Here is a 57671-nt window from a genome sequence, read left to right as displayed (position 1 = left end):
CCGGTCTGGAGCGTGAGGGGCTCGAAAGCGGCGCGGATGCCTATATCTCCAAATCGGCCCATCCTGACCTGCTGGTGCTGCGTATCCGTGCGCTGCTGCGGGAGGGCTCGGATTTTCTCCAGGCTGAAGAGGCTGGGCGGTTTCGACGGGCGCGTATTGTTATCGTCACGAGCCCCCATACCGAGGATTTCGAGGACGAGCCGGGCGACAATGCCAATTGGGCGCGCGATTCCTCTGGTGCGTCTCTGGGGGAGCTGCTCTGGCGCGATGGCCATACGGTCACCACGGTTACCGCCTCGGGCGAGCTGATTCATGGGGGCTGGCTTGGGGGCGAGGAGGGGCCGGATTGTCTGGTGCTCGACCTTACGTCGCGCCTGCTCGATGGGGTGAATTTCTGCCGCCGTCTCGATGCGCGCCGTCAGGATGTGCTTGAGGCCGGAGGAACTTCCTTCCGGATCCTCGGCATTGTCGATGCTGACCGGTTCAGGCGTCATTCTGCGGCAGATCTGTTCGATGCGGGGCTGGATGACCTGGTGCCCAGCGACATCGCCCCCGATGTTCTGGCGCTGCGCATCCGTGTGCTGGTGCGTCGCAAGCTGGCTCAGGACGAGATCAGGCAGCAGGAAATCAAGCGTCAGGTGCGTGAAGTGGCGCTTCAGACAGCGCAGAGCGAGGCCCGCGCCATTGCTGCCAAGGCCGCGATGGCCGAGGCGCTGGCCCACGCCAATTCAGAACTCGCCGATGCCAATGCGCGACTGATCGAGACGCAGGCCAAGCTGGTGCAGACAGCCAAGATGGCCTCGCTCGGCGAGCTCGTGGCAGGCATCGCCCACGAGATCAACAACCCGCTCGCCTTCACCCTGGCGCACGAGGAGACCATTGCGCGCGCCCTGCAACGGCTCACGGAGTCCGAGGGGCCTCTTCTGCCTGCACAGCTTGCGCTGCTTGAGAAATGTTCGAGCCGTATCGGTGCGATGCGGCTGGGGCTGCAACGCATCCAGAATCTGGTGCTCAGTCTGAGGCGATTTTCACGGCTCGATGAAAGCGCGTTTCAGGATACCGATGTGGTTGAGGCGATCGATACGGCGCTTGCCCTTCTGGCGCATAAATTCGGCCGTGAGATCACGGTTGAGCGCCATTTGTCCGCCCCGCGTATGCTGGTCTGTCAGCCGGCCCTGTTACATCAGGTTGTCATGAATATCGTGAGTAATGCAGCCGATGCCATACGCTCGCGTGCCGAGGCTGAAGGGCTTGAAGCCGGGGCGCCTAGCGGCAAGATCGTGATCCAGACTGTTTTGAAGCAGGAGGGATCGGAAGCAGATTATGTAATCAGCGTGGCGGATGACGGACCAGGTGTGCCCGCAGCCCTGCGCGCCCGTGTGTTCGAGCCGTTTTTCACGACCAAGCCTGTCGGTATGGGAACGGGGCTGGGGCTGGCGATTGCCTATGGCGTGATCGAGGCGCATGGCGGCACGATTGATATAGAGGACGCGAATCTCGAGGGTGGACGCGATGTGGGGGCCTGTTTCACGCTCTCCGTTCCGGTGCGCCTTACCCCTACGGGACCGGTGACGATAGGACGCAGCGCATGAAACGGACCGAAATGAGCGTACCATTCGGGAGGAGCCGTATCCTCCTGGTGGATGATGAAGCTGAAATTCTGGTCGCGCTGACCGATCTGCTGGAAGATGAATTCGATATTCTCTCCAGTACAGACCCGCTCGAGGCGCTCGAATTCCTGCGCAAGTCACCCGATATCGCGGTGATTGTCTCCGATCAGCGGATGCCCAATATGACGGGCGATGTGATGCTCAGCAAGGCGCGGGACTATTCCGATGCGCGCGGGATTCTCCTGACCGGTTATGCCGATCTGGCCGCCGTGGTTGCCGCCCTCAACCAGGGCAGGATCCAGTTCTATGCTCATAAGCCGTGGGAATCTGACTCGCTGCGGGCGATGGTGCGTGAGGTTGCAGCCCATCATCGCCTTGAGCGCGCCCTGATGATGGAGCGCGTGTTGTTGCACGGGGCCCTGGAATCGGTACCGATGGATGTTGTGTTTTCCGAAGCCGATGGCACGGTGCTGCGACATAACATCGAGGTGGAGGCGCTCTCTGACAACAGGGGAAATATCGCAGAAAATTCCCTCTTCGGTGATACCCTTCGTCCCGAGATCATCGCCATGCGCGAGGAAGCCCGGAGCCAGGGAGAAGTCTCTCGACTGGTAGCGGAACACACTGCCGCGGGCGTGAGATGGCACGAGATCACGCGCCAGACCCTGCCCTGGCCGCGCAATGCCCTGGGTGTTCCCTTTCCGAGGGAGCAGCGCTGGCAGATGATGCTCGACCGTGACGTGACAGAGCGCCTCGCCATGGAGGAGCGCCTGCGTCAGGACGACAAGATGCATGCGCTTGGCACACTTGCCGGGGGCATCGCGCATGATTTCAATAACCTGCTGACCGCCATGCTGGGCTCGCTCGAACTGCTTCAGGACATGACGCCTGCGGTGAACCCGACCGTGACCAAACTTTTTGACAATGCCCTGGAATCGGCCCGACGTGGCACGGTTCTGACTCGCCGTCTGCTCGAATTTGGCCGACCGAAACCCATGGCGCTGCGTCCGGTCGATCTGGTCGAGATGATCTGGAGCATGCACGATCTGATTGTGCAGAGCCTGAGCCGGGCGAGCGATCTGCGCGGTGAAACGGGACGCTGCACGATCGATCTCACGGCCGTGCCGCGCGATCTGGTCATGCCCGCCGTGATGAGTGACTCCGGTCAGCTCGAAATGGCCCTGCTCAACCTGTGTATCAATGCCCGCGATGCCATGCCGGATGGCGGTGTCATCAGCATCGCGCTCAGCCATGAGCCTCATGCCCTCGAAGGCGAGCGTGTGGTGCTTTCGGTCGACGATCAGGGCTGCGGCATGCCACCGGAGATCGTGCGACGTATCTTCGAGCCATTTTTCACGACCAAGGGCCTTGGAAGTGGCACGGGTCTGGGTCTCTCGACCATCTATGGGTTCCTGCAGCGCAGTGGGGGAGATATCCGTGTCGAGAGCGCGCCGGGCGAGGGGACGCGCATGATCTTGCTGTTGCCCGTCAGCCATGAGGCGACGACAGAGGGGGCGCAGCAGGAGGCGGTCGAGGCACTTTCGGGGCCGCGCAAGCTGCGTGTGTTGCTGGCCGATGATGAACCCGGTGTGCGGCTCGTTACGGCGCAATTCCTCTCGCAGGACGGTCATGAGGTGATCAGCGTTGCGGATGGCAAGGATGTGATTGCCTGCCTGGCTGCGGGTGAACATTTCGATCTGGTTGTGCTCGATCTGCTGATGCCGGGCATGGGCGGCCGTGAATGCGGTGCCATCCTGGCGGAGAAATATCCCGCTCTGCCGGTGCTTTACGTCAGTGGTTATGCCGACCCCGAAAACCTGCCTGCCGAGGCTTTCGTGCTGGGCAAGCCCTTCACCCCGGTCGAGTTGCGTCAGGCAATCGCCACCACACTGCGTAACTGGACATAAGGCGGGCTTGTCTCTCTGCGCGCAGGGCTTATGTGAAGAGGCATGCACACTCATTCCTCTTCCCCCCATGACCCTGTTGGCTGGCATGGCACCACCATCCTTTGCGTTCGTCGCGATGGACAGGTGGCCATGGCGGGTGACGGGCAGGTCACGCTTGGCCAGACGGTCATCAAGGGCAATGCCCGCAAGGTACGCCGCATAGGGCCCAAGAACTCCATTCTCGCCGGGTTCGCCGGGGCGACAGCCGATGCCTTCACCCTGCTTGAGCGCCTTGAAGCCAAGCTGGAGCGCTATCCCGATCAGCTTGAACGGGCCTGTGTCGATCTGGCGAAAGACTGGCGCACGGATCGCTATCTGCGTCGGCTGGAGGCCATGATGGCGGTGGCCGATGCCCATCGCTCCTTCACACTGACCGGCAACGGCGACGTGCTTGAGCCTGAGGATGGGATCATCGCGATCGGCTCCGGCGGCAATTATGCGCTTTCGGCCGCGCGTGCGCTTATCGATATCGAGGGGCTGAGTGCCGAGGATGTGGCCCGCCGTGCGATGAAGATTGCTGGCGATATCTGCGTCTACACCAATCATTCGGTCCGGGTGGAACTGCTGGGCGGAGAGTCGCTGTAATGGAAATACCGAATTACTCGCCGCGTGAGATTGTTTCCGAGCTGGATCGCTTCATCATCGGTCAGAACGAGGCCAAGCGGGCTGTGGCTATTGCGATGCGCAACCGCTGGCGCCGTGCGCAATTGCCCGAAGGTCTGCGTGAAGAGGTTGTGCCCAAGAACATCCTCATGATCGGGCCAACAGGCTGCGGGAAGACCGAGATTGCCCGCCGTCTGGCGCGTCTGGCACAATCGCCTTTCCTGAAGGTCGAAGCCACCAAGTTCACCGAAGTTGGCTATGTGGGGCGCGATGTGGAATCCATCGTGCGCGATCTGGTCGAGGTATCACTCACCATGCTGCGTGAGGCCCGGCGCAAGGACGTGAATGCCAAGGCCGAGCTTGCCGCCGAATCCCGCCTTGTCGATGCGCTGGTCGGTGAGGGGGCCACGGCGGACACCAAGACCAAGTTCCGCCAGATGCTGCGTAATGGCGAGCTTGAAGACAAGGAAATCGAGATTCAGGTGGGGCGTGAGCCGGGCGCGGGTGAAATGCCCGACATGGCCAACGGCACTGTCATGAATGCCGCCGCCTTTGGCGATCTCATGAAGAACCTCATGAACCGTTCACCCCAGAAGCGTCGCCTCACCATCGCCGCTGCGCGTCAGCTTCTGATTCGCGAGGAGGCCGACCGGCTGGTGGATAATGATGCGCTGACCCAGGATGCGGTGCGTCACGCGCAGGATCACGGCATCGTCTTTCTCGATGAGATCGACAAGGTCTGCGCCCGCTCGGGTGAGGGCGGTGGACGAGGTGGCGATATCTCGCGTGAGGGCGTGCAGCGCGATCTTCTGCCGCTGATCGAGGGAACGACGGTCACCACCAAATACGGGCCGGTCAAAACCGACCATATCCTGTTCATTGCATCCGGTGCCTTTCATCTGGCAAAGCCCTCGGACCTGCTGCCTGAGTTGCAGGGGCGTCTGCCCATTCGCGTCGAGCTGGCTGGTCTGACACGTGAGGACCTCAAGCGCATTCTGCTCGAGCCCGAACACTCCCTGCTCAAGCAATATGTCTCGCTTCTCGGCACCGAGAATCTGACGCTCTCCTTTGAGGACGGTGCGGTGGATGCGCTCGCCGAGCTGGCGGCGGATATCAATGAGCGTGTCGAGAATATTGGCGCCCGTCGTCTGGCAACGGTCATGGAGCGCCTGCTGGAAGATGTTTCCTTCAGGGCGTCTGACCGGAGCGGGGACACGGTGGTGATCACCGCGCAGGATGTGCAGGAGCGCGTTGCGCCTCTGGCCCGCAAGGGCGATCTGAGCAGGTTCATCCTGTGAGCGGCGCGGTAACGGAACTCCCCTTCGTCCAGCCCGTGGACGGCACGGCGGCGGAGGCCATTGCAGCGATCGGCGACGAACTCGCCCTGTTTGATGACTGGATGGATCGCTACGAATACATCATCGAGATGGGGCGCAACCTCCCGGCCTTTCCCGCTGCGTGGCAGAATGATGGTCATCGTGTGCCCGGCTGCCAGAGCCAGGTCTGGCTTGAGGCGTATGAGGCAGATGGCCGCCTGTTCTTTGCCGGGGCGTCCGATGCGGCCATCGTGAATGGTCTGGTGGCTCTGCTGCTGCGCGTTTATTCCGGGCGTGACCGGGCGGAGATCGAGGCGACGGACCCGACATTCCTGCATGATCTGGGACTGGTGAAGGCGCTTTCGACCAACCGTGGCAATGGGGTCGAAGCAATGGCCCAGGCCATACGGGCCCGAGCCCGGGTCTGATTTTGACAGAATGGAAGAGTAGCCAAGAAAAAAGGCCCGGGAGACCGGGCCTTTTTTACATGGAACAACCCGAACTGCGAGAGGCGGAGACCGCCCCCTTAATCAGTTCTTGCCAGGGGCTCCATCGGCGGGGGTCGCTGGTGCGGTCGTCTTGCTATCGTCCTTGGCGGCGGCATCAGCCTTGCACTTGGTGAACTTGCCCTTGGCATCGCGGCATTTCTCGGCCTTCGGCTTTTCGCATTTCACGAACTTGCCCGAGGTCGCATCGCGGCAGGGCTTGGCGTAGGCAACGGGGGCTGCGGCAGTGCCGAGCAGCACGGTCAGGGCGAGAAATCCGCGAAGCATGGTGAAATCCTTGGCTGGGGTTTCAGCAACACTCTGACATTATTAGTCGCTGCGCAAGAGCCGTGCAGGCCCTTTGAAGCCAGCCACAAAAAAACCCGCCAAAAGGCGGGTTTTCCTGTTTCCGAAACCGGAAAGGATCAGTTCGGCAGAGCATAAGCGATAACGTAATCGCCCATCTTCGTGCCGAAAGAGCCGTGACCACCGGCATAGGTCACGATGTACTGCTTGCCATTGGCCGCGTAGCTCATCGGGGTTGACTGGCCACCGGCGGGCAGACGGTCCTGCCACAGGGTTTCACCCGTGGTGACGTTGTACGCACGGATGTAGAAATCAAGCGTAGACGTCAGGAAGGCGACGTTGCCGGCCGTGGTGAGCGGGCCACCAAGGCTCGGAACACCGATCTTGAGCGGCGGCAGCTGGATGGGCAGGGCGCTGTTGTACAGGCTGTCACGCAGCGTGCCATTGCGATGCTGCCAGATCACCTTGTTGGTGCGCAGGTCGATACCAGCCATGTAGCCCCACGGCGGACGCTTGCAGGGGATGGGCAGGCCGATGCGCGTGGTGATCGGGTTGAGGAACGGGCTCAGCATGATGGCATAGGGGGCGCCATAGTTATGCTGCAGGCCAGTCTCGCCGCCCGAACCCTTGGCATCCTTTTCGGGCCAGAGCGGGTTGCCCGGACCACGGGGAACCAGACGCGACACGAAGGGCAGGGCGATCGGGTTGGAGATGGCGATCTGACGCTGCGGATCGACAGCAAGACCACCCCACTCGAAGATACCCAGATTGCCCGGGAAGATCAGCGAGCCACGCTCGGACGGCGCCGTGAACGTGCCCTTGTAGTCGAGCTGATGGAAAGCAACGCGGCAGATCAGCTGATCGAACACGGTGCCACCCCACATGTCCTTGCCCGTCAGCAGGGCCTTGGGACGCAGGGTCAGGTCAGAGAAGGGCTGTGTGGGAGCAACGTGATCGCTCTTCACCACTTCCTGCGGCACGGGAAGCTCGGGTGCAGGCACGATCAGCTTGCCGTCGCGGCGGTCGAGAACGAAGATGTTGCCCGTCTTGGCCGGTGCGTAGATGGCCGGAATGACGGTGCCGTCCTTCTGGGTGATGTCCACAAGGCTCATTTGGGCCGGAAGATCCATGTCCCACAGATCGTGGTGCACGGTCTGGTAGCTCCAGGCCAGCTTGCCGGTATCAGCATGCAGGGCGAGAACTGCCGAAGCGTAACGTTCTGCATCCGGCGTGCGGTTGCCGCCCCACTGATCGGGGGTCTGGACACCGGTCGGAATGTAGATCAGGCCAAGATTGGCGTCGTAGGACGAAGTGATCCAGGAGTTGGGGGAGTTGGCAACGTATTTGTGGTCACCGCTTGGCATTTCGTTCGGGTCGGGGTTCGAGGGGTCGAACACCCAGACGAGCTTGCCTGTGAACAGGTCAAAAGCACGCGTAACGCCGGACGGCTCCTTGGTGGAGTTGTTGTCGGTCACGGCGCCGGAAACGATCACGAGCTTGTCGGTCACGACAGGCGGTGAGGTCGGCTCGTAACCACCTACATGGTCATACGGCATGTAGGGCGTGCGCAGGTCGAGCTCGCCGTTATTGCCGAAGCTTGGGCAAGCCTTGCCGGTCTGGGCATCAACAGCGAACATGCGACCGTCATTGACGGGCAGGAACAGGCGCTCATGGCACTCATCAGGGGCCGGCGAGCCATCGGAGGTGACGGCGCTGGCATCGGATTTGTGGTAGGTCACGCCACGGCAGGTCAGATGCTGGAAGCCAGGATTGACATAGAGGTGAGGATCGAACACCCACTTCGTCTTGCCGGTTGCGCCATCGACAGCCCAAAGCTTTTGATGAAGCGAGCAGAAATACAGCGTGCCGTTGACGGCAAGCGGTGTTGCTTCATTGGTGGCTTCACCTGGGTCGTTCGGGCCCTTGAGGTCACCCGTGCGCATGGTCCAGGCCACCTTGAGCTTGCTGACATTGTCAGCATTGATCTGGGTGAGCGGGGAGAAGCGATTGCCATACTGGGTACGGCCATAGGCCTGCCAGTCGCCATCGGGCACCTGAGCAGCATCGCTGCCAGCGGCAGCGATCTTCTCGGTAGGCAGATTGCCCGCCTTGTCGCCCGGATCCCGTACGAAGGCTACGACCACGACGATCAGCGCGAGAACGACGCTGCCCAGCAGGGGCATTGTGGCAAGGCGGCTGGTCGTAATCTGACGGCTGACGAAAGGCAGAAGCAACCAGATGCCGAGAATGGTGATCACATCGCCACGTGGGACTAGCGACCAGAAATCAATCCCGATTTCACTGATTGCCCAGACTAGCGAGCCAAGAATGATCAGGGTGTAAAGCCAGAAGGCGGCCGGGCGGCCCGTCCAGACGAGATAGGCGGTCGCCAGAAGGGCAATACCGCAGACTGCGTAATAAGGGGTGTCGCCATAGCTCAGGAGCCAGACACCGCCGAGTGTCAGATAAATGCCACAAAGGGCAAATATCACGGCGGTGAGGGCTGCCCAGAACCGCGGCCGGGAAACCGTGTTCATGCGTCGTCCTATGTGTGGTTTTCGTGTTCGGAAACGTTGCGAAAAGAGACCGCGTGGAAAAAGGCCCAAATGTTGATCTACGTCAAGAACGTCCCATATTGTGGTTAAGGTTCTGTCTAACCCAAAGTAAATGTTTTGGCGCGTTAAAATGGGTTGTGCAGGGCAGAGATATCCTTTAGGTGCCCCCTTTCGAACGCGCGTCCAGGCGATGGTAGGGCATGCCTGGCCGCTTGGTAACGTCCGCAAGCAATTGCGGGGGATTGCCTGATATGTCGAGAGGAGAATGAAATGCCCAAGATGAAGACCAAGTCGTCGGTCAAGAAGCGGTTCAAGATCACCGCGACCGGCAAGGTGATGTGCGGTCCCGGCAACAAGCGCCACGGCCTCATCAACCGTCCGCAGAAAATGAAGCGCACCAATCGCGGCCCGCAGACCATGACGGACATGGATGCGAAGACCGTGAAGCAGTGGGCCCCCTACGGACTGGCTTGAGGAGCAGATAAATGGCACGTGTTAAGCGCGGCGTAACGACGCACGCCCGTCACAAGAAGGTTCTGGATCTCGCCAAGGGTTACCGCGGCCGGTCTTCCACCAACTATCGTATCGCTCTCGAGCGCGTCGAGAAGGCTCTTCGTTATGCCTATCGCGATCGTCGCAACAAGAAGCGCGATTTCCGCGCTCTGTGGATCCAGCGTATCAACGCTGCTGTTCGCGAGCAGGGCCTGACCTACAGCAAGTTCATCAACGGACTGGCAAAGGCTGGCATCGAAATCGACCGTAAGGTTCTGGCCGCCATCGCATTCGATGACGCCGCAACCTTCGCCGAGATCGTGAAGCTGGCGCAGATGGCTCTTGAGCAGTCCGCTCAGGAGCAGACGGCGCAGGCCTGATCAAAGGCTCTAGCCTCCGGATTTCCGCTTAGGCAGATTTCCGGATTTGATAGAAAACGGGTCGTCCTGTATCAGGACGGCCCGTTTTCTTTTTTGACGATACCAGTTGACCGATGGGACAGGCGAATGATGGGCGATGATCTCGAAGCGCTGAAAAGCGAAACTCTCGAATCCCTGGCACAGGCGCAGGATCACGCCAGCTGGGACACCATTCGCGTTGGGGTGCTGGGCAAATCGGGCCGCCTTACTGTCCTGCTCAAGGAACTGGGCAAGATGACGCCCGAGATGCGCAAGGAGCGCGGTCAGGCGCTGAACCGCCTGCGCGATGCACTCAATACGGCTGTCGAAGAGCGTGGCCAGGCCATTGCCGAGGCGGCGCTGGAAGCCCGGTTGAAATCCGAGCAGGTCGATGTGTCGATGCCGGCTGTCTCGACTCCGCTCGGGCTACTGCATCCGATCAACCGCACGATCGAGGAAATGACGGCGATTTTCGGTGCCATGGGGTTCTCGGTAGCCGAGGGGCCGGACATCGAATCGCAATGGCATAATTTCTCGGCGCTCAATACGCCTGACCATCATCCTGCGCGAACCGAGCACGATACATTCTACCTGCCTGCATCCCACGAGGAGTCGCCGCCGCGTGTGCTGCGTACCCAGACATCGGGCGTGCAGATCCGCACCATGCTGACCCAGTCCCCGCCGATCCGTGTCATCGCGCCGGGGCGCACCTATCGCGCCGATCATGACGCCACCCACTCACCGATGTTTCATCAATGTGAAGGACTTGTCATCGATCAGGGCATCACGCTTGGTCATCTCAAGGGCTGTCTGATCGAGTTTTTGCGTATCTTCTTCGACAAGCCGAATCTTCCTGTCCGTTTTCGCGCCTCCTATTTTCCGTTCACCGAGCCCTCGATGGAGGTTGATATCGGTTGGTCCCGCCAGACGGGTGAGATTGGCGGTGGGACCGACTGGCTCGAGGTTCTGGGCTCGGGCATGGTTCATCCGCGCGTACTGGCCAATTGCGGCCTCGATCCCGCCATCTGGCAGGGTTTTGCCTTCGGTATGGGCATCGAGCGTCTGACCATGCTCAAGAACGGTATTCCCGATCTGCGCTCCTTCTATGAGAGCGATCTGAGATGGCTGCGTCATTACGGCTTCTCTGCCCTGTCCTCCGTCAGCCTCGCAGAAGGAGTCTGAGACCATGAAATTCACTCTGTCCTGGCTGCGCGAGCATCTCGATTTCACGGTCTCGCTGGATGAGATCGTCAGCAAGCTCAACGCCATAGGCCTTGAGGTCGAGAGCGTCGAAAATCCCGCCGACTCGCTGCGTGGCTTCCGTGTCGCCAAGATTCTCGAGGCTCATCGTCATCCCGATGCTGACCGGCTGCAGGTCTGTGTGGTGGCTGCTGGCGGGGATTACGAGAAGGTGCAGGTCGTATGCGGTGCGCCCAATGCCCGCGCCGGGCTCCATGTGATCTTCGCGCCGCCGGGGACCTATATCCCGGGCAGTGATATTACCATCAAGGCAGGCAAGATACGCGGGCAGGAAAGCGGTGGCATGCTGTGCTCATTGCGCGAACTGGGTCTCGGGACCGAAAGCGACGGTATTGCCGAACTGCCCGAAACTGTCGTTTTGGGTCAGCCTTATGCGGATTATGCGAAGCTCGATGACCCGGTGATCGATATCTCGATCACCCCCAATCGTGGCGATGCCCTCAGCGTGCGTGGCATAGCCCGCGATCTGGCTGCTGCCGGACTGGGTCATCTCAAGCCGTGGCTGGTCGAAACGGTCGAGGGGCAGTTTGCCTCGCCAATCAACTGGGACATCCAGTACGATACAGCCTGCCCCTATATCGCCGGGCGACTGGTACGTGGCGTCAAAAATGGCCCGAGCCCCGACTGGCTGCGCCAGCGTCTTGAATCGATCGGGCTCAAGCCAATCAGCGCGCTGGTCGACATCACCAATTATCTCACCTTCGATCTGGGGCGTCCGCTCCATGTGTTCGATGCGGGCAAGATCAGCGGTACCACCCTGTCTCTCACCCGTGCGGCCCGTGAGACGTTCCGTGCACTGGATGGGCGCGACCTCGTTCTCGGCACGGATGACCTTGTAATTGTCGATAGCGCTGGCGTGCAGTCCCTGGCGGGCCTGATCGGCGGTGAGGCGACCGGCGTTTCTGACGAAACGACGGATGTGTTCATCGAGGCCGCTCTGTTCGACGCGGTGCGTATCGCCCTGACGGGGCGCAGGCTCGGCATCCATACCGATGCCCGCCAGCGTTTCGAGCGTGGAATCGATCCGGCACTCGTTCTGCCCGGCCTGGAGGCTGCCACGCAGCTCATCCTGTCGCTCTGCGGCGGTAAGGCCAGTGAAATCACCTGCGCTGGCGCGGTTCCCGCCTGGCAGCGTGAGGCATGGCTGCGTTTTGATCGTCTCGAAACGCTGGGTGGCATCGAAATCCCTTCGGGAGAAGCCACACGCATCCTCGAGCATCTCGGGTTTGCCGTGCGTGAGCAGGACGAGACACGCGCCTGTTTCGCGGTGCCGTCATGGCGCAATGACGTGGCGACAGGTGTTACGCTCGATCAGGCACCGCATCTTGACCCTGCCCAGGCTCAGAACGCTGCGGCGTCGGTTCATGCCATCGAGGCAGAAAACGACCTGATCGAGGAAGTGCTCCGTATCTACGGGCTGGACCTGGTGCCCCCGCTGCCATTGCCGCTCAAGACCGCGATTGCCGCTCCCGCCCTGACGCCGGCACAGGCCCGTCTGGGCGATCTGCGTCGACTTTGCGCATTGCGCGGGCTGGTGGAGACCGTTGGCTTCTCCTTTGTCTCGCATGAAGATGCCCTGCTGTTCGGCGGAGCACCCGAGGGGCTGCGTCTGCTCAACCCGATCGCTTCCGACCTCAACCAGATGCGCCCCACGCCGCTGATCAATCTGGCCCGTGCATGGCAGCGTAATGCCGCGCGTGGGTTGGGTGATGCGGCCCTGTTTGAACTGGGTCCCTGCTTCCACGCAGATGGGCAGAAGCTCGTGCTGGCCGGGCTGCGGGGTGGTGAGACGCCAAGGCGCCCCGGTATGCGGGCGCAACCCATGACGCTGTGGGACGCCAAGGCGGATCTCATGGCGGCGCTCGAGGCGCTCAAGCTTCCTGCCGAGGCGCTGAGCGTGACGGCCGATGCGCCCGGTCATTATCATCCCGGCCGCTCGGGTGTCGTGCGTCAGGGGCCAAAGACGGTTCTGGGCTGCTTTGGCGAGCTGCACCCCCGCGTGACACGGGCCATGGGCATCGATTCGACCCTTGTCGTGTTCGAGATCTTCCTCGATGCTGTGCCGCTGCCCAAGGTCAGGCGTCGCCAGCCACCTGCGCTTTCGGCTTTCCAGCCTGTCAGTCGCGATTTTGCCTTTATCGTGGCTCCGGGTGTGGAAGCTCAGGCCGTTCTCAAGGCGGCCCGTGGTGCCGAACGTGGGTTGATCAGTGATGTGCGCCTGTTCGATGTGTATGAGGGCGGGTCGCTTGAGGCAGGCCATCGGTCACTGGGCATCGAGGTCACGCTCCAGCCGGTCAAGGCGAGCCTGACCGATGAGGAAATCGAGGCGGTATCAGAAAAGATCATTGCGGCCGTTGCCAAGGCAACCGGCGCAACGCTGAGACGCTGAGGTTCCATGCCCAATTCCGCCATCACCCCTCGTGTCATCTGGCTTCTGGCAGGTGAGGCCAGTGGTGATGTGCTGGGCGCCCATCTCATGCAGGCGCTTCATGCGCGCGACCCGCATCTGATCTTTGTCGGAATCGGTGGTCCGCGCATGGAGGCGCTGGGTCTCGCCAGCCTGTTCCCTATGCGGGATCTGGCAGTGATGGGGCTGGTGGAGGTGCTGCCGCGCATTCGGCAGCTTTCCCAACGTCTGAACGAGGCGGTCAATGACGTAGTGCTGCGTCAGCCCGATCTGATTGTCACGATCGACTCACCGGGGTTTGCGCTGCGATTTCTCAAGCGCTTGCGGCACGTGACCGTACCGAAAATCCATTATGTCGGCCCGCAGGTCTGGGCGTGGCACGAGAAGCGTGTCCACAGTTTCCCCGAACTCTGGGACCGGTTGCTTTGCCTCCTGCCGTTTGAGATGGAGTGGTTCGGAGAGCGCGGCGTAGCTGTCGATTTCGTCGGTCATCCGGTGCTTCAGTCAGGGGCCGATCAGGGAGACGCGAAGCGCTTTCGTCTGCGCCATGGCATCGCCGATGAGGCACCTGTACTCATCCTGATGCCGGGCAGCCGTCGCTCCGAAGTGCCACGCCTCTTGCCGGTTTACGGCAAGATGCTCGCCCTGCTGAAACAGCGTTTGCCGGGTATCGTGCCGGTCCTGCCGCTTTCGCCGCTTGTCGCCCAGACGGTACGCGCTGCCGTGGCACGCTGGCCAGTCAAGCCGATCATCGTGACCGAGCTGCATGACAAGCACGATGCTTTTGCCGCGGCAGGCGCGGCCCTGACCAAATCGGGCACGTCGACGCTCGAACTGGCTCTGGCTCATGTGCCGATGGCTGTGGCTTATCGTGTGAATCCAGTCACGGCATTCATGGCGCGTCGCCTGATCAAGGTGAAATACGTGGCGATGGTCAATTTGCTGGCGGGGCGGGAGGTCGTGCCCGAGCTTCTGCAGGAGCGCTGCACGCCCGAGGATCTGGCGGATGCGTCCTATGCCCTGTTGACCGATCCGGTACTGGGTGCGACGCAACGCGAAGCCTTCGACGCGGTCATGGCGCAGCTGCGCCCTCCGGTATCGCAGGACCATAACGGCACCCCGTCAGACGCAGCGGCAGAAGCGGTTCTGCGTATCCTGAACGAGCAACGCCCGGCGACAGGAAAGTAACCCGAAAGCTGAACCTGAAGCATCCTGAGAGGCCTCTAGGGGCGCTTGAGATGATGAACCCGGCGAACTTGACCTGCCAAGGCAGGGAAGCGGTTCTGTGATGACAATGGTCTGCATGAGTCGTGAGTGAGGCCGTCAGCAAGCGCCAGCTCTTGTCACAAGCCCGTCTCTTGTTCCCAGCCGGGTGAACAAGGCGGGAAAGATCGCTGCACTTAGTGCGTACCGCCATAGAGTTGCTCAGGCGTGACTTCCGGCGCGGTCGTGTCACGTAACCCTTCTGGCACGACTTCGTGGTAAAAGCAGCTCCGGCGCCCGGTGTGGCAAGCCACGCCTGTCTGGTTCACGAGCAACAGCACCGCATCGCGATCGCAATCCAGCCGGGCCGAAACGAGGGTCTGACGCTGCCCGGAGCTTTCGCCCTTGCGCCACAGCCTGTCGCGGCTGCGTGAGTAATAACAGACCTGACCGGTTGCGAGCGTCTCGGCCAGCGCCTCGCGGTTCATCCATGCCAGCATCAGAACATCATGTGGCGCCTCTGCCGCTTGGGCGAGGGCCGTGATCAGCCCGTCCTCATTGAAACGCACCGTATCGAGCAGGGCGTCGATCGTCTGCTGATCGGGGGGGAGGTAGCTCATGATGTTTCGTCCTGAAACCAGTCGGGAATGATGGGTGTGAGGGTTACTCCCTCATGATGCACGGGCGTTGTCCAGACCTCGCGACGCAAAAAGGCAAGGCCATAGTGCCCGATACTGCTGCGCATCTGACCGATTTCGCGGCCTTCAGCCATCAGGATGGTGCCGCAAGGAGGGAGGGGGCCGTCACCCTGTACAGGGACCAGACGCTTTTTCACCAGCCCACGGTAATGGGTACGGGCGGTGAGTTCCTGTCCCATATAGCATCCCTTGGTGAAGGAGATGCCATGCAGCCAGTCGAAATTGGCCTCGATCAGTAATGTCTTCTCGCTCTCGCAATCCTGCGCATCGGTCAGGCCCAGCGAAAGGCGGTGGGCGTGATAGGCTACGAGATCGGCCTGATCGGCTGTATCAGGCCCCTCGGTGACGCGGCGCCATCCTGCATCAGGATGTCTCGGGTCACGACGTGCGCTCTCGTGAGGAGCGTCATCCCAAAGAGCTTCCACGGAAAGAGCGGTCCGCTCCAGTGCCACGTCGGCCCGCAGGCGAAACCGCATCAACCGGCTGATCAGAAAATCGGCGTGATCGGCGGGCACGTCGAGCAGAAGTCGCTCGCTTTCATGCCATAGAAAGAAATCCGAAAGGTAGCGGCCCTGAGGCGTGAGATAGCCTGTCCATATCAGAGCCTCGTTCGAGGCCGCATTGACGTCGTTCGACACCAGTCCCTGAAGAAAGCTCACTCTGTCCCGGCCACTGAGGGAGAGAACAACGCGATCCGTGAGCCATGCTCTTGCCATTTTCATTCTCCAATCCGGGCAGTATTGAATGGAGATGCGGCTTGCAGCCTGCTGAAACAAGAGAGAAAATATGAAAGCGACGGGCAGGTTACTCGCGCGTTGCATTGTCAACGCAAGTCATTCCCCTCAGGAGGGGATATCCTGGGAGGCGTGATTTTTGCCAGTTTCCGAGATCATTGACCCGGCTGACCCCGAAGCCGAAACGAGAAGACGTCGCCTGATCGAACTGCTTGGTCCGATTTTTGGTGTTGTGCTTGTCATCGTGGTCATCGTTATTGTCACGCTTCATTCATATCACAAGACGCGAGATGGGGTGATTGCGCTGACACGCGATCTGTTGCGTGAGGAACAGAAAAACCTGACACAGCAGGTCTCTGACTATCTGGCACCGGCACCTGCGACTGCGGTGGTGGCGCGTGATGTACTGACTGACCCTGTTTCCGATGAGCCTCCGCAGGTCTTTCTGGATTATGGCGCGTCCATGCTGCGCAATGTCGAGCAGGTGGAAAGCTTTTATCTGGCCGATGATCGCGGTTCGTTCTGGTTCATTGATCGCGCACCGAAGGACATTGCCGATGGCATGGAATGGGTGCACTTGCTGCGGGACAAGAACGTGTTCCGGCACTGGTATTACAATAGGAATAATGAGCTCGTACGCACAAGCGACACACCGGCCAAGAATTACGATCCGCGTCAGCGCCCCTGGTACAAGGGAGCTTTTGAACATCCCGACCTGAACTGGTCAGATCCTTATCCTACCGTAGCAACCGAGCAGTTGATTGTTACTGCGGCGAGCGTTCTGCATACATCGGACGGACATCAGGCTGTTTTTGCCATCAACATCTCCCTCAACCGCCTGACGGATTTCCTTGCGGCCATCAAGATCGGCAAGAGCGGCAAGGCCGTTGTTGTGGACAAGGAAGGTCATCTTATTGCCGGGAGCCACCTTCTTGATGTGGCTCGAAAGGCGGACTGGCAGTTTGACAAGATGCAGCTCGATCCTGCGACGCAGCCGGTTTTTACCCGCGCCTTGTCCCTTTTCCATATCTACGGAGCAGGTGTTCACCTGATCAAGGCGCGTGACAAGCAATACGTTGCCATCATGGCCTCGCTGCACAAGATCAGACCGGGCTGGGTACTGCTGCTCAATGCCCCAGAGGATGATTTCGCGGCTTTTGCCGCTGCGGCAGGACGTCAGGGCTTGCTCTTTTCGCTGGTGATTGTGGTACTGGCTGCGCTTCTCGCCGGGTTTCTCGTGCGCCAGAACCGCCGAACCGAGAGCTTGCGCCGCCAGATCCGGTACGAACGTGCCCAGGTCAAGGCCGAGAGCAATGCGCTCAATGCGATGGCCGGAACGCCGAACCTTCTTGATCCCGGCCATGATGCGCCGCTTCTGACCCAACGTCTCGCCGAGCTCGCACGGGCAAGGCGCGTCAGCCTCTGGCGCTCCGTCGGTGAGGACGAACGTCTGCTCTGTGAGGACGCCTATGATCAGACGACCGATGCCCACAGCGCTGGTATGGAACTCGCCCATAGCGATTTGAAGAATTTTTTTGCCGTGCTGATGTCCGGCGAAGTGATCGAGAGCGATCAGGCAGCAACACAGGAGGGATTGCGCACCTTCCAGCGTATGGTGATGAGCCAGATTGGCTCCAGATCGGTCTATATCCAGCCGATTCTGGCCCGAGGCACCGTGATCGGGATGGTGGTGCTGGAAGACGCAGCCCGTCCGCACGCGGTCTCGCATATCATCGCAATCGTGGCGGAGATTGCAGCCGTTCGTTTTGCCAGTATGCGCGCAGATGAGGCGTCAGCTGGAAAGCCGGAGCGGAAGCAGCGTGAGGATTATGCCGCCATCACGACAAAGCTGAGTGAAGGATTCATCGCCGCTCCGGGGCAGCAGGCCGCAGGTGATCTGCAAGCCGGGCAATATGCGATGGTCCCCGTGGCGACCATCCTGTTTCAGGATTCCAAATCCGAGGCGACGGTCGATTTGATCCCGATTGTCCAGGCGCTGGTGGAGCGTTTTCAGGATGTCATCGAGCATGCTGGGCTGTTTTCGGCTCAGGTGCTTGGCGGCCGGCTGGTGCTGATTGGCGGATGCGCGCAGCAGCCTGATCCCGATGCAGCCCGACGTGTGGCCGACGCCCTGCTCGCCTTGCGTGAACTGGCGCTCGTCACACTTTCCGATGCTGAACTCACACCAAATTTCCATATCGGCCTTGATGTGGGACAGGCTTTCGGTGCGACGCTCGGCAATGATCCGGGTGTATTCAATATCTGGGGAGAGGCCCCCCGAATTTCGGAGCTCCTTGCCATCAGCGCCCCTGACTCCGGAACGATCCAGGTTTCCGAGGCGGCGCATGCCTTGCTGCGTGACTATTATCTCTTCAGGCCGCGTGGGATGTTTTATCTTCCCGGTCTTGGCATCACCAACACCTACGTTCTGGCAGCCAAGCGGTGAGTGACGAGCTTCCCCTCTATCGGCGATTGCTGCGTCGTCTGGGCGCTCTGACCCGTCGGCAATTACGCTTCTCGCTCATGCTTGTCGGGGCAAGCTGGGGTGTGGTGCGCGAGGCGCTGCGCCCGACATCCTGGCGACGCACTGTACTGCATGAATTCAAGGATACCTTGCGTCAGGCCGCGGGGGGAGGGCTGTTCAGCACGCTTTTCACCGCTGCCCTGACGGGGTTCGGTATCGTGGCTCAGGCGATCTACTGGCTGGGCATTGCCGGTATGGCCGATAGCACGGACTCATTGCTTGCAACCGTGCTCGTTCGCGAGATTGCACCCGTTCTGGTTGGGGTCATCCTGCTGGGTCGTAGCGCCATGTTGAGCCTGACGCAGCTCGGACAGCTTACCCTGGGGGGCGAGTTACGCGCATTGCAGGCGCAAGGGATCGACCCTTTCATGACGCTTGTCATGCCACGCGCACTTGCCATGATGCTGAGTTCCTTCACCCTCGGCATGGTCTTCAGCATCATTTCTCTGTCGGTCGGCTACGGGGTGTGTCGTGTGAATGCCGTCATCACCATGCCGCTCTGGACATTCCTCTATGATATCGTCGGTGCGATGAAGCCGATCGATTATCTCGGCATTCCACTCAAGCTGACGATCAGCGGCTTTCTGCTCAGCATTGCCACCCAGTTGACCGGGCTCGATGCCACACGCTCCGATACAATTGCCACGCTTTTGCCGCGCGGTTTCGCACGTGGCATTCTCGTGATCATGGTCGTCAACGTGGTGCTCGGGGTGACAGTCGCATGAGTGATGATCTCTCCGCCGTACTGGAGTTGCGCGAGGCTCGGCCGATCTTTGAGGAAAGTGGCCTGACCTCGATTCCCTACTCTCTGCGACTGATGCCTGGAGACTGCCTGCTGATCGCCTGTCGTGATTCCGAGCGCGCCACGCGGTTTGCGGATCTCTGCACAGGTATGGCACCGCTGGTTTCGGGACAGGTGCTGTGTCAGGGGCTTGATTGGGAAGCTCTTCCCGAGCCCCGGGCCTGGGCATTGAGGGGGCGTATCGGCCGTATCATGCAGCAGGGTGCATGGATCGATCTTTTCGGAACCGATCTGAACATCCTGTTACAGCAACTGCATCACACACGCACGCCCACCGAGACGTTGATTGACGAGGCGGTCGCATTGTCGCGCCGCTTCGGTCTGCCCGGTTTGCCCACTTTGCCTCCTGGTCGGCTAAGCGTAGCCGATCGGGCCAAGGCGGCCTGCGTGAGGGCGTTCCTGGGTGAGCCCAAGCTGCTCCTCCTGGAAGATCCTGTGGGGCTGGAGACTTCAGATATGATGACTGCCTTCCTGGCCGAACTGACAGCCGCGCGCGAGCGAGGCTGCGGTGTGATCTGGTTCTCACGTGAGCCGGAATTATGGCGTGGCTATAATGCAGAGGGAACGCAGCGATACAGGTTGCTGGATGAGGGTCTGTTACCAATGAAGCAGGTGGTCTGATGTTCCGTGTCCGTTCAAATGCCGGCACTGACAGCCGCACCCGTCCTCTGTTGCGCATCCGCTATGCCGATGAATGGGTTGGTATGCTGGTCGTGGTCACATTCGGCCTCTTTATTTTTGCAATTATCGAGGCTGGTGTGCTGCGTGACTGGCTGACACCCGCGGGCAAGCTGCATTTCAACCTGCCTGAAAGCGGTATTGCTGGTCTGGCTGTCGGCAATGACATCGAGTTGATGGGGATCCGGATTGGCTCGATCCGGGCCGTAAAGATCAACCCGCATGGCAATATGTATGCGATCGCCGATATCGACCCCCAGTTCGAGCCCTATATACGCAAAGACAGCCACGCCATCATCCGCCATCGTTTCGTGGTAGCCGGAGCGAGCTATATCGAACTGGAGCGCAGCAAGGGCCCGGCGATGGACTGGGAATTCGCAGAGCTTGAGGCGACAGTCGAGCCCAATCCGGCGGACATGATTACCAAGACGATCAGCGATATTCGTGCAGGTATGATGCCTAGCCTGCATAATGCGGACAAGATCATGGCTGATCTCGCTGCCGTAACGGCATCGATCCGCAGCGGGAAGGGGACGGTCGGCGGATTGATGATGGATGACAAGCTCCTCACGCATGCCGATGCGGTGATCAGAACTCTCCAGGAGTCCATTGAACGCCTCAAGCCGATCGAGGCGCAGATTTCAGGGGTTCTGAAACAGACAGAAGGTACGATGACGAATCTGCGGTCGAGCAGCAATGACGTGAAGAAAGCCACGCCACAGCTGAAAGACACCATGGCCCATCTCAATGCGGCGAGCGCCCAGCTCCCCGCGCTGCTCACGCAGGCGCAGGCGACGACCATCAGCCTCAAACGCCTGACAGACCAGTTGCGCAGTCTGTGGATTCTGGGGGGAAGCCCGGGTAAGGCCCCCGCTCGCAGACTGCCTGCCGGAGATATCAAGCCATGAAGCTTGCCCATATCGGATTGCTGGTCGTGCTGGGTGGCATGACAGGCCTTGCAGGTTGCGGCAGCACTGGCGGGAAGGACGCTGCCCGGACCGATCAGGATTATCAGAATGCCATGGAGGTTGGACGCGATTCCTTCGACCTCACGCACGCAGACCAGGCAAGGACGCAGTTCGAAAGTGCTTATGGGAGAGCTCTGCTGCGTGACGACGTGTTTGCCATACGCGACGCGGGGTACAATCTCGCCGTTGCCGAACTCGCCCTGGGTAATGCGAAAGCGACACTCGATACTGTGCATCGCGTGCACGCCGATATGGCGCTGCGTGGCGATGCTGCCAGTCCGGCACTCGATCTCGCGGCTGTCGCAGCCTATTGTCGCCTTGGGCAGGACGCCGAGGCCCTCGACCTGGTTCGGGCGATCAATACAGATGACCCGGCACTTGCGGAGAGACGGGCCTTCCTGACAGGCATTGCGGCTGATGGCGTGGGAGATACCGGTCTGCTCGCCCAGTCCCTCAACGCATTGCCACTATCACAGAAGCCGCCGAGGCTGGAGCAGGCCGACAGGGCCGAACTCACATCGCGTCTTGCGATCCGTCAGGGACATTATGATCAGGCTGAATCCCAGGCCAGAATTGCTGTCGATCTGCGTCGGGATATGCTGGACTATCGCGGTATGGCGAGAGCCCTGGACGTGGCTGCGCATGCGGCCGAGGCCGCTGGGAAGAACGCGCAGGCGGCAGCCTATCGCAAGCGAGCCGCTCAAAGCCGCGCACAGGTCAGTGGCAAGAGCTGATAGCAACTCTGATTTGTGGCCTCAAAGCGATGAGTGCACATGCGTCTAGCGTGAGGTTGCCTGTGGGTTGGCGTGGCCCTTGTCCCTCATATGATGCAGCGAGATGGCCGTCAGGATCAGGCAGGCGCATAGACCGGCAACAGAACCTGTGCCGAGCCACGCCATGATTCCGGCAAGCGCATCCTGTCTGCAGCACAGATAGAGCGCGAGCAGCGGCAAGAGTGCGCGGAGCGGGTGAAGCACCAGCCCAGGGATGTGAGGCAGCACCAGGACACGGCACATCTTGGGTTGCAGAAGCCCATGCGCAAGGAAAGCCAATATCCACAGGAAAAGACTACAAACGAGCATCATGGGGAGATCAGTCGACGGTGGATGAGGAAGGCGATGATGCCCAGCCCCAGAATGGTCAGATCAACGCTTTTATAGACGTCGAAGCCCGTGAAGAGATTGTTCATGTTGCGAGAGAAGAGATCGAGCGGAAGGAGAGCCGCAGAAAAGACCGAAAACAGGAAAAACTGCTCATTCCATCCTGATCGTGCCCTGCCGCTGAAGCAGCGTATTGCCGCATGAATCAGGGCAATCACCCAGATCGCAAAGAAGATCCGGATTTCGAGCAGGCTTCGGTTGGGCAGATCCGACCAGACCAGGCGATTGGCCCAGAAATAGGCGATACAGGCCAGTGGAAGCCCCGCTGTTACGGCGATTGTCAGGGTCTCAGCCAGACGAAAGCCGAAGGTCTCTGCTTTTCTGGGGCGATGCTTCATCAGAAAAATCACCAGCCCCCCTGACATCATGGCGCTGCCAGCCAGGCCGCTGATGAAATAGAGCCATCGCAAGGGCAGGGGTGCCCAGCGGATGAAGTGCAGTCCACGCAGCATGCCGCCAAGCCGATGTATCGTATCCTCGGTCTTGATGGTCTTGAGCAGCGCGCCATCCCGCTCCGAAAACTCAAGATGATCGCGGGTCAGGGTAAAGGACGCTGAATCCGCTTTTGTCATCGACACCTTGCCATGATCGAAGAGGACAAGCCCGATCGTGCCATGGCCAAACACGTCCTCGGCCTTGTGAAACATGGGGGCAATCGGGGCACGGGCTGGAACGGCCTGCGTGGTTTCATCGGAGGCGGGCATACTGACGGTGGTGGCAGAGGGTGTTGCGCGGCTTTTGATGCGACTGTCGCTGTGAGCTCCCGGGGATTTTGCTCCCGTACGCCCGTGGATGACCGTGCTGCCTCCAGGGCGACCATGATGTCCCGTACTGAACATCGGGAAAAGACGGGGCGCATGAATGACCGCCCCGGTATAGGCCATCATGACCATGAAGGGGAGAAACAGAAGCCCGGTAACGATATGGGCGTCCATGAAGGCGCGGCTTTTCGAGGCAAAGGGCCGGAACAGAAGCAGGTCGCTCAGGATCGATCTGAAATGGATGACGATCCCTGATCCGACAGCGACCAGAAGGCCAATCGCGGCAACCTCGGTCAGCATGTTACCCCAGAAGGGGCCGTAATAAAGCGAGTGATGCAGATCGAAAAACAGTTGCCCACCACCGGTCTGACGCGTGGCAACAGGAAAGGCATCGTGAGGGCGATAAGCTGTCCCGATGAAAGCGTGACCATTGTAATGCAGGATACGGATGATCGGGTCGCGTGGCGTCGGCAGGGTGATGAAGGCGTTCTCTCCCTCGTCACGTAACTCGGCCGCGATGGAGCCAACCTGATTCAGCGCCTCGTCGGTCATCGGCTGTGGCGCATAGTGCGTCAACTCTGGCTGCATCCAGCGTGTCAGTTCGGTATCGAACAGGGCGAGCGAGCCACCTGTGAAGATCACGACCAGCAGAAGTCCACCGACAAAGCCAACCCACTCGTGCAGCCAGCCCAACCTGTTGCGAAGCGTATCGCGCATCAGGCTATGCCGCCCAGCGAGATCAGCAGGGCTGCAGGGGCGAGTATCGCAGCGCCGGGGGGATGACGCCTTTGTAAAGGCGGGCTGCCGCGTCCGGGCAGGCTGAAGGCCAGGAGGACGATGGTGGGCATGAGCGCGAATACGACAAGGAAACCAATGATCATGAGCGTGTCGCCGCCGAAATGCCGGAACATGGCCATGATACCGAGGGCAGCAGCATAGCTTGCGACCAGGCCTGCCAGGAGGCGGCCCAGCCACAAGCGGATAAGCCTTTGTCCTTGTTGGTAACTGAGATTCTTTCGCATGTGCTTCCTGTGCAACAGCGCCTTGCTTCGCGACGCGATAATCGCAGGTCAGGACAAAGTTTAGTTGCGAGCGTTTCTTATTCGCGTCTATTTGGCCGCGTCATTTACCCCTTGTCAATGAGATTAGCCTCTTGAGCCTGCTCACCTTGTCCGATCTGAACCCCGGAATGCCGCGTCCACGACGTCTGGCACTTTCTGCCCTGCTCATGCTGTCCGCAACCCTGCCGTGCCACGCCTTTGCGCAGGATCAGACACCCACGCAGGCACAATCGCAATCGGGAGCGGTGAAAGACAGTCAGAAGAACACGAGAGGGGTTAACAAGGCGCGTCGCCAAGCCCTGACCAGCGACGAGCAGATCGAGGTCAAGGCGCAGCGTCAGAACCGTATGGAAGTGAAGTCAGGCGGTAATTTGGGTGCGTTGGGCAACAAGAAGGGACTGGACGTGCCCTTCAACGTGCGCAGCTACACCTCGGCGCTGATCCTCAACCAGCAGTCCCAGACGCTGGGCGAGGTGCTGATGAATGACCCGACCGTGCGTACAACGCTCGGTTACGGCAATTTTTCCGAACAATTCGTGATCCGCGGCTTCCCTGTCTATGGCGATGACGTGGCGATTGACGGGCTTTACGGTATCACGCCGCGCCAGCTCGTCTCACCGCAGCTTTACGAACAGGTGCAGGTGCTCAACGGCGCCTCGGCATTCCTCAACGGGGCCGCACCGGGTGGCACGGCACAGGGCGGCAATATCAATCTCGAGTTCAAGCATGCCGGTGATACGCCCCTGACGCGCGTTACGGGTGACTACACCAGCTCCTCGATGGGGGGAGGCGCTGTCGATGTGAGCCGGCGCTTTGGTCAGGACAAGCAGTTCGGGGTGCGGATCAACGTTGCAGGTCGTAGCGGTGTCGCAGCCATCGATCGGGAAAAGCGCCATCAGGTTGCGGTCGGTGGCGGTTTCGACTGGCATGACCGGGCAGAGCGTACACGTGTGACCGTGGACATGGCTTATGAAAACCAGGGCGTGAATGGCGGGCGCGGTGGCGTGTTCCTGAGCGGTGTGACCTCAGTGCCGAAAGTGCCGGGTGCAGGAACGAATTATGGTCAGCCCTGGACCTACACGGAGCTGAACTACATCTACGGCAAGCTGAAGGTGGAGCATGATTTCAGCAAATATCTGACGGCTTACGCGCAGTTTGGCGGTCTGGGGGGCAACGAAAAGGGCAATTACGGCAGCACCTACGTGACCAACAGCCAGACCGGGGCAGGTTATAACGGGGCCATGTATGTGCCTTATGTGCAGACCAATGAAAGCACACAGGCCGGGCTGCGCTCGCATTTCAACACGGGCGGCATCAAGCATGAAATCAATGCTGGTGGGTCTGGCCTGTGGGAAGATACGGCAACTGCCTATGCCTTCGCTCTGACCAATCAGGCAAATAATATCTACCACCCGATACTGCACTCTTCGGCGCAGCCTGAAACCTGGATTGGTGGCAATATTGACAATCCCCAGACGAATAACCGGACCCGTTTGTGGAGCTTGTTCTTCTCGGATACCGTTTCGGCATTCCATGACCGCGTCGCGCTGACAGCGGGCTTCCGCTATCAGTCGATCAAGACGGTTGCCTACAACTATGGTGTTGGTACGCCGACTTCCTATGATCAGGGCGCGTTTACGCCGGTTGTCGGTCTTGTGGTGCACCCCACACGTCAGACGTCGATCTATTTCAATCGCATCGAGGGGCTGGCGCCTGGTCCGCAGGCCAGTGGACAGGTTGTCAATCTGGGACAGATTTTTCCGCCCTATCAGACGGTTCAATACGAACTCGGGGCAAAATACGATATTGGCCGGTTCTCGACCGCTGTGTCGATTTTCCAGATCGATCAGCCCAACGCCTATACGTCTGCCATTGCTGGCACCAGCAACAGTATCTTCTCGGTCAACGGATTGCAGCGTAACCGGGGTATTGAATTCACCGTCAATGGTGAGATCGTGAAGGGGCTGCGCTTCAATGGCGGCACGTCAATCATCGACGCCAGCCAACGTCGCACATCGGGCGGGCTTTATGACGGCAATCGCTCCATCGGCGTGCCGGGTTACACGATCAACGGTAATCTTGAATATGATCTGCCGTTCATTCGTGGCGCGACGCTTACGGGGCGTGTGATCCAGACCGGGCATCAATATGCCGACAATCTCAACAAGCTGCGCGTGCCAAACTGGACGCGTTTCGATGTGGGTGCACGCTACAGCTTTGTTGTGGAGCACAAGGCCATCACGACCCGTCTGGGTGTCGATAACCTTGCCAATACGCGTTATTGGGAAAGCGCATTCGGTGGTTATCTGCTTCAGGGCCTGCCGCGCACGTTCAAGTTCTCTATCACTGCTGATTTCTGAGCAGGTCACGGGGCAAGCTGAGGCTCGCCCCCCGGCCATCCGGTATGGTCGAATGACGATTGTTCCAGAGCCAGCCCTCGGGCTGGCTTTTTTCATGGAGCCTTGTTGTCAGTCAGATTGGGCGCGCGCTCTCGGCGGAGATGCGCGACCCACCCAGACGGTACCTGCTCGGCGATTTGAAATATTCAGCAGACACAAGCCCCTGATCTGCCACTCACTGAGCAGCGCCGCAGGCCATCGCGCTCATATCGTTTATGACAGGCCAGCTCTCGCTGAAGTCCCGGATAAACATCAGGGATGAAAGGGGCCCACGCCCCTTTCCGGGGTTCGGGGCAGAGCCCCGGCGCCGTCGCCTACAGAAAAGGCCGGTCCCCTTGCAGGAACCGGCCCCTATAAGTCGTACCGAACCAGACCGGTTCAGTGCCCTTCGGTCATCGGCTTCATGCCGAGGCTCGCCAGAAGCTTGCGGTCGCGATGCTCGGCGGGGTTAGGGGTGGTCAGCAGCTTGTCGCCGCAGAAGATCGAGTTGGCGCCGGCGAGGAAGACCAGGGCATGCGCCTCGTCGCTCATCAGTTCGCGGCCTGCGGCAAGGCGTACATGGCTGGCAGGCATGGTGATGCGTGCAGCGGCCACGACGCGGGCGAAGGTGATGGGGTCGACGGCTTCGGCTTCGGCGAGCGGTGTGCCTTCGACGCGTACGAGCAGATTGATCGGTACGCTTTCAGGGTGCTGGGGCAGGGAGGCGAGGGTCGCGATCAGGCCCGCACGGTCGCTCTCATCCTCACCCATGCCGACGATGCCGCCGCAGCAGACATTGATACCGGCATCGCGCACATTCGAGAGCGTGTCGAGACGGTCCTGATAGGTGCGTGTGGTGATGATCTTGTCGTAATATTCAGGCGAGGTGTCGAGGTTGTGGTTGTAATAGTCGAGCCCGGCTTCTTTCAGGCGGCGCGACTGCTCGCCATCGAGCATGCCGAGTGTCACGCAGGTTTCGAGGCCGAGTGATTTGACGCCTTCGATCATGGCGCACACGGTGTCGAGGTCACGCTCCTTGGGGGAGCGCCAGGCTGCCCCCATGCAGAAGCGTCCGGCACCGGCGGCCTTGGCGGCCCGGGCTTCGGTCAGCACTTTTTCGACGGCCATGAGGCGCTCGGCCTTCACGCTTTTCTCGTGCAGGGCGCTCTGGGGGCAATAGGCGCAATCCTCGGGGCAGCCGCCCGTCTTGATGGAGAGGAGCGTCGAGATCTGCACACGGGTGGGATCGAAATAGGCGCGATGGGCCATCTGGGCGCGAAAGATCAGCTCGGGAAAGGGCAGGTCGATCAGTGCCGCAACTTCATCGCGGGTCCAGTCATGCCTGATCTCGGGTTTCCAGCCGGCGTGAATATCGTGCCCCTGGGCGCGTATTTCACGAGGGAGGACCGGGTCGCGTGTCAGGGTATCGAGGGACATGCGGGGCATGGCTCCAAAACATTTGAAAAGGAAAATCTCAGGCAGCGATGCCACAGCATGGGGGCGCTTGTCACGCGCCTGCGCGAGAACTCTACCCAAAATGGCCGGGACATGTCATCTAGGCGTCATGAAACATTGGCGCATCGATCAGATGGACTGGGATGCCTTTGATGCATCCCGTGTGGACCCGGATCTGATTCCGGTCATCAAGGCGGCGGCGGTGGTCGAGCGGAATGGGCTCGATTACGCCGTGTACCTCGGTAATGTCTTTGTCGGTGACCCCGATTTCCGGCAGGCCGCCGATAACTGGGCGGTCGAGGAAGTCCAGCATGGGGATGCGCTGGGCAAATGGGCCATGCTGGCCGATCCGAGCTGGGACTATATGACGGCGTTCGAGCGTTACCGGGCGACCTATCATATCGAGCAGGATGTCGACGCCTCGATCCGCGGGTCGCGCACGGGCGAGCTCATCGCGCGCTGCATGGTCGAGACGGGAACCTCGTCATTTTATACCGCGATGGCGGATGCGACGGATGAGCCGGTACTCAAAGCCATCTGCAAGCAGATTGCAGCTGACGAGTACCGTCATTTCAAGTTGTTCTATGACCACATGCACCGTTATCTGAAGCGCGAGAAGCTCAGCGTGTGGCAGCGGACAAAGATCGCGCTGGGGCGTGTGACGGAAAGCGAGGATGATGAACTTGCGACCGCCTATTACACCACCAACATGCCTGCCAACACGCCTTATGATCACAAGAAGTGCATTGCCGCCTATATGGCGCGGGCAATGGGCTATTATCAGCCCAAGCACATCAATCGTGTCACAAGCATGATTTTCAAAACCATTGGATTCACACCGCACTCTAAGGTGCAGGTGCTGATTGCCAAGGCGATGTATCAGCTGATCCAGTTCAAGGCGAAGCGTTTCCGGAAGGCCATCGCAGCCTCGTAACGAAAGCGTTTATTCCCCTACCGAGAATTAAGCCCTCTGGCCCTGTTTCCATGGTCTACTATCCCATGAGCAGAACAGATCAAGCTGGAGGACTTCCCCTTGTTGTACAGTCTTAAACGTTTCAGCCGGAAGGGCGTTATAACCGCCGCGCTCGTTCCTCTGGCGGCCCTTGCCTGCGTGGCGCCTGCCTTGGCTGACCCCTACTCCCTGCCCATTGCCTCGTCTGGGCCAGTAAGCCTGCCGCCGGTGGCTGATGACGGCACGATAGCCGCACGACAGCTCGCAGCTCAGGTGGGGCTTCCCCAGTTTACCGCGCCGAGCTGGCGGCCGGGACTGCTGCGCCATGTTGTCATGTTCCGTTACAAGGCGGGTACGACCAATGCGATGCGCGCCGAGATTACCTCGCGCTTCCTGAGGCTTGTGCAGGATTCACGGCGTCCCGATGGCTCGCACCCTGTTCGGTCGATAGAGATGGGGGTACAGAACAGTGGTGAGGGCGTTGATGCCGGTTTGCAGCAGGCCTTTATTGTCACCTTCGCTTCTGAAGGGGACCGCAATTACTATGTTGGCAAGCCGGTCGTAATGGACCCGGCGTGGTTCGACCCAGCCCATGAGGCCTTCAAGGAATTCGCTGGTCCGTCACTCGAAAAAGTAGTGGTTTTCGACTTCAACGTGCTGGCCTCGGCAAGTCTGGAGCCAACTTCGCGCAAGGTAAACACGCGGACTCGCCGTTAAACAAAATCTGTCATAACGTTGCGTGATGTGTCCCGCGCCAGAATGGGCGGGATGGTGTTGAACCTGATGAAAGTGATGGCTAGTGACCGGAAAATTCAAACGTACCACCTCGCTCTGGCTCGGCGCTGTCAGTGTCATCGCCCTGACTCATCAGGTCCTCCCGGCGGCTCATGCCGCTGATGCGGCTCCTGGCAAGATGGATGCAGCGGCAGTCAAGCCCTATGATCCGAGCTGGGGTTTCAACATGTCCGGCATGGACAAGGCAGTTCGCCCCGGTGACAATTTCTTCCAGTACGCCAACGGCACCTATCTGAAGAATGTCGTGATACCGGCTGATCGTTCGTCCTTCGGCCCGTTTGTCATTCTGACGGAGACGGCTCATGAGCGTGTGCAGTCAATCCTGACGGATGCTGGCAAGCACCCATCCTCCGACCCGAAGACAACTGAGGAAAAGCTCGGGGCATTCTATGCGACCTTCCTTGACACAGCCAAGGCCGACAAGCTGGGTGCGGAGCCACTCAAGGCTGATCTTGCCGCCATCCAGGCGGTGAAGGACCAGCCGAGCCTGGCCCGACTGTTTGGTCAGGCAGCCTTCAACTTCCAGTACACACCGTTTGGTCTGATGATCAACGCTGATGACAATAATCCCGAGCAGTATGCGCTGTCGTTGCATCAGGGGCATCTTGGTCTGCCGGACCGGGATTACTACCTGAAGCCGGATTTTGCCGCGAAGAAGAAGGCCTATCAGGCCTATGTTGCCAAAACGCTTGGCATGATTTCATGGCCGGATGCCGAACAGGCGGCTGCGAAGATCGTTGCGCTCGAAACCACACTCGCTCAGTCGGAATGGTCGCGTACCGAGATGCGTGACCCGGTCAAGGTATATAACCCGATGACCGTCGATGAGCTGGCAAAGAAAGCGCCGGGCGTTGACTGGACAGCTTTCCTGACGGGTGCCGGCATTCCGGCGGACAAGCTTGGCGCACGCCGCATCATTGTCGGTGAGCCGACTGCGCTGGCCGGTATGGCCAAAACCCTCTCTGGGGCTGATTATGGCACATTGCGGGCGTGGCTTGCCTTCCATCTGGCCGTCAATGCCTCGCCTTATCTGAGCCATGACTTTGTTCAGTCCTCGTTTGACTTCTATGATCACGAGCTTGAAGGGTCGCCGCAGCTTCCGGTACGCTGGAAACAGGCCGTGGAACATACGGAAGACGCCATGGGCTGGGCGATCGGCAAGATCTATGTCGACAGGTATTTTCCGCCGGCTGCCAAGGCGCGCATCACCGAGCTGACCCATGATGTGAAGGACGCCTTTGCGAACCGTCTGGCGCACAACGCCTGGATGGCCCCCGCCACGCGCGAAGCGGCAGGGCGTAAATTGCAGAACTTCGAGATCCAGGTTGGCTACCCGAATGCATGGCGCAACTATGACGGTCTGACGATCAAGCCTGGTGATCTCTATGGAAACGGAGCGCGTGCGGTTGCCTTTGGGTGGCAATACAATCTGGGCCATCTCGACAAGAAAGTGGATCGCAACGAGTGGTTCATGACGCCGCAGACGGTGAATGCCTATAACGATCCGAACCAGGTCGAGATCGTTTTCCCGGCAGCCATCCTGCAGCCGCCCTTCTTTGATCCAAAGGGTGATACTGCGGTCAACTATGGCGCCATTGGCGGGGTCATCGGTCACGAAATGACCCACTCCTTCGACGATGAGGGACGTCAGTATGACGAGCATGGCCGTCTGCATCAGTGGTGGACGCCTGATGACGTCAAGCGCTTCCAGGCGCTGGCTGATCGTTTTGGCAAGCAGTATGACGCGTTTGAAGTCCTTCCGGGCGTGCATCTGAACGGCAAGCTGACCATGGGTGAGAACATTGCCGATCTGGGTGGTCTCACACTGGCACTTGATGCCTATCATGCCTCATTGCATGGCAAGCCCGCCCTGCTAGTGCATGGCCTGACCGGTGATCAGCGCGTGTTCCTTGGCTGGGCGCAGGTATGGCGTCAGAAGCTGCGGCCGGATTCCATTCGCAATCGCGCCGTGACGGATCCGCACTCCGCTCCGGAAGCCCGTGTTAACCTGCCTATGCACAATATTGACGCCTGGTATGATGCATTTGGTGTCAAGAAGGGCGACAAGCTCTATCTTGCACCCGGTGATCGCGTTAAAATATGGTGATTATCGGCGTATTGCCGTCAAATGGTGGGCTGTATTGCTGTCCCTTTCAGGGGGGCGGTGGGGCGGCTTGCTCTGAAAGGTGAAGCGAACAGAATGTGTGTCATGGGCGTGGCAAGGGAACAGTCTCCGGCAGAAGAGACGACCAGCCCGCGTGCGATCCCGAAGTCTGACGTCTCATGAGGCGTCAGAATGATCTGCATGACTTGTTGGTGGCAGCGGCAGCGCTCGCGCGCGCACCGGCGGCTTACATCGCTTTGCCCGGCGAGAAGGGGATTATTGTTGGTGCAACCTACGGTGCCCTGCCGATCTCCCCCGGTGCCAGCAACCCGCCGCGTCAGGCTGTCATGCAGGAGGTGTTGTCACCTGCAACCGAAATAGCGCAGGCCCCCTGGAATTACCTGTACAGGATTGCCTGTGCTCTCCCGCTCCCCAATGCACAGGGGGTGGGAGGGCTGTATCTCCTCGGTCGGCACTTGTTCGACTTGGAAGCTGCAGCTTTCCAGGAGGGGCTCGCAGCGCTTGTGCGGCAGATTTTGCGGGTCCTGGCGCGTCCTTTGCCATCAGAATCCCGGCATGAGGGCGGAGGGATCTTGCGATCTGCTCACGACGAGGGCGTTGCTGGCCTGGTTGCGGGCAGACTGCCGTCGATTGAGGACATGCCCGGTCTCGGCACATTCGAGATACGCTTCGGCAGCAATGTGATTACCCTCTCCACAGAACTGGTGCGTCTGTCGGGCCTGCCTGTAGCCCGGCACTACCGGCTGGAGAACCTTGTGGAATGCATGCCTGTTCCTGATACAGATCTGATGCATTTTGCGGACGGCAGCAGCAGCGCAATCATTCTGCCCGAGACAGATTATGCGATCACGAATCTGACTGACCAGTCTCAACGCTGGATCAGGCGTCGCGCCGAAATCGAGATGGATGAGCAAGGCCGGCCGTGGCGTCTGATCGGGACAATCGAGGATATCACGCGGGACAGAATTGCGACGAACCGCCTTGCTGCGATGGTGATGTTGGGTGACGCTCTGCGCAAGGTCGATACGCCGGAGGAAGCCTATCTTGCCGCGGCAAGTGCGCTTGGTGATGCTTTGGGAGTTGATCGCGCGGGTTGCGCCGTGGTCGATGCGGGAGACGAAAAATTTTTTGACGTGCCGCAGGACTGGCGCGCGGCCTCCGTGCCAAGTGCGCGCGGGCGCTATCACTGCGATGCGTTTTCTGCCGCGCTTGGGGTGCTTGATCAGGGCTTGCTGCTAGCCGTACGGGATGCGGGTGAAAATGTCTGGATACCCTGTATCATGCCGCAACGTGGCACGCAGGATCAGATAAGGGCGCAATTGCTGATGCCTGTCATGGCGCAGGGCCGGGTAACCCATTGCCTTTTCGTCCAGAGCTGTGTTCCGCGTGACTGGTCAGATCAGGAAATTGCTTTCATGCGCGCTGTCACTGATCGCGCCCAGGCCGCTGCGGTCTCGCTTGAGGCGAGGGCACATCAATTGACCTTGCACCAGGAACTTGCTCACCGGCTCAAGAATACGCTGGCTCTTGTACAGGCGCTTGCCAATCAGAGTCTGCGAGGGGTGGAAAACCGTACGGCCGTCAAGGCTTTTGAGAAAAGATTGGTGGCTCTTGGCTCGGCGCATGATCTGCTCATGCGTCAGTCATGGCGGCGAGGCGACCTTGCCTCGCTGGCGCAGGAGGTGTTGTCGCGTATTGCGCCGATCGAGCGCTTTCATATGGCGGGGCAGGGCGTATCGCTAGGGCCCAATACGGCCACAACCCTTGGCCTGATGCTGCACGAACTGGGGACCAACGCGGCCAAATACGGAGCGCTGAGTGTCGAAGGCGGCGAAGTCAGTCTGGTGTGGAACGTAAATCGCGACGACGAACGCGAAACCCTCACACTGCACTGGCAGGAGAAAGGCGGTCCGACCGTCACGCCGCCTTCAACCACAGGGTTCGGGTCGCGCCTTCTTCAGGCAGGTTTTGGGCACCAGGGTAAAACGGTCCTGCATTACCTGCCTGGAGGATGTGAAGCAGAATTCATGGTTCCCCTGCATCAGGCGCAGGAAAACTGACATCCAGACAAGAAGCCGGTTCCCCGTTGTCTGGAGAGGCTGATCTTGAGCGTCCTGCGAGCAAAGCGACGCTCGCCTCTTGCCATTCATGGTATGAAGTGATCGAACACAGGTCAGTTGCCTCAACCTCTTGTCGGTCGCGCTTTGTGGCCAGAAGGATTTGCCATGACCACGATCTCCCTCGGCTATCTGGGTACTGCGCTGCATGCCGGATGCGCCAGTGCGGTTGCCCGAGTGCTCGATGCGCACGAGGTTGAGGTCGATTTCGTTGATGCCGATAACCACGAGTTGCCGTCGATGCTTGAGGATGGGGTCATTGACCTTCTGGTTTCGGCCTGGTTGCCACGCGATGCAGCGTTGCTTCAGCATGGTATGCGGGTTCTGGGCACGCTCTACCGACCGTATTACTGCTGGGCGAGCTTCGACGATCTGCCTCCCATTGGGGCTCTCGGTGCCCATGATGTGGATCTTGTTGTGGCGGGGCGCTCCGATAGCGATCGGATGAATGCACTTCTGACCCAGACACCGGGTCTTGATGGCGTGGCGGTGGAGATCTGTGACGATGCAGGCCTGCACGCCTTTGTGCGGAATGCTCAGGAAGAGGGACGCAAGGTGCTGGTCTTTCTCGCGCAGCCCCACGCTCTGTTCAATCACGAGGCCTTCAAGCCCGTGCAGGACCCTCGCCTGGCGGAGGAGATGGAAGCCTGCCTGCTTGTGCGCGAAGCTGTCGCGGCTTGTGCCGATCAGGACATGCTTGATGAATTGTCGGAAATGACCTTGGGTAACAAGGTCATGAGTGCGCTTGATCATGCTATCCAGATCGATGGTATGGACCCTGAGGAGGCTGCCGAGGCCTGGCAGCGCGGACGCCTCGTCGCACGCTGAGGCCCTCGTGGCGCAGCCTGCCGGGCATCCGGATCTATCATGGGGTGCAGGTGCGCGCCCTTTGATGTTGCTGTGTTGTTGGATTTCAATAAACACAAATAACATTTTTGTTTATATTTCGTAAATCAAAATAAGACTTTTCTATTACCTGCATGACCTTTATACAAATTCTGAATAATGCAGGTACAATGACAGATGTCTTCTTATCCGGACGCCGCCGATCTCCATGAACGGTTCAGGCTGTGTAGTGATGAGGACTGGCTAAAGATACTGGTCGCTTCGATCCATATGCCCGAGATCGACCGTGTTCGTATGCCTGTCTTTCCAGCCGAGACGCTCCAGCGTCAGATACATGGGCATTCGGGTGAGGTCTCACTGCATGAGGCCTTCATGTTCTTTCGGGAAATCAAGGCTTTCAGCCACTTTACTGACCGTCCCTTGTCTGCCGGGATGAAAGTGCTGGATTTCGGGTGCGGCTGGGGGCGTATCCTGCGTCTGTTCATGAAAGACGTGCGTCCTGAAAATCTTTACGGAATCGATTCGACTGCACGGTTTTTGATGGAGGCGCGTCGCTGTAATCCGGCGCTCAATTTCATGAGTTGCGGCATGGCACCATCTGTGCCGCTTGTTGACGGTTTCTTCGATCTCATCGTGTCCTTTTCGGTCTTTTCGCACCTGGATGAGTATCTTGGAGGCCAATGGATTGCAGAGTTCCATCGTCTTCTTGCGCCGGGCGGACTTGCGATCATCACCACGCAGAGTCGCAGATTTATCGATTTCTGCGCGGAACAGCGCCTCAAGAGGGCGTCCGGCATCAGGCTGGAGCATGGTTGGCACGAGGCCTGCGCAGACAGTTTCGCAGATGAGGCCCGTGCCCAGGCGCGTTATGATGCTGGTCGCTTTCTTCACGCATCCCCGGTCAAACGTCCGCATCCGGCAGCTCATTATGGTGAGGCAATCATTCCGCGACGCTATATCATAGAGAAATGGGGGCATTTGTTTCGTATCATTGAGTTCCTCGACGATCCGGCACGCGTGCCGCAGGTGTTTATTGTCTTGCAGAGAATCAAAGCATGATGACTGATATCTCACCGTCTGCCGCGCCTTCCTGCGTGACCGTGTCTCCAGCTTCCATCTCAGGCTGCCAGCTTTCCGCCTTTCGGTATTTTCTTGTTGTGGTGTTATGCGTGATGGCGCCGGGGTGCAGTCTGGCACAGGGGGCACATGATATCGGACTATCTGCTGCTAACGGGCAAATGGCACCGGAAGCAGTCGTGGCGACAGGCGGGCATAATGAAGTCATTGATGTCACGGGACCGGGTATGGTTCCGTTGTCGCGCAGCTATCGGCATCTGGAGCGTATCTTTCGTCGCTTTGACTCTTTTCCTGAGGCAGATCGTCAGGGTCTGACCCTGCATCTGAGGGCAACGTTGCAGCCTGGCGACAGGCCAGCGCGTGAGTCCGGGATGATAATGAAGCCGGGCGGGCGGATCATTCATATGATCACCGTTGCTTCACCCGGCGCAGAAGACGAAATAACGGTGCCACATGAAGCTGCGTTGTGGGAGGCTGACCCGGCTCTTTACGCCAGGCTCAGGCCCGGTGAGCATCTGCGTATCGGCTTCTTCTTCAGCATCACCTCACCGGACAGGCAGTACTTCACCCAACAGCAGGCGCAGAAATGGTTGTCACAGCTTGATGCCTGCATTGAGGATGAAGGGGGATTTCTCGTGTCGTTGCTGCTTCCGGATACGCACAGACTTCGCGTGAGGATTGCCCCCGACAGTCGTTTCATGGTTCGGCAGGAGGGCGTTGAACACCTGCTTGTCGATAACCAGGGTAACCAGCCTTATTCCTATGTGTTTCGCCCCCAGGACTTTGCAAAGGACGCGGCGTTCGTGGCGTCCAGACCCTTGCGCGGGATTGAAATGACCTTGCCCTTCGCGCTCCACGGTAATCTGAAACCAAAGTAACGATTTGACAGGAACAGGCTGGCTCCGCCATCACGCGAGGCGGAATTGTCTCTGGTCTTGCACCGGGACGGGAAGGCCGTGGCCTGAGGGCCGGGGCGTGAGTAGAGGGTAGGTGATGTCAGTTCATGCGTTCGTGTTTCCCGGTCAGGGCAGCCAGTCCATCGGGATGGGACAAGGGCTCTATGAAGCTTTCCCCGCGGCGAGAGAGGTTTTCCAGGAAGTTGACGATGCGCTCGGTGAGCATCTGTCGAAGCTGATCTTTACAGGCGACGCTGCCGACCTGACCCGCACCGAGAATGCGCAGCCGGCATTGATGGCCGTCTCGATGGCTACGGTGCGTGTGCTCGAAAGTGAGGGTGGCTTCAGGCTCGTGGAAAAGGCGACCGTTGTGGCCGGTCATTCGCTGGGTGAGTATTCCGCCCTTGCCGCCGCAGGTGCGCTGGGTATTGCCCAGACAGCAAAGCTGTTGCGCCTGCGAGGGCTGGCCATGCAGGAAGCCGTGCCAGCAGGCGAGGGTGGCATGGCTGCCCTGCTAGGCGTAGAGGCTGAGCTGGCGCAGGAAATCTGTGCCGAGGCTGCCCGCCTGATGGTCGAGGGCGAGGCCGATCGCCATGAGACGATTGAACTGGCCAATGACAATGGCGGTGGCCAGATCGTTGTGTCGGGCCGTCTGTCAGCGGTTGAGCGCGCCATTGCGGTAGCCAAGGCCAGGGGGGTAAAGCGCGCCGTGTTGCTTCCGGTTTCAGCGCCTTTCCATTCATCCCTTATGGGGCCGGCAGCCGACCACATGGCCAAGGCTTTGGAACATGCCGAGATTGCAACCCCTGCCATTCCTGTCATCACCAACGTTACGGCAGCAAAGAATACCGATGCGTCGCGCATTGCCTCACTGCTGGTGCAGCAGGTGACGGGCTCGGTGCGCTGGCGCGAAACTGTGCTGGCCATGGCGGCCATGGGCGTCACCTCGCAGGTCGAGCTGGGCGCAGGCAAGGTGCTGACCGGTCTGGTGCGGCGCATTGCTCCTGACATGACGGCCCGCAATGCCGGAACCCCTGAAGAAATCGAGGCGCTGCTGCGTGACCTCTGAAAGCGTGGAGAAGAAAACGATGTTCAGTCTTGAAGGCAAAACCGCCCTTGTCACCGGTGCTTCTGGCGGCCTTGGCGCGGCCATCGCCCGAGCGCTTCATGCGCAAGGTGCCGAAGTCGTGCTGTCCGGCACGCGTGAGGCGGCATTGGCCGAGGTCGCAGCCAGCCTTGGTGAGCGCGTGCATGTCTGTGCAGCCAATCTCTCTGTCGGTGCCGAGGCCGATGCCCTGGTGGGCAAGGCGGAAGAACTGCTCGGCAAGCCGCTTGATATTCTGGTGAACAATGCCGGTCTGACGCGTGATGGCCTGATTATCCGCATGAAGGACGAGGACTGGTCGCAGGTGCTGACGGTCGATCTCGAATCTCCGTTCCGTCTGTGTCGTGCGGCGCTGAAGGGGATGCTCCGCCGTCGTGCGGGCCGCATCATCAACATCGCGTCCATCGTCGGTGTGACCGGCAATGGCGGTCAGGCCAATTACTCGGCAGCCAAGGCTGGCATGATCGGCATGACCAAGTCCCTCGCGCAGGAGGCCGGCTCGCGCGGGGTCACGGTCAATGTCATTGCACCGGGCTTTGTCGAGACGGCCATGACGGCGGTTCTGCCCGAAGCACAGCGCGACAAGCTGCTTGGCTCGATCCCGCTTGGTCGTATGGGCAAGCCGGAGGATATTGCCGCTGCTGCCGTCTATCTGGCTTCGGAAGAGGCTGGCTGGGTGACCGGCATGACCATGAATGTCAACGGTGGCATGGCGATGCCATAGGGGCATCGGCCCGGCTCTCACGCAAAGCTTGGCGTGTGAGGGTAAACCATGCTAAGCGCCCGCTGCTTCGTCCGAAGCGTGGGCGTCTCGGCCCGCCGGGGCCCGATCTTCGGTCCGCGATCCGGAGTACTGGCAGATCATGCCGTCTCTGGAGTAAAGACGGGGACCGACTGGGTAACCAGACGGATGGTAAACAGTTTCGAACCGCCCGAATTGCCGGGCACACAGGAAGCCAGAACAGATGAGCGAAATCGCCGATAAGGTTAAGAAAATCGTTGTTGAGCATCTCGGCGTTGAAGAGAGCAAGGTAACCCCTGACGCTTCCTTCATCGACGACCTCGGCGCTGACAGCCTCGACACGGTTGAGCTGGTCATGGCGTTTGAAGAAGCTTTCAGCGTTGAGATCCCGGAAGATGCAGCCGAGAAGATTGCGACCGTCAAGGACGCCATCGACTACATCGAAAAGCAGAAGGCCGCCTGATCTGGCTGCATCGGGCCGCAATGCCCGATGCAATGATCTTCTCCGGCTCCCGATCTGTGCGGAGCCGGGACATACGACGAGATTGACAGCCGCTCCCCCTTGGCAGTCGCCGGGAGCTGGCGTTTATGACTGGAGCTTCGTCCGCCCATGATGGCAAACCTGTCGGCAATGAAAGAAAGACGCGTTGTCGTCACCGGTATGGGGCTCGTTACGCCTCTGGCAGTGGGCGTGGAACAGACCTGGCAGCGTCTTATCGCTGGACAGACCGGCATTGGCCGTATCACCTGCTTCGACCCGAGTGATCTTCCCGCCCATGTGGCTGGCGAAGTGCCCGAGGGCCCGACGGCGGAAGGCGGTCTGACGCTCTCGGACTGGGTCCCGACGAAGGACCAGAAAAAGATGGATCGCTTCATCCATCTTGGCATGGCGGCTGCCATTCAGGCCGTTGAGGATTCAGGCTGGAAGCCGGAAACCGAGGAAGATCGCTGCGCCACGGGCGTGATGATCGGCTCGGGCATCGGTGGTCTGCAGACCATCTATGACGCCTCCCTGACTGTTGCGAGCGGCAAGGCCCGTCGCCTGTCGCCCTTCTTCATCCCCTCGGCGCTGATCAATCTGATCTCGGGCCATGTCTCGATTCGTTATGGCTTCAAGGGCCCGAACCATTCGGCCGTTACCGCCTGTGCGACCGGTGTGCATGCCATTGGCGATGCCACACGCCTCATCATGCTGGGTGATGCCGATGTGATGATTGCCGGTGGTGCTGAAGCCGCTGTCTGCCCGCTTGGTATTGCCGGGTTCTCTTCTGCCCGTGCGCTCTCCACCGGGTTCAACGACACACCCGAAAAGGCATCGCGCCCCTGGGATCGTGACCGCGACGGTTTTGTCATGGGCGAGGGCTCGGGCATTGTCGTGCTCGAGGAATACGAGCACGCCAAGGCACGCGGCGCGAAGATCTATGGTGAGATCATCGGCTACGGCCTGTCCGGCGATGCCCATCACATCACGGCACCGGCGGAGGGGCATGAAGGCGCTTTCCGTGCCATGAAGGCTGCGCTGCGTTCCGCAGGGATTACCCCGGCCGATATCGACTACGTCAACGCTCACGGAACATCGACCATGGCCGATGACCTCGAGCTTGATGCCGTCGAGCGCATGTTCGGCGATGACGCAAAGCATGTTGCGATGTCCTCCACCAAATCCGCCACCGGGCACCTGCTGGGCGCTGCCGGCTCGGTAGAGGCCATGTTCTCCATGCTGGCCATACGCGACAACGTGGCACCGCCGACACTGAACCTCGACAACCCTGCGCGTGAGAGCGTCATCGACCGCGTGGCGCACGAGGCCCAGCAGCGCAAGATCAACATTGCCCTGTCCAACAGCTTCGGCTTTGGTGGGACCAATGCCAGCCTGATCGTCAAGGGCGTCTGATTTCGTCGTCCTGACTCTCTGAGTGGTGCCTTACCCGTCTCAACGCTCCTCGCGGTGCAGTGTGACGGGAACCGGCACCGGGGTCTGGCCCGGGTGGGTTCCACGTCTGGAATAGCTAATACCGGATGCCGGTAACCGGCCTCCGTTCTTTCGGGAGTGAACATGAAGCGTGTCATTCTCGCCCTCGTCCTGCTTCTTCTCCTTTCTACGGCAGGAGGCGCTGCCCTGATCTGGCATCAGGTCACGCAGCCTGGCCCCCTGCAGGCCGCCACGGATCATGTTGTCCCGCATGGCGCAACAGCCCATATCACCCATGATCTGGCGCAGGCCGGGATTATTTCGCCCGGCACGCTGTCCCAACTGAGTTTTCGTCTTGCCGCCCGGGCAACGGCGTCTCATGGGGCCTTGCATGCCGCTGAACTGCATTTCCCGGCGCAAGCCTCGATGCTCGACGTACTTTTCGTGTTACGTCATGGGCAGCCAGTCCGGCATTTTCTGACCATCCCGGAGGGTCGTACAGCGCGACAGATCGCGATAATTCTTCAACAGGCCCCGTTTCTGACGGGAGAGGTGCCGCCGCTGCGTGAGGGTGCCATCCTGCCCCAGACGGTCGCCTATGAACGCGATACATCACGCGCCCGTCTTGTGAGCCGTCTGGAAACGCTCATGAATGAGACGCTCGCCCGTGTATGGGCAGGGCGTGATCCATCCATCGGTCTGTCATCCCCTGAACAGCTTCTCATCCTGGCTTCGATCGTCGAGCGCGAGACGGGTATTGCGGCTGAGCGACCCAAAGTGGCCCGCGTATTTCTCAATCGCCTGGCGCAGGGGATGAAACTGCAATCCGACCCCACAGCCATTTATGATCTGAGCGAGGGGCGGGGTACGCTTGATCACGCCCTCACGCATGATGCGCTTCATCAAGCGGGGCCGCATAATACCTATGTCATTGATGGTCTGCCTCCCGGTCCAATCTGTTCACCGGGTCTTGCTGCGCTGGATGCGGTCGCCCATCCGGCGAGCGGGGATATGCTCTACTTCGTCGCAGACGGGACAGGCGGCCACGGCTTTTCGCATGACCTGCACGAGCATAACCGGCGTGTTGAAACGCTCAAAACCCTTCGCGGCACCGTTAAAGCCGCGTCACCCCCCGCCGCGCCGGCACGGGCCGATGGCCGCGGCGCCGGGGATCCGCCTCAACATCGGCGTTGAGGTCAGGGGCAGGTGCGGGAAAGCACTGCCCTCGATCCCCGTTTTTGCGCAGAGTATCGGGTTTCCATTATGGGGATGGCCCTGTAGCGGAAACGGTATCAACCGAAATGCGGTGCTTATTTCGGTGCTGCGAGAGATTCGCTTTTGATCGTGCCATGTGACTGGCTGGTATAGGACTTACGACTGTCGTAATTGGCTGGATAAGGACTGTTGTTTGCTGCGGCGCTTGTGGCGTTATTGGTTGCGGTCGTGTTCGCTGTGGTGGCTGTCCCTGCAATGCTACCCTGTTGCTGGACGACTTGCATGAGCACACGGCGAAGCGGGTCAGCCCCCGTATTGTTTACTCGCATCGAGATCACGATATCCTCGGGGCCGACCGGCTGACTATAAAAGGCACGGTTCGAGCCACTATCAACCGTGAGCTTCGATCCCCCAAGAGAAGCACCTGCAAACAGTCCCGAAGATTTCTGCAGGGCGAGGATATCGGTGTTTGAAGCGCCCGCCGAGCCACTCTCGATGCCACTGCCCATATTGGCAAATGAGGCCGAGGCCCCTGCACTGAACTTGAACTGGCTGTCGAGCAGGGCCTGCAAGCCGCGATCAGACATGACGAAGAACATCAGCTCCGAGCTTTCCACCCCAAGCTGAATACCCATCGAAGCCGAACTCAGGGTGTAAAAAGCAGGATCAGACCATGAGCCACGTGCATCGCGCGAGAGCAGAAGGCAGCCGCCCCCTGCGCCGCCAAATACGATCGACATGCGAAAGACCGATGGGCAGACCATCACAGCGCGGGCCTTGGCCAGATAACGCTGAGCCCTCGAATTGGGGTTAGTCCCCTGAAAAATGTCCTGAACAGCCAGCGTTGCCCGATCGACCAGCGCCTGCTGCTTCGATGCGGCCATGGCAGGCAGGGCGCTCAGGCCCGATGCCAGAAGTACCGTCGAGGCGACGAGTCGGCAGGGAAAAGAAACCATAGGGTAGGGGCCTCATATCTGGAGCCGGCAGGGCGAGCCCGGACCGGGAACACCCGAACAGGAAAACAGGGTCGGCATATCCCGAGACGGGTACGACAAGGCTTGTTTCCTGAGCGGCAATTATGGCGTGAGAATGGTTCAGATCATGCGATGACGGCAAGAGACGATTAGAGCAGCTCCATCCCGGCTGCTTTTGCAACGGCCTCAGCCACGCCCGGAGCGGTAGCCAGAATTGGCCTCGCCCCGGTCAGGCCGCCATCGCGCAGGAAGGGCGAAACGCGCGCGCCACTCTCCTCAAGCAGGACCAACGCTGCCGCGACGTCCCACAGATTGATGGCGATTTCCAGATAGCCATCGCAACGGCCCGAGGCGACATCGGCAAGGGCCAGAGCGCCGCAGGCACCGGTGCGTGGCGCAATGCCCAGCTCAAGAAAAGCCTGTGCATGACGGGCATAGGTTTCAGGCGAGACCTTGGCGCTCCAGCCCATTTCGACCATGGCGCTTTTAGGGTCTGTCACGGGTGAGGCGACGAGTTTGCGGCCGTTCATCCAGGCGCCCACACCGCGCTGGGCTGTGTAGATTTCGCCCAGAGCCGGGGCGTTGATCACCCCTGCGACTGGCACATCGCCGTGCAACAGGCCAAGTGAGACGCACCAGCGCTCACGGCCACGCGCATAATTCGAGGTGCCATCAATCGGGTCGATCACCCAGGTCAGGCCGCCCTGCCTGTGTCGACCGCCTTCCTCTCCCATGAAGCCGTCCTCGGGGAAGAGCGTTTCCAGGCGACGGGAGACGAGTGCCTCTACCGCCATATCGGCCTCGGTTACGTAATCCTGCATACCCTTTGTGGTGCCGGTTGGGCCGCCCGGTGGCGGCCGCATGGCCATGGCGAGGGCAGCGGCATCGGCAACAACCGCACGGGCGACTTCCAGACGCTGCGCAATCATACGCTCGAGATTCATGTCGGAATCACTCGACCGGGTAACGCTCATTGCGGGGGTGGTCATGCAGATACTCCTTATTCGACACGTCGGGTCGCACGAAGGGATGCCGTCATGGCGGGGTCTTCAAGCGCCATGAGGCGCAGCGCGGCGCCATGGCCGAAAAGCTGCATCAGGGTCTTCCTGCGGGCGGTCGCCAGCTTCGAGAGCGGGCTTTCGCGGATCATGGCACATTCCGGCAGGATGGTTGAGGGGCTTTCGGGCAGATGGGCCACGAACAACCCGACATCCTGCGGGATCAGATCACGCGGAAAGGCCTGATCCACCGCGAAATAGAGCCGGTCGCACCAGTCACGATACTCGGGCCATTTGCGGTCGGTCAGAAAATCGCGAGGCCCGGACTTGATCTCGATGCAATGCAGCATTCCGTCCTGCGTCAGCGCCATGATGTCGGCCCGCCGACCTGCCGCCGGCAACGAGAACTCGTTGATGCAGGCCCAGCGCATGGTGCGGCATAGCCCGAGCATGGCGCGTCGTATGGCAAATTGCGTTTCAGGCAGGGTGAGGGCTGATTGGGTATCAAGCGGGGATGCCTGATCATCAGGCGCAGGACTTTGCGTATCGCTCACTTGCCGTTACTCATCATCAGCTACGCACTCACGTCCTTTTGGAGAAAGATTTGTCTGATAAACGCGAGATGCCGGATGGGGTTATGCCGCTTGTTGCCTTTATGCGCCGGGAGAAAGCGCTGAGTGCCGCAGGCCTTGGCATTTTCCTGTTCCTGCTGGGGTATTTCTGCGGCCATCTCGATGAGCGGATGCATTTTGCGCTCGATCTGCTGGCGCTTATTGCCTTTGGGGCAGCGACGTTTTTCGAGCGTCAGGCTGCGCCGCGCATGGTGTGGATCCTGCTGCTGGTTGCTTCTGTGGTCTTTGCCCAGATGGATTTCCGCCTCTCCGGGCATCTGACCCAGACGCGGTCACAGAGTGCTTTCGAGTCGCGCTAGAATCTCGGCGCCCCGGCGATCGAACGAGCCCGCATCGAAACGCGAGAGAACACGGGCCCGACCGGTTTCGCCCATTGCAGCCAGCTTGCCGGGTTCACGCAGTAACCCGGCAAGCGCCAGCGCCAGCGCCTCCGGGTCGTTCGGGGGAACGATCCGGCCGCAGGATTGCGTGATGGTATGCGGCAATTCACCGGCCTCGGAGGCGATTACAGGGACGCCGCAAAGCAGTGCCTCATGCGCGGCAAGGCACAGCCCCTCCCACTGCGAAGGCTGCACATAGAGGTGCAGGGTTGCCAGAAACTGCCTTGGGTCAGCGTTGTAGCCGTCCAGGACGATCGGCAGCCTGTCTCGGGTGATAAGGGCCGCCAGGCGGTCACGCTCCTCGCCCTCGCCCGCGATATGAACCTCGTACGCCGGCAGATCCTCGATCTTGCCGAGCAGCTTCACGGCCGCACAGAGCACGTCATAGCCCTTCACCGGGTGAAGGCGCCCCAGTGAGCCGATACGTATGGGGCCGGCTCCCGACCATGGTACGGCGCGCGGGAAGTCGCTGCTTGCGCGAAAGATGGGCCAGCAGGTGAGTTTGTCTGCGCCCAGTCCCAGCTTCTTCTCGGTTTCGAGTTCGACGCAGGTGGAATCGGCAATCCATAGGCGGGACAGTCCGCGCATGAGCCGCAAAAGCCGTGCATTGGCGGGTTTGAGCCGAGCGGAGTGCTGCCAGCTGGCCACCCGGATACGACGTCGTAACCCGACAAGCTGCCCGAGGAGGGTTGCGCGTGTAAGGGAGGTCCAGATGAGGTCGGGCCGCTGCTCGCCGATCTCGCGGTCAAGCCAGGCAAGGGCGGCCAGATGGTCCTTCCTGCCGCCTTCACGGACGTGCACGGTCAGTCCGGCCTGAATCATGGGCCTGATGGCGCGGCCATCGCGGCGGGTGAGGGCAAGCACGATAACCTCGTGGCCCTGATCGCGCATGACCTGCGTGATGGCCGGCACCGGCAGGGCGGCACCGCCGCCCTCGACCGAATTGATGACATAGGTAATTTTCATGGGGCCATGCTCAAGTGGATCGAGCCATCAGCATTTCGACCAGTTCGAGGTCCTGGGGCTTGTCCACATCGACCGCCGCACGACCGTCATCAATCGGGATCAGCGCCACCTTCGCGCCGGTCAGCTGGGCGATGCGGGCTACAAGGGCCGCGCTCGACAGGCGGCCCAATAATGCCCGCAGGAGGATGCCGTAGCCCAGTGTGCGCGCCATTCTGAGCGGGCGCTTGCGGTCGCGCTCCAGGCTTTGCCACAATGTGACGACGGCACGCGCCTTTGGCGTGCGCATCAGGAACAGATTGCAGCCGGAGAACGTCATGTCACGCAAACGAATGTAGGTGCGTCTGGTATGGGGGACATCGCGCTCGATCGTCGCCTTCAGGGCGACACCAACAGCCAGATCACAATCGCCCTGATTGGCCTCTTGCACGAAGGCGGTGATCCAGGAGGGGCGAAGCAGCGGATGATCTGCCGTCGTGATCAGGAGCGGCGTGCCGAGCGCTTCGAGTGCCAGCGCGACACTGCCGCTTGGGCCGCTTGCAGTGGGTAGACAGGTGAAGGGACGCTCAAGCGTCAGTAGGGCTGCGTGATCCTCGATGCTGACGGAAACAGGGCCGATCCCGTCTGTCTGTTCGAGGGTGCTCAGCACGCGGTCGATCATGGGGCGACCGCCGACCGTCAGCAGAGCCTTGTGCCCGACCTTTCCAAGTCGGGCGAGTGGGTCCTGTGCCCCGTCGCGTGAGCCTGCAAGAACCAGCGCGGGCAGTGTCACGAGGCGGCGCTTCCGCGCCGCGCGCCGTCGGGGCGCTGCTTGGGCGGAGCGCCTGTGTGCTTCATTACCCAGGGATAGCGTTGGGCCTCGTCGAGATCGTAACCGAGATCGAAGACATGAGCGCTGCGGGGGCGGGCGCGAGCATCCTTGTAGAAGCTTCCGAACAGGCGATCGGCAGCATAGTTGGTGATGCCGTAATTGCCGTCCTCGTCATGGAAGTGATGCAGGACGTGCAGTTGCTTGATTTTGGCAACCCAGTTCCAGCGCGGCTTGTAGGCCAGATGCTGGATGCAATGAAAGAACTCATAAATGCAGGTCATGACCAGGCCAGTGGAGAGCGCGGCAAAGGCTGTGCTTGTGCCGCCGATGGCCCAGCCAATGGGCATGACAATGATGGCGATGGTCGGGATCGTGTTGAGCGGTGAGCCAAATAGCACATCAAGGAGGTGAGGGTCCTGATGATGGTCGAAATGAACGCGTTTCCACAGCGAGGCAGTCAGTGGATTGCGATATAGCCAGCGTCCGTGAAGGATGAAGCGATGGATGGCATACCAGGCAAACGGATAGATTGCGATTACCAGGACAATCGTCATCAGGGCAGGCGCGAGCTGCGGACCGAACCAGAGTGCCGCAGCGGTTGAAACAAGGATGAGCGCGAAATAGAGCAAAATGGTGGGGTAGGTGAGATAGGCCATCCAGAGATGAGGCAGGCTCATCTTGCCCAGATCGAAACTTCTTCCCGTACGGAGTGAGCCCTGATTTTTCCGGGCGTTCCAGAAGGCGCGCCAGAAGCCTTCCGAGTGTTCAGAATTGAACGTACTCATTTCTCTTCCATCTTCACAATCCATGCCCCTCCCAGGAGGAAAGCCAGGGCGGGAGGCGCCGTGACGGCAATTAACGCAGGCAAGGTCCCTGCATTGCCAAGAGCCTGTATCAGGCCTTGCAACACGATGAAACCAAAACCAGCAGCAAGTGCTGCGATAGGTAACAGACTGCGGGTACCCGTGCGGGGCGGAATATAAATTACGGGTAACGCCAGAAACAGCATGGCGCAAAGCGATATCGGCAGGGTGAACGGCGCAAAAAGGGCCATACGATAGGTCGCCTTGGGCAGGCTTGAGGCCCCGCCACGATGCAATATGGTCCATAACGACCAGCAGGAAAGAACCGGGTAGGGCTGCGAGAGCTGTATCAATGTGTCTGGTGTGACACGCGAAGGCAGCAGTGACACGTTCTGCAGGAATGTGGTCTCGACGCGGTTGCTTTTCAGGACGAGGCTGCGTACCGAGGCAGCGCGCCAGCCGGTGATCGTGTCATAAACCATTTCTGGTGCGGTGTCCGTAGCGGTCAGATCACCCCCATTGGCGCGGTGATAGACCGCGATTTTCTGGATGCGGCGACCGCCTTCGGTAAAGCTGTCGATGTGAATGACATTGCCCGAGGCGTGAAACCAGAAACCATGACCGCTTCCAGCAGCTTTCGGATCGGTCTGGTTCCACCATTTTGCCAGAGAGAGTTCGGTGCGTGGCGCAATAATTTCCTGTGTAAGGATACCCGCGACACTGATGATGCCTATGGAGGGCAGCAGGAGCGTCAGCAGTCTGATTGTCGAGAGACCGGCGGCGCGCAGGCTGGCCATCTCGCTCGCAAGCGTCATCTGCATAAGCATGAACAACGCGCCGATCAGGGTGCTGAGCGGCAGGGTCTGTACGGTCAGAGCCGGTAATTTCAGCAGGGCATATCGTACCAGCCCGAGGGCGCCGAGATGGCGCTCCAGTATGGGCGTTGTCATTTCGAGTAGGCCAAGGATCTCCATCATCGAGACAAGTATGGCCCCGCAGATCAGCGTACGCCCGATGAAGCTTCTGGTCAGATGCATCAAGAGCACGGAGCGCGATGGATTGAGCGGGATCATGCTGGGGCCTTTGTCGGCCCGGGTGGAATGGCCTTGCGGCGTCGCCACGATCCACGCGAGCGTCTGAAGATTGAGGCAAAGCAGATCGTACAGAAGGCGATCTCGGGCAACCATATGGCGTAGAAGCCGCGCATTCCGCCTGTTGCCACGAGGCCGTGACCAAATTGCAGCGTATGGTCGAACCCCACCAGTACGATGGCAAGGGCGATCAGCCCAATGATCGGGCGTCGTCTCTTGGCACCAATCGCCAGCGCTACAGCGAGCGGCGGAATGAACGGTATGGCAAGTGCACGCGCAAGACGAAAATCGAGCTCCGCACGCAGGCTCGAGCGGGTGATGCCGCCACTCGCGTTCTGGTGGTCGGACTGATGGGAGGCCTCAAGCCGGTTTGCCAGTTCCAGGAGGGTCAATTCACGCTCATCGATGCCGCGCGAGCGGAAGACCGCCGTATCGTGACTCTGGTCGAACACCTTCATGCTGTGATCGAAGCGGGTCTGCGTGGCCTTGTTGCTGCCGTCACGCGGATCGTAGACAATCAGGCCATCCCATAGGTCAAGACGTGTCTGCTTAAGGGAAGGAACTGCCGTGACCAGACCGCGATGGGCGGTAATGATCCTGACAGCACCGCCAGGTTCTCTCTGACGAATGAAGACCTCATGAAGCACGGTGCCGTTGCGCGTCACGCGATCGGCGGTGAGCATGGAGTCATCCGCTGTTGTCGCGAACATGCCAGCCTGCAGGTGAGGGGCCCAGCCCGAATGGGCGGCGTAATAGAAGCCGGAGCGGAAATCGTAGCGGGCAACCGGCTGGATATAGCCATAGAGCAGAATACTGCCGCAGCCTACCGCAACGCCGGTCCACATATAGGGCCGTGCGATACGTAAAAGCGAGACGCCACTTGCCATCAGGGCGTCGATCTCGTTGTTATCGCTCATGCGCCGGATGATCAGGAAGACGCTCACGCACAGGGCCGCCGGCAGGGCAAGGCCCAGATAATGCGGGAGCAGATCTGTCAACAGCGCCACGAAGGTTGCCAGCGAACTGCCTTCAGCGGCGAGGTCATCGAACAGGACGAGAAGCCGCTCCAGAAGGAGCGCGGCAAGCACCGCCGCCAGTGACACCACAAAGGGAGGAACGAGCTGAGCAAGCAGATAGCGATCAAGCGTGGAAAAATGGGGGAGGCGCATTATCGTGGCTCATTCGCCTTGATGATCTGACTGTGCGGTTCTGAATGTTGCTGCCAGCGCCGATGGCGGCTGCACCGCCAGCCGGTGTCACTCGTGAACTGTCTGGTTTGCAGGTCGATGGTCCATCCTTCCTGCGTGGGAGTGATGGCAATTCTGTTCCAGCCGCTTTGGCGCCAGGGGCGTGAAGACAGCAGAGATGCTGATGAAACGCCAACCAGAGGAATTTCGCTGCCCGGCACCGTTGCAAGTGTCGCATCGTGCGAATGTCCGTGAAGGACAACCGAGGCCCCGTGCCTTGCGATGACTGCGGCGACGGCCTTGTGATCGAGCAGGGATTTGCGCCACGGAACGAGCCCGGCCCTTGGCGGATGATGGATCATGACCACGCGGCAGAGCGTCTTTGTCTCGTCCAGCAGTTGAGCCAGCTTCTCGCGCTGCCTCTTGCCGATGCGCCCACAAGCCATGAAGGGCGGTGTCGGGATTGCGGAATTCAGACCGATAACCGCCACATCGCCGTGTATGTGGCAATACGGAAAACCGGTTTCATCGGTGTCTTCCATCCACTTCGACCATAACCCGGCATGGTCCGCCCAGTTCGAGCGGACCATTGCATCATGGTTGCCGGGCACAACCAGCGTTGGGGCAGGCATGGTGGCAAGCCAGTCGGCTGCCGCACCGCATTCTTCCGGCAGCCCGAAATTGGTCAGATCGCCTGTATTCAGAATGAGATCCGGAGCGGCGGCGGCGATATCCTCGCGCACCATATTCGCAAGCTCGGGTCGATGGCGATGCACCCTGTGGCGTTTCCATGAGGCTACGCTCAGGGCGCGCTTGTTCGTGAAGGCACGCCATGACGGCAGGGGGGCGGGCGGGGGCAGATGGACATCTGAAAGATGGGCCAGAACCACTGGTGGCGTATCGCTGTTTCCGGTCATCTGCCTCTCTCCTCGTCACCACAGGTCAAAGGCCGATACCGGCGAAATCCAAAAATGACCAATCGGTTTCTGGTCCCGCTGCGTAAGTCATGCTATGGCGCCGCGCAAGGCGGACGCCTGAAGTTGCGTCGGGCCAGAGGATTGACCGTAACATAAATGATACTGCCGTGCGCCTAGCCCTGATCCATAATCCACGCAGTCGCAAGAACAGGCGCGATGGCCGGAAATTTGCCAGACAGGCACATCAGCTTCTGGGGGAGGGGTTTCTTGTCCCGGCCTCCCATGACGAGATGACCGAGATGGTCGAGGATCTTGCGCGACGCAATGTCAGGCTGATCGCGATCAATGGTGGTGATGGAACAGTCAGCGATGTCATGACGGCCGTCATGCGCGCCTATCCAGAAGGCGCGCTGCCTGATCTCGCCATCTTCCCGTCCGGCAACACCAATCTTATTGCCCGTGACATCGGGTTTTCCCGTCGCGGGATTGCCGCCCTGCGCCAGCTCTGGAACCACGCGGAAGGGCTTCCACGCACCAATCGGCGTCCGCTCAAGATTTCATGGCCGGAAAACGAGCATGAGGCGCGCCTTGGCATGTTTCAAGGGAGTTCCGGCTATGCGCGCGCCATTGCAATAGCCCATTCTCCGCATGTGCTGCGTTACGCACCGCATAATCTCGCTGTGGCCGTTACGCTGGTGGGTGCATTCGGCAGCCTGCTCTGGCGCCGGCAGCGTGAAGCCTGGCTGACAGGAGATCGCTTTACGCTCGAGGGCGATGGCGAAACCCTTGCTGACGGTCAGAGCTTTCTGTTTCTCTCGACGGCGCTGCAAAAGCTGGATCTGGGCATCTGGCCATTCTGGTGCGCCGACAAGGCGAGATCCGAGGGGCTACATTATCTTCATGTGGCTGATCATCCCCGCCGCCTGCTTCAGGCGACCTGGTCGCTGCTGCGGGGGCGCGCCCCTTCATGGCTGCGCCGAAGCAGGGATTATACAAGCGGACGTGCCACCTATATGGTCCTGACCTGCGCAGGGGATTTCGTACTTGATGGTGAGCGTTTTGCGCCTGGAGCAGGGCACCGTATCCATCTTTCCGAAGGGCCGCAGTTCGGCTTTGTTCATGACTGACCCTGTAGCACGTCCGGTAGAGAGCGAGACCCTGCTTGACCGGACGCTGATTAGCGAACTGACGACCCCGGTTGACCCGCGTATCCATCAGCTGGTGTCTCATATACTCGGGACCACGCGCCCGCTCGGGGTCCTGTTCTATGGATCGGGCCTGCGTCAGTTCGATCCTGATGGAGTCTTTGACTTCTATGTCGTGCTGGAGCGCCTGACGGATTGGCCAGCCCCCGCATTGGCCCGGCTGGGCAACGCTTTGCTTCCTCCTAATGTCTTTTATGCCGAACATGAGGTCGAGGGTCAGACCCTGCGGGCCAAGGTCGCGCTGATCACGCTGGCGCAGCTCCGTTCCCGTGTGTCGCCACGTTCGCATGATACGACGCTCTGGGCGCGCTTCTGTCAGCCTGTACGGCTTGTCTGGGTGCGCAATGCGGATTCGGCCGAGGCAATTCTTGACGTGTTGCGCCAAGCCGTTGTGACAGCCTCTGGCTGGGCCGCCCGTCTTGGCGAAGGAACGCATGCGCCCGCCGAGTGGTGGCGCATTCTCTTTAGCAGAACCTATCGCGCTGAATTGCGGGTCGAGCATGAGAGCCGCGGCTCAACCATCATGCAGGGTCTCGAAAGCCGGTATGCGGATCTGACACGCGATGCGTGGACGCTGTGTCACCTGGAATTCGACGAGCGGGACGGCCTGTTGAGGCCTAGATTAACGCGACTGGCCCGAATACGTGCAGGCAAACGTTGGGCCGGCATGGCGCAACGCGGGCGCTGGCGTAATATTGCCCGTCTTGTAAAAGCTGCTTTCACTTTTCGCGATGGGGCTGCCTATCTTGCCTGGAAGATCGAGCGACATAGCGGTTTTCGTCTCGCACTGTCACCTTTCGAGGCTCGTCATCCGCTCATCTGCCTACCTCGCCTGCTGTGGCGAGCGAGAAGGATCTTCCTCAAGGGGATGAAGGGTTAAAACCACAGGCTCGTGAAAACGAAAAAGGGAGGCCAGTCACAGACTGGCCTCCCTTTTTGATCCCGTAGCGAATGATGTTCAGCCCAGAATCTCTGACTTGGCCTGAGCAAAGGCAGCGAGCGCCTTGTCGATCTCCTGGGCCGTATGGACAGCCATGACCGAGCAACGCAGCAGCGGATGCTCGTCCGGTGTCGCGGGCGGCAGTGAGAGATTCACATAGACGCCGAGTTCGAGCAGGCGGTTCCAGAAAGCAAGGGCCTGCTCCACAGTCTCCAGCGTTACGGCAACGACCGGGCTGACATGCGGGCTGGTCTTGAGTCCCAGCCTGTGCAGGCCGTGATTGAGCTGCTCGGCATTGGCATAGAGCTGCTTGCGCAGTTCGGGACGGGCCTGCATCTCATCCAGCGCGGCGAGCGTGGAGGCGATGATTTCTGGCGGTAGCGACGCCGTGAACATGTAGGGACGTGAGCAGAGACGAATAAGCTCCAGCCCGTCGAGATTTGAGACACAGTAGCCGCCCACGGTACCAAGCGACTTTGAGAACGTGCCAACCACGAAATCCACGTCGTCTTCGCAGCCATCCCGTTCGGCCACGCCGCGACCGTTCTCGCCAAGCACTCCGAAAGAGTGGGCTTCATCCGCCAGGAGATAGGCGCCGTGCTTCTTCTTGACCTTGGCAAATTCACGCATGGGCGCAACGTTGCCGGTCATGGAGTAGATGCCTTCCACCACGACGAGTTTTGCGCCCTGATGGTCTTTCAGACGCGACAAGCGCTTGTCGAGATCAGCTGGGTCGTTGTGGCGGAAGCGTATGACCTGGGCGTAGCCAAGCCGGCTCGCATCATAGATGCTTGCATGGCTGTCTGCATCGAGCAGCAGGATGTCGTCCTTGCCTGCCAGAGCCGAAATTGCGCCGAGATTGGCCTGATATCCCGTCGAAAAAATCATGCAGTGGCGGCGGCGGAACACTTCAGCCAGACGGGCTTCCAGCTTGCGATGCAGGGCATAGGTACCGTTTGCAATACGCGAACCAGTTGTGCCGACGCCCTCGCGCCTGACGGTCTCGATTGCGGCTTCTGCTGCGGCGCGGGACTGGCTCAGGCCGAGATAGTTGTTTGTTCCAAACAGCAGTGTCTCGCGCCCTTCGATCAGGCCGACCGTCGCTGAGACAGGGTGATCGATAACAACGCCGAACGGGTTGCGCGGCGACTTGGCAGTTAGGCCAGCGGCAGCAGCTTTAAGGCCTGCATATTTGGCAAAGATATCGGTCACGAGGATCAACCACCCGATTTCAGGCTTGAGAGGCATACCGCAAGATCGTGGATCGTGCGGATATCGGCGAGCTTGTCGAGCGGCACGGAAACATCGAGTTCATCCTCGATTTCCATGACAAAATTCATGACGGCCAGTGAGTCGAAAGCGAGATCCTCGACGATTTTGCTGTCACCGTTGATGTCGCGTGGCACCTTGGGGTTGGCAAGAAGCTTGTCGATGATCATCGAGGTGATGGAGGCGACCGTATCGGTCATCAAAATTCTCCGGCTTTTGGCGTTCGGGTGACAAGCACCCCAGATGACGCGTCTTATGCGTCAGGCTTCGATGGAAGGCCAGAGGGCCCGTGTCCCACCATCCCAAACGGGTGCCGGAACGGCGGGCGAGATTCCGGCATGATTTTCAGGCTGCGGTACTGCTGGTCATGGTCTCGAACTGACCAGCCAGAAGCATGGCCTTTGCCCGGGCTCGCGTCAGCTTGCCAGACGATGTCTGGGGCAGGGTGTGCGGCGGCACGAGAATGACGTCTACATCAACGCCGTGCTGACGGCGGAAAAGGCCCATGGTCTCCTCGCGCAGACGGGCACGGTCGTCGTCATTGGTAGCGCGGCACTGCACGAGCGCTACCACGCGCTCGCCCGCTTCTTCTTCAACGGCAAACACAGCAACATCGCGTGACCGCAGGGACGTAATTTCGTGCTCAGCCGACCATTCGAGATCCTGCGGCCAGATATTGCGGCCGTTGATGATGATCAGGTCTTTGGCGCGTCCTGTAATGACCACCTGGCCATTGAGCATGTAGCCAAGGTCGCCCGTATTGAGCCATCCCTTGTCATCAAGCACTTCGGCGGTTTCGGCATCACGGCCGAAATAGCCGCGCATCAGGCTGGGACCACGAACAAAGACCATGCCAACATGACGATCCGGCTGCAGATCACCATTCGCCGTGCGTACCTGCACTTCATGATCCGGCAGCGCAACGCCGCATAAAACAAAGGTGCGCAGGGCGTGTGAAGGGTCGTTCGATGAACGCGCAACTGCGTCTGTTTCGAGTGTGCGGAGATCGATCGTATCTGTCGTGATGCCTGTGTTGAGCGGCGCAAAGCTGATGGCCAGCGTCGCCTCTGCCATACCATAGCTGGCAACGAAGGCTCGGCCGTCAAAACCGTAGGCTGCAAAGCGCTCGGAAAACGTCTCAAGGATATGGTGGCGGATCATGTCGCCGCCGATACCGGCGATGCGCCAGCAGGAGAGGTCAAGATCACCGGAGACCGGACGACGCGCGCAGAGCTCGTAGCCGAAGGAAGGACTATAGGCGATCGTACCGCGATTGCGGCTGATCAGATCGAGCCAGACATGCGGACGGCGTGCGAACTCACGCGTGGGCAGCAGGTCGACCGTGAGCTGACATGTCATGGGCGTGAGAAAGAAGCCGACAAGACCCATGTCATGATAGAGCGGCAACCACGACACGCAGCGATCGCCGGTTTCGGTCACTTGCAGGCCATCACGGGCGATGGCGCGGGCATTGGCCATTCCGGCAGACTGCGTGACAGCGACACCCATAGGAAAGCGCGTACTGCCCGACGAAAACTGGAGGTAAGACAGGTCATTTGTGTCGATGACCGGCAGCGGCTCAGTCGAAGCAGGTTTCTGCAGCAACTCAGCAGGAGATCCTCCGAAGGCCAGATCGAGCCCTTCGATAATATCCTGTGTCCACGAACCAATAAGCTCCGGCACCACTACGGCGCGTGCGCCGGATGCGCTCACCATGCCGCGCAAGGTACCGATATAGGCTTCGCGACCACCGAAAGCGATGGGAAGGGGGAGGGGGGCCGGCACGAGGCCCGCGTACTGACAACCGAAGAAGATACGTGCGAAATCACCGTCGCTCTCTGCGACAATGGCAACACGATCGCCGGTTTTCAGCCCGGTGCCGATCAGGCGGTGAGCGGTCTCTATCGCCTGATCACGCAGGACGCGGTAGGGCAGGGCCTCGATGAGCTGGCCACGACCATTATAGATGTTGAACCCTGCCGTTCCCTGCGCCGCATAATCCAGGGCAGCGCTGAACGTCGGGAAGTCGCCATGGCGGCGCTTCTGGTTCGATGCAGTAGGAACGGGCGTTTCGTTGGGCGTCATATCGTTTGGTCTGCTCTGCTTTTCACTCTGTCATGATCACTGCACCCAAGGCGAAACCCTGAGGCAATCCATGCGTATGGGTTACGCGGCGCTACGGAGATAATCGACGATTGCATCCGCCGCGCCCGGCGCTGTCGGGCCGTCACCGCTGAACTCGAACGTCTCTAGTATATATTGGCGTTGCGCCTCAAGAAATTCGTCATGCTTTGTCACAGCCACCTTAAGGGTCTCTGTCATGAAATCGGCGCTTTCAAGCACCTGACCGAGATTCCAGAAATGGTAGTTGCGATCTGATTGCCAATTGACATGATGGGCATTCAGAAAAACGCAAGGCCTGGGGCGGACGAGAAATTCGGCTACCTGTGAACTGACATCACCGAGATAGATATCAGCTGCCATTGTATAGGTCATGTCGATGCTTCGCGGGCTGCCCGGATCGATCAACATGTGATCATGATGGGCATAACGGGCAATAAGCTGTTCGCCTTCCTGCCGGTGCTTGTCAAACAACCGATAGTGGGGGGCAAATATCAGATTGTAATGGTCTTGATTGGCAAAATATTCCAGCACATTTTCACCTAGCATCGGCCAGGATGATAGCTTGGAAGAGAAATGCGGGTTGTACAGTACGATTGGCTTGTCATTGTCAAACAAGGCTGGTCGGCTGCGCGCCATGCGTCGGACGATATCGAATTTTGCATAGGAACCACGGTAATATCGTCCGGGACTGATCGCGCCCTGCGACAGCAGCCGCTCCTCGATTTTCTTGCCCGACAAGAGAACGAAATCGAACTCCTTCACATCGCGTGCAAAGCCAATAGCGCGATCCCCGGCCCCATGACGGGTCCAGATCATGCGAGGTTTGCGAATGCCCATACGGCGCAGATAGAGCGATGTCCGTTCAGGAACGACAATGGCCTCAAAGCGAGAAAAGTATTCCCGATTGAAAAACAGGCTCGCCATCTTGCTCAGTACACCTGGACCGGAATGCTCGATACGACGACGCAGGAACTCCGGCATCTTCAGTAGATCGAAACGTGCTTTGGCATTGGGATAGAGGGCACTCAACGTCTTTGCGTAATCAAGATGCGCTTCTGTCGTGCATGCCACGTGAACCTCTGTGTCCATATGACGTGAAGCAATTTCCATCGCAATAGGCAGTGAGTGGAGGGTCTGATGAGGCTGTGCGATATAAGGGAAGGCGATTTTCAGCATGATGGGGTGTCAGTCACCAAGGTTCGTCAGGGCAGCACGATACGTCATCTTCCAGTCTCCTCACATCCTGCAGGGTGGCGCGGAATGGGCTCCATTCATGCAGGGCTGGTTTTTGTGCCTCTGCTTCCCAGTTACAAGAGACGATGTTGGAAACGTGATGAAACGATTGCTTAAATTTTGGCAATTGAAGCAGTTCACAGGGAGGGAAGGCGTTTCCCGCTTTGGCCAGCGAGCCAGGAGCGATGACGTGGTTTCCGGCGGCATTACGCATTGTCTGGGAATTAGCGGCAGAAGGAGCTCAGTCTACAACACACAAATTATGACGCTTCATTGCGTGTCGTCGCAGCTCCGGCCGAATGGTCTCTTTTTTCGCGGTGTCTGTCATTTTTTTGAAATTATATGTTGACGGGTGTGGGTGTGGGGTCTAAAAGCCCGTTCACCGCAGCGGAACACGCCGCGGTGACTGCCTGGAAGACTGAGTAAGATCAGTGGGTTAGGTGGGGTTCTTTGAAAATTGAATAGGTTATGGAAGGGATATGTTGGCGGCGCTTTGGTGTTGTCTGAACCAGTGGTTCTGATGATGAGAGTGCTGACTGATTTATTCTTTTTCGAAAGAACT

General features: G+C 59.8%; 52 protein-coding genes (1 of these 52 running past the window's edge). 31 read left to right on the top strand and 21 right to left on the bottom strand.

Annotated features, from left to right (window positions below; all coding sequences use genetic code 11):
- The 5 genes in view from ACWNRM_RS11680 to ACWNRM_RS11660 are tightly spaced (at most 42 nt apart) and all read left to right on the top strand, a layout consistent with a single transcriptional unit that may run on beyond the window.
- Positions 1 to 1592, top strand: the 3' portion of a protein-coding gene (locus ACWNRM_RS11680; protein WP_485170935.1) for a response regulator. The gene continues 280 nt to the left of window position 1, outside the view; 1592 of the gene's 1872 nt are visible here — the last part of the coding sequence; its start codon lies beyond the left edge, outside the window; the stop codon is at positions 1590 to 1592.
- Positions 1589 to 3517, top strand: coding sequence for a response regulator (locus ACWNRM_RS11675; protein ID WP_485170934.1), 1929 nt, complete (start codon positions 1589 to 1591; stop codon positions 3515 to 3517). The genes ACWNRM_RS11680 and ACWNRM_RS11675 overlap by 4 nt, the downstream gene beginning before the upstream one ends.
- 42 nt (positions 3518 to 3559) lie before the next feature.
- Positions 3560 to 4141 carry an ATP-dependent protease subunit HslV gene (gene hslV / locus ACWNRM_RS11670; protein ID WP_122039042.1) on the top strand — a complete coding sequence of 194 codons (582 nt, stop codon included), beginning with the start codon at positions 3560 to 3562 and terminating at the stop codon, positions 4139 to 4141.
- Positions 4141 to 5457 carry an ATP-dependent protease ATPase subunit HslU gene (hslU, locus tag ACWNRM_RS11665; protein ID WP_485170933.1) on the top strand — a complete coding sequence of 439 codons (1317 nt, stop codon included), beginning with the start codon at positions 4141 to 4143 and terminating at the stop codon, positions 5455 to 5457. Before hslV ends, hslU begins: the two co-directional genes overlap by 1 nt.
- Entirely contained in the window at positions 5454 to 5903 is a 450-nt protein-coding gene (locus tag ACWNRM_RS11660; protein ID WP_485170932.1) for a SufE family protein, read from the top strand. Before hslU ends, ACWNRM_RS11660 begins: the two co-directional genes overlap by 4 nt.
- A 102-nt stretch (positions 5904 to 6005) precedes the next feature.
- Here the strand turns inward: ACWNRM_RS11660 and ACWNRM_RS11655 are convergent, their stop codons facing one another.
- Both ACWNRM_RS11655 and ACWNRM_RS11650 read right to left on the bottom strand, forming a co-directional pair.
- Entirely contained in the window at positions 6006 to 6248 is a 243-nt protein-coding gene (locus ACWNRM_RS11655) for a hypothetical protein (RefSeq protein WP_485170931.1), read from the bottom strand.
- Positions 6249 to 6385: 137 nt separating this feature from the next.
- Positions 6386 to 8803, bottom strand: coding sequence for a glucose/quinate/shikimate family membrane-bound PQQ-dependent dehydrogenase (locus ACWNRM_RS11650; protein WP_485170930.1), 2418 nt, complete (start codon positions 8801 to 8803; stop codon positions 6386 to 6388).
- A 288-nt stretch (positions 8804 to 9091) separates the two neighbouring features.
- Between ACWNRM_RS11650 and rpmI the strand changes: the two genes are divergently transcribed.
- From rpmI to lpxB, 5 genes are all read left to right on the top strand, one after another.
- Complete coding sequence (gene rpmI, locus ACWNRM_RS11645) at positions 9092 to 9295, top strand: 50S ribosomal protein L35 (protein ID WP_023978115.1); 204 nt, start codon at positions 9092 to 9094, stop codon at positions 9293 to 9295.
- A gap of 11 nt (positions 9296 to 9306) precedes the next feature.
- Positions 9307 to 9693, top strand: coding sequence for a 50S ribosomal protein L20 (gene rplT, locus ACWNRM_RS11640; RefSeq protein WP_062164227.1), 387 nt, complete (start codon positions 9307 to 9309; stop codon positions 9691 to 9693).
- Positions 9694 to 9822: 129 nt separating this feature from the next.
- Positions 9823 to 10893 (top strand): phenylalanine--tRNA ligase subunit alpha, encoded by a 1071-nt coding sequence (pheS, locus tag ACWNRM_RS11635; RefSeq protein WP_485170957.1) that lies wholly within the window; start codon positions 9823 to 9825, stop codon positions 10891 to 10893.
- 4 nt (positions 10894 to 10897) lie between these two features.
- On the top strand, positions 10898 to 13360 hold the full coding sequence (gene pheT / locus ACWNRM_RS11630) for a phenylalanine--tRNA ligase subunit beta (protein ID WP_485170929.1): 2463 nt from the start codon (positions 10898 to 10900) through the stop codon (positions 13358 to 13360).
- Between the two features lie 6 nt (positions 13361 to 13366).
- A complete protein-coding gene (lpxB, locus tag ACWNRM_RS11625) occupies positions 13367 to 14566 on the top strand; it encodes a lipid-A-disaccharide synthase (protein WP_485170928.1) in 1200 nt (399 codons plus the stop codon).
- A gap of 212 nt (positions 14567 to 14778) precedes the next feature.
- Here lpxB and hisI read toward each other — a convergent pair whose 3' ends face one another.
- On the bottom strand, positions 14779 to 15201 hold the full coding sequence (hisI, locus tag ACWNRM_RS11620; RefSeq protein WP_485170927.1) for a phosphoribosyl-AMP cyclohydrolase: 423 nt from the start codon (positions 15199 to 15201) through the stop codon (positions 14779 to 14781).
- Entirely contained in the window at positions 15198 to 16001 is an 804-nt protein-coding gene (ygfZ, locus tag ACWNRM_RS11615; protein ID WP_485170926.1) for a CAF17-like 4Fe-4S cluster assembly/insertion protein YgfZ, read from the bottom strand. Before ygfZ ends, hisI begins: the two co-directional genes overlap by 4 nt.
- Positions 16002 to 16152: 151 nt before the next feature.
- Here ygfZ and ACWNRM_RS11610 point away from each other — a divergent pair, with 151 nt between their 5' ends.
- The 5 genes from ACWNRM_RS11610 to ACWNRM_RS11590 are packed head-to-tail and all read left to right on the top strand — an operon-like array spanning position 16153 to position 21719.
- Entirely contained in the window at positions 16153 to 18459 is a 2307-nt protein-coding gene (locus ACWNRM_RS11610) for a cache domain-containing protein (protein ID WP_485170925.1), read from the top strand.
- Entirely contained in the window at positions 18456 to 19262 is an 807-nt protein-coding gene (locus tag ACWNRM_RS11605; protein WP_485170924.1) for an MlaE family ABC transporter permease, read from the top strand. Before ACWNRM_RS11610 ends, ACWNRM_RS11605 begins: the two co-directional genes overlap by 4 nt.
- Entirely contained in the window at positions 19259 to 19960 is a 702-nt protein-coding gene (locus ACWNRM_RS11600; protein WP_485170923.1) for a P-loop NTPase family protein, read from the top strand. Before ACWNRM_RS11605 ends, ACWNRM_RS11600 begins: the two co-directional genes overlap by 4 nt.
- The gene (locus tag ACWNRM_RS11595) at positions 19960 to 20925 is read left to right on the top strand and encodes an MlaD family protein (RefSeq protein ID WP_485170922.1); all 966 of its coding nucleotides are present in this window, start codon (positions 19960 to 19962) and stop codon (positions 20923 to 20925) included. Before ACWNRM_RS11600 ends, ACWNRM_RS11595 begins: the two co-directional genes overlap by 1 nt.
- On the top strand, positions 20922 to 21719 hold the full coding sequence (locus ACWNRM_RS11590) for a hypothetical protein (RefSeq protein ID WP_485170921.1): 798 nt from the start codon (positions 20922 to 20924) through the stop codon (positions 21717 to 21719). The genes ACWNRM_RS11595 and ACWNRM_RS11590 overlap by 4 nt, the downstream gene beginning before the upstream one ends.
- A gap of 45 nt (positions 21720 to 21764) precedes the next feature.
- Here ACWNRM_RS11590 and ACWNRM_RS11585 read toward each other — a convergent pair whose 3' ends face one another.
- Genes ACWNRM_RS11585 through ACWNRM_RS11575 form a run of 3 tightly spaced genes read right to left on the bottom strand, consistent with a single transcriptional unit; the run spans position 21765 to position 23928 of the window.
- The gene (locus tag ACWNRM_RS11585; protein ID WP_485170920.1) at positions 21765 to 22070 is read right to left on the bottom strand and encodes a hypothetical protein; all 306 of its coding nucleotides are present in this window, start codon (positions 22068 to 22070) and stop codon (positions 21765 to 21767) included.
- Positions 22067 to 23623 carry a PepSY-associated TM helix domain-containing protein gene (locus ACWNRM_RS11580; RefSeq protein WP_485170919.1) on the bottom strand — a complete coding sequence of 519 codons (1557 nt, stop codon included), beginning with the start codon at positions 23621 to 23623 and terminating at the stop codon, positions 22067 to 22069. Before ACWNRM_RS11580 ends, ACWNRM_RS11585 begins: the two co-directional genes overlap by 4 nt.
- Positions 23623 to 23928 (bottom strand): hypothetical protein, encoded by a 306-nt coding sequence (locus ACWNRM_RS11575; RefSeq protein ID WP_485170918.1) that lies wholly within the window; start codon positions 23926 to 23928, stop codon positions 23623 to 23625. The genes ACWNRM_RS11580 and ACWNRM_RS11575 overlap by 1 nt, the downstream gene beginning before the upstream one ends.
- 167 nt (positions 23929 to 24095) lie before the next feature.
- Here ACWNRM_RS11575 and ACWNRM_RS11570 point away from each other — a divergent pair, with 167 nt between their 5' ends.
- Positions 24096 to 26327, top strand: coding sequence for a TonB-dependent receptor (locus ACWNRM_RS11570; protein WP_485170956.1), 2232 nt, complete (start codon positions 24096 to 24098; stop codon positions 26325 to 26327).
- A 417-nt stretch (positions 26328 to 26744) separates the two neighbouring features.
- Here the strand turns inward: ACWNRM_RS11570 and bioB are convergent, their stop codons facing one another.
- Positions 26745 to 27782 carry a biotin synthase BioB gene (gene bioB, locus ACWNRM_RS11565; protein ID WP_485170917.1) on the bottom strand — a complete coding sequence of 346 codons (1038 nt, stop codon included), beginning with the start codon at positions 27780 to 27782 and terminating at the stop codon, positions 26745 to 26747.
- 127 nt (positions 27783 to 27909) lie between these two features.
- On the opposite strand from bioB, the gene ACWNRM_RS11560 reads away from it, so the two are divergent.
- The 12 genes from ACWNRM_RS11560 to mltG all read left to right on the top strand — a co-directional run bounded on the left by ACWNRM_RS11560 (position 27910) and on the right by mltG (position 41561).
- Positions 27910 to 28734 carry an acyl-ACP desaturase gene (locus ACWNRM_RS11560; protein ID WP_485170916.1) on the top strand — a complete coding sequence of 275 codons (825 nt, stop codon included), beginning with the start codon at positions 27910 to 27912 and terminating at the stop codon, positions 28732 to 28734.
- A 99-nt stretch (positions 28735 to 28833) separates the two neighbouring features.
- Positions 28834 to 29469: a Dabb family protein gene (locus ACWNRM_RS11555; RefSeq protein ID WP_485170915.1), complete on the top strand. Its 636-nt coding sequence runs from the start codon at positions 28834 to 28836 to the stop codon at positions 29467 to 29469.
- Positions 29470 to 29551: 82 nt separating this feature from the next.
- Positions 29552 to 31654 carry a M13 family metallopeptidase gene (locus ACWNRM_RS11550; RefSeq protein WP_485170914.1) on the top strand — a complete coding sequence of 701 codons (2103 nt, stop codon included), beginning with the start codon at positions 29552 to 29554 and terminating at the stop codon, positions 31652 to 31654.
- A gap of 176 nt (positions 31655 to 31830) precedes the next feature.
- A complete protein-coding gene (locus ACWNRM_RS11545; protein ID WP_485170913.1) occupies positions 31831 to 33732 on the top strand; it encodes a sensor histidine kinase in 1902 nt (633 codons plus the stop codon).
- Positions 33733 to 33897: 165 nt separating this feature from the next.
- Positions 33898 to 34617: a glycine betaine ABC transporter substrate-binding protein gene (locus tag ACWNRM_RS11540; RefSeq protein ID WP_485170912.1), complete on the top strand. Its 720-nt coding sequence runs from the start codon at positions 33898 to 33900 to the stop codon at positions 34615 to 34617.
- Positions 34618 to 34812: 195 nt separating this feature from the next.
- Positions 34813 to 35694 carry a class I SAM-dependent methyltransferase gene (locus ACWNRM_RS11535; RefSeq protein WP_485170911.1) on the top strand — a complete coding sequence of 294 codons (882 nt, stop codon included), beginning with the start codon at positions 34813 to 34815 and terminating at the stop codon, positions 35692 to 35694.
- A complete protein-coding gene (locus tag ACWNRM_RS11530; RefSeq protein WP_485170910.1) occupies positions 35691 to 36590 on the top strand; it encodes a hypothetical protein in 900 nt (299 codons plus the stop codon). Before ACWNRM_RS11535 ends, ACWNRM_RS11530 begins: the two co-directional genes overlap by 4 nt.
- 115 nt (positions 36591 to 36705) lie before the next feature.
- Positions 36706 to 37677 carry an ACP S-malonyltransferase gene (gene fabD, locus ACWNRM_RS11525; protein WP_485170909.1) on the top strand — a complete coding sequence of 324 codons (972 nt, stop codon included), beginning with the start codon at positions 36706 to 36708 and terminating at the stop codon, positions 37675 to 37677.
- Between the two features lie 19 nt (positions 37678 to 37696).
- Complete coding sequence (gene fabG, locus ACWNRM_RS11520; RefSeq protein WP_285533382.1) at positions 37697 to 38437, top strand: 3-oxoacyl-[acyl-carrier-protein] reductase; 741 nt, start codon at positions 37697 to 37699, stop codon at positions 38435 to 38437.
- 241 nt (positions 38438 to 38678) lie between these two features.
- Positions 38679 to 38918 carry an acyl carrier protein gene (locus ACWNRM_RS11515; RefSeq protein WP_023978090.1) on the top strand — a complete coding sequence of 80 codons (240 nt, stop codon included), beginning with the start codon at positions 38679 to 38681 and terminating at the stop codon, positions 38916 to 38918.
- A gap of 147 nt (positions 38919 to 39065) precedes the next feature.
- Positions 39066 to 40349 carry a beta-ketoacyl-ACP synthase II gene (fabF, locus tag ACWNRM_RS11510; protein WP_023978089.1) on the top strand — a complete coding sequence of 428 codons (1284 nt, stop codon included), beginning with the start codon at positions 39066 to 39068 and terminating at the stop codon, positions 40347 to 40349.
- A gap of 162 nt (positions 40350 to 40511) precedes the next feature.
- Complete coding sequence (gene mltG / locus ACWNRM_RS11505; protein WP_485170907.1) at positions 40512 to 41561, top strand: endolytic transglycosylase MltG; 1050 nt, start codon at positions 40512 to 40514, stop codon at positions 41559 to 41561.
- Between the two features lie 116 nt (positions 41562 to 41677).
- Here the strand turns inward: mltG and ACWNRM_RS11500 are convergent, their stop codons facing one another.
- From ACWNRM_RS11500 to ACWNRM_RS11490, 3 genes are all read right to left on the bottom strand, one after another.
- Positions 41678 to 42538, bottom strand: a complete 861-nt coding sequence (locus ACWNRM_RS11500; protein ID WP_485170906.1) for a lipid-binding SYLF domain-containing protein — start codon at positions 42536 to 42538, stop codon at positions 41678 to 41680.
- A 167-nt stretch (positions 42539 to 42705) separates the two neighbouring features.
- Positions 42706 to 43500: an inositol monophosphatase family protein gene (locus ACWNRM_RS11495; protein WP_485170955.1), complete on the bottom strand. Its 795-nt coding sequence runs from the start codon at positions 43498 to 43500 to the stop codon at positions 42706 to 42708.
- A gap of 56 nt (positions 43501 to 43556) precedes the next feature.
- Complete coding sequence (locus ACWNRM_RS11490; protein WP_485170905.1) at positions 43557 to 44108, bottom strand: MmcB family DNA repair protein; 552 nt, start codon at positions 44106 to 44108, stop codon at positions 43557 to 43559.
- 50 nt (positions 44109 to 44158) lie between these two features.
- On the opposite strand from ACWNRM_RS11490, the gene ACWNRM_RS11485 reads away from it, so the two are divergent.
- A complete protein-coding gene (locus tag ACWNRM_RS11485; RefSeq protein WP_485170904.1) occupies positions 44159 to 44485 on the top strand; it encodes a hypothetical protein in 327 nt (108 codons plus the stop codon).
- On the opposite strand, the gene ACWNRM_RS11480 is transcribed toward ACWNRM_RS11485, so the two are convergent.
- From ACWNRM_RS11480 to ACWNRM_RS11455, 6 genes are all read right to left on the bottom strand, one after another.
- Positions 44459 to 45532 carry a glycosyltransferase family 4 protein gene (locus ACWNRM_RS11480; protein WP_485170903.1) on the bottom strand — a complete coding sequence of 358 codons (1074 nt, stop codon included), beginning with the start codon at positions 45530 to 45532 and terminating at the stop codon, positions 44459 to 44461. The two genes, ACWNRM_RS11485 and ACWNRM_RS11480, sit on opposite strands and share 27 nt — an antisense overlap.
- Before the next feature lie 10 nt (positions 45533 to 45542).
- Positions 45543 to 46301, bottom strand: coding sequence for a nucleotidyltransferase family protein (locus tag ACWNRM_RS11475; protein WP_485170902.1), 759 nt, complete (start codon positions 46299 to 46301; stop codon positions 45543 to 45545).
- Complete coding sequence (locus ACWNRM_RS11470; protein ID WP_485170954.1) at positions 46298 to 47017, bottom strand: sterol desaturase family protein; 720 nt, start codon at positions 47015 to 47017, stop codon at positions 46298 to 46300. Before ACWNRM_RS11470 ends, ACWNRM_RS11475 begins: the two co-directional genes overlap by 4 nt.
- Before the next feature lie 104 nt (positions 47018 to 47121).
- The gene (locus ACWNRM_RS11465; protein WP_485170901.1) at positions 47122 to 48216 is read right to left on the bottom strand and encodes an LptF/LptG family permease; all 1095 of its coding nucleotides are present in this window, start codon (positions 48214 to 48216) and stop codon (positions 47122 to 47124) included.
- Positions 48213 to 49403 (bottom strand): LptF/LptG family permease, encoded by a 1191-nt coding sequence (locus ACWNRM_RS11460; RefSeq protein ID WP_485170900.1) that lies wholly within the window; start codon positions 49401 to 49403, stop codon positions 48213 to 48215. The genes ACWNRM_RS11465 and ACWNRM_RS11460 overlap by 4 nt, the downstream gene beginning before the upstream one ends.
- Entirely contained in the window at positions 49403 to 50338 is a 936-nt protein-coding gene (locus ACWNRM_RS11455) for a metallophosphoesterase family protein (protein ID WP_485170899.1), read from the bottom strand. The genes ACWNRM_RS11460 and ACWNRM_RS11455 overlap by 1 nt, the downstream gene beginning before the upstream one ends.
- Before the next feature lie 167 nt (positions 50339 to 50505).
- Here ACWNRM_RS11455 and ACWNRM_RS11450 point away from each other — a divergent pair, with 167 nt between their 5' ends.
- Together ACWNRM_RS11450 and ACWNRM_RS11445 are read left to right on the top strand one after the other, a co-directional pair.
- Positions 50506 to 51465 carry a diacylglycerol/lipid kinase family protein gene (locus ACWNRM_RS11450; protein ID WP_485170898.1) on the top strand — a complete coding sequence of 320 codons (960 nt, stop codon included), beginning with the start codon at positions 50506 to 50508 and terminating at the stop codon, positions 51463 to 51465.
- A complete protein-coding gene (locus ACWNRM_RS11445) occupies positions 51458 to 52423 on the top strand; it encodes a hypothetical protein (protein ID WP_485170897.1) in 966 nt (321 codons plus the stop codon). Before ACWNRM_RS11450 ends, ACWNRM_RS11445 begins: the two co-directional genes overlap by 8 nt.
- Positions 52424 to 52501: 78 nt before the next feature.
- Here the strand turns inward: ACWNRM_RS11445 and spt are convergent, their stop codons facing one another.
- The 4 genes from spt to ACWNRM_RS11425 form a co-directional block, all read right to left on the bottom strand.
- Positions 52502 to 53731, bottom strand: a complete 1230-nt coding sequence (gene spt, locus ACWNRM_RS11440) for a serine palmitoyltransferase (protein ID WP_485170896.1) — start codon at positions 53729 to 53731, stop codon at positions 52502 to 52504.
- On the bottom strand, positions 53701 to 53952 hold the full coding sequence (locus ACWNRM_RS11435) for an acyl carrier protein (protein WP_122049329.1): 252 nt from the start codon (positions 53950 to 53952) through the stop codon (positions 53701 to 53703). Before ACWNRM_RS11435 ends, spt begins: the two co-directional genes overlap by 31 nt.
- 145 nt (positions 53953 to 54097) lie before the next feature.
- Positions 54098 to 55837 (bottom strand): fatty acyl-AMP ligase, encoded by a 1740-nt coding sequence (locus tag ACWNRM_RS11430; RefSeq protein ID WP_485170895.1) that lies wholly within the window; start codon positions 55835 to 55837, stop codon positions 54098 to 54100.
- An 81-nt stretch (positions 55838 to 55918) separates the two neighbouring features.
- Positions 55919 to 57049, bottom strand: a complete 1131-nt coding sequence (locus ACWNRM_RS11425) for a CDP-glycerol glycerophosphotransferase family protein (RefSeq protein ID WP_485170953.1) — start codon at positions 57047 to 57049, stop codon at positions 55919 to 55921.
- Positions 57050 to 57671: the final 622 nt, after the last annotated feature.

The sequence above is a fragment of the Asaia sp. A2 genome, from assembly GCF_057319415.1.
This window is presented reverse-complemented; position numbering and strand designations above follow the sequence as displayed.

Excerpts from the sequence above, each read along its gene's own strand:
- ACWNRM_RS11575 (WP_485170918.1), bottom strand. The coding sequence starts at position 23,928 with ATGCGAAAGAATCTCAGTTACCAACAAGGACAAAGGCTTATCCGCTTG.
- ACWNRM_RS11655 (WP_485170931.1), bottom strand. The coding sequence starts at position 6,248 with ATGCTTCGCGGATTTCTCGCCCTGACCGTGCTGCTCGGCACTGCCGCA.
- hisI (WP_485170927.1), bottom strand. The coding sequence starts at position 15,201 with ATGAGCTACCTCCCCCCCGATCAGCAGACGATCGACGCCCTGCTCGAT.
- ACWNRM_RS11480 (WP_485170903.1), bottom strand. The coding sequence starts at position 45,532 with ATGAAAATTACCTATGTCATCAATTCGGTCGAGGGCGGCGGTGCCGCC.
- rpmI (WP_023978115.1), top strand. The coding sequence starts at position 9,092 with ATGCCCAAGATGAAGACCAAGTCGTCGGTCAAGAAGCGGTTCAAGATC.
- fabG (WP_285533382.1), top strand. The coding sequence starts at position 37,697 with ATGTTCAGTCTTGAAGGCAAAACCGCCCTTGTCACCGGTGCTTCTGGC.
- mltG (WP_485170907.1), top strand. The coding sequence starts at position 40,512 with ATGAAGCGTGTCATTCTCGCCCTCGTCCTGCTTCTTCTCCTTTCTACG.
- rplT (WP_062164227.1), top strand. The coding sequence starts at position 9,307 with ATGGCACGTGTTAAGCGCGGCGTAACGACGCACGCCCGTCACAAGAAG.
- pheS (WP_485170957.1), top strand. The coding sequence starts at position 9,823 with ATGGGCGATGATCTCGAAGCGCTGAAAAGCGAAACTCTCGAATCCCTG.
- spt (WP_485170896.1), bottom strand. The coding sequence starts at position 53,731 with ATGCCTCTCAAGCCTGAAATCGGGTGGTTGATCCTCGTGACCGATATC.
- pheT (WP_485170929.1), top strand. The coding sequence starts at position 10,898 with ATGAAATTCACTCTGTCCTGGCTGCGCGAGCATCTCGATTTCACGGTC.
- ACWNRM_RS11455 (WP_485170899.1), bottom strand. The coding sequence starts at position 50,338 with ATGACCGGAAACAGCGATACGCCACCAGTGGTTCTGGCCCATCTTTCA.
- hslV (WP_122039042.1), top strand. The coding sequence starts at position 3,560 with ATGCACACTCATTCCTCTTCCCCCCATGACCCTGTTGGCTGGCATGGC.
- ACWNRM_RS11445 (WP_485170897.1), top strand. The coding sequence starts at position 51,458 with ATGACTGACCCTGTAGCACGTCCGGTAGAGAGCGAGACCCTGCTTGAC.
- ACWNRM_RS11500 (WP_485170906.1), bottom strand. The coding sequence starts at position 42,538 with ATGGTTTCTTTTCCCTGCCGACTCGTCGCCTCGACGGTACTTCTGGCA.
- ACWNRM_RS11435 (WP_122049329.1), bottom strand. The coding sequence starts at position 53,952 with ATGACCGATACGGTCGCCTCCATCACCTCGATGATCATCGACAAGCTT.
- ACWNRM_RS11590 (WP_485170921.1), top strand. The coding sequence starts at position 20,922 with ATGAAGCTTGCCCATATCGGATTGCTGGTCGTGCTGGGTGGCATGACA.
- ACWNRM_RS11535 (WP_485170911.1), top strand. The coding sequence starts at position 34,813 with ATGTCTTCTTATCCGGACGCCGCCGATCTCCATGAACGGTTCAGGCTG.
- ACWNRM_RS11495 (WP_485170955.1), bottom strand. The coding sequence starts at position 43,500 with ATGAATCTCGAGCGTATGATTGCGCAGCGTCTGGAAGTCGCCCGTGCG.
- ACWNRM_RS11570 (WP_485170956.1), top strand. The coding sequence starts at position 24,096 with ATGCCGCGTCCACGACGTCTGGCACTTTCTGCCCTGCTCATGCTGTCC.
- ACWNRM_RS11530 (WP_485170910.1), top strand. The coding sequence starts at position 35,691 with ATGATGACTGATATCTCACCGTCTGCCGCGCCTTCCTGCGTGACCGTG.
- ACWNRM_RS11540 (WP_485170912.1), top strand. The coding sequence starts at position 33,898 with ATGACCACGATCTCCCTCGGCTATCTGGGTACTGCGCTGCATGCCGGA.
- ACWNRM_RS11580 (WP_485170919.1), bottom strand. The coding sequence starts at position 23,623 with ATGCGCGATACGCTTCGCAACAGGTTGGGCTGGCTGCACGAGTGGGTT.
- lpxB (WP_485170928.1), top strand. The coding sequence starts at position 13,367 with ATGCCCAATTCCGCCATCACCCCTCGTGTCATCTGGCTTCTGGCAGGT.
- ACWNRM_RS11515 (WP_023978090.1), top strand. The coding sequence starts at position 38,679 with ATGAGCGAAATCGCCGATAAGGTTAAGAAAATCGTTGTTGAGCATCTC.
- ACWNRM_RS11465 (WP_485170901.1), bottom strand. The coding sequence starts at position 48,216 with ATGATCCCGCTCAATCCATCGCGCTCCGTGCTCTTGATGCATCTGACC.
- ACWNRM_RS11675 (WP_485170934.1), top strand. The coding sequence starts at position 1,589 with ATGAAACGGACCGAAATGAGCGTACCATTCGGGAGGAGCCGTATCCTC.
- hslU (WP_485170933.1), top strand. The coding sequence starts at position 4,141 with ATGGAAATACCGAATTACTCGCCGCGTGAGATTGTTTCCGAGCTGGAT.
- ACWNRM_RS11585 (WP_485170920.1), bottom strand. The coding sequence starts at position 22,070 with ATGATGCTCGTTTGTAGTCTTTTCCTGTGGATATTGGCTTTCCTTGCG.
- ACWNRM_RS11560 (WP_485170916.1), top strand. The coding sequence starts at position 27,910 with ATGAAACATTGGCGCATCGATCAGATGGACTGGGATGCCTTTGATGCA.
- fabD (WP_485170909.1), top strand. The coding sequence starts at position 36,706 with ATGTCAGTTCATGCGTTCGTGTTTCCCGGTCAGGGCAGCCAGTCCATC.
- ACWNRM_RS11430 (WP_485170895.1), bottom strand. The coding sequence starts at position 55,837 with ATGACGCCCAACGAAACGCCCGTTCCTACTGCATCGAACCAGAAGCGC.
- ACWNRM_RS11595 (WP_485170922.1), top strand. The coding sequence starts at position 19,960 with ATGTTCCGTGTCCGTTCAAATGCCGGCACTGACAGCCGCACCCGTCCT.
- ACWNRM_RS11470 (WP_485170954.1), bottom strand. The coding sequence starts at position 47,017 with ATGAGCCTGCCTCATCTCTGGATGGCCTATCTCACCTACCCCACCATT.
- ACWNRM_RS11545 (WP_485170913.1), top strand. The coding sequence starts at position 31,831 with ATGAGGCGTCAGAATGATCTGCATGACTTGTTGGTGGCAGCGGCAGCG.
- bioB (WP_485170917.1), bottom strand. The coding sequence starts at position 27,782 with ATGTCCCTCGATACCCTGACACGCGACCCGGTCCTCCCTCGTGAAATA.
- ygfZ (WP_485170926.1), bottom strand. The coding sequence starts at position 16,001 with ATGAAAATGGCAAGAGCATGGCTCACGGATCGCGTTGTTCTCTCCCTC.
- ACWNRM_RS11600 (WP_485170923.1), top strand. The coding sequence starts at position 19,259 with ATGAGTGATGATCTCTCCGCCGTACTGGAGTTGCGCGAGGCTCGGCCG.
- fabF (WP_023978089.1), top strand. The coding sequence starts at position 39,066 with ATGATGGCAAACCTGTCGGCAATGAAAGAAAGACGCGTTGTCGTCACC.
- ACWNRM_RS11460 (WP_485170900.1), bottom strand. The coding sequence starts at position 49,403 with ATGCGCCTCCCCCATTTTTCCACGCTTGATCGCTATCTGCTTGCTCAG.
- ACWNRM_RS11650 (WP_485170930.1), bottom strand. The coding sequence starts at position 8,803 with ATGAACACGGTTTCCCGGCCGCGGTTCTGGGCAGCCCTCACCGCCGTG.